The sequence below is a fragment of the Aeromonas sp. sif2433 genome (genome assembly GCF_019218705.1).
Taxonomy (GTDB): Bacteria; Pseudomonadota; Gammaproteobacteria; order Enterobacterales; family Aeromonadaceae; genus Aeromonas; species Aeromonas encheleia.
Window position 1 is genome coordinate 1 of sequence record NZ_JAHUXD010000017.1, and the last position, 55,437, is coordinate 55,437.

General features: G+C 62.5%; 50 protein-coding genes, 6 tRNA genes, 1 pseudogene and 1 riboswitch. Of the genes and pseudogenes, 15 read left to right on the forward strand and 42 right to left on the reverse strand.

The window, feature by feature from the left end:
- Positions 1 to 47 precede the first annotated feature (47 nt).
- The 18 genes from KW825_RS19025 to ruvA form a co-directional block, all read right to left on the reverse strand.
- Positions 48 to 123 (reverse strand) — tRNA-Lys (locus KW825_RS19025).
- Between the two features lie 21 nt (positions 124 to 144).
- Positions 145 to 220, reverse strand: a tRNA-Val gene (locus KW825_RS19030).
- 21 nt (positions 221 to 241) lie between these two features.
- A tRNA-Lys gene (locus KW825_RS19035) sits at positions 242 to 317 on the reverse strand.
- 60 nt (positions 318 to 377) lie between these two features.
- Positions 378 to 453: transfer RNA gene (locus tag KW825_RS19040), tRNA-Val, on the reverse strand.
- A gap of 32 nt (positions 454 to 485) precedes the next feature.
- A tRNA-Lys gene (locus tag KW825_RS19045) sits at positions 486 to 561 on the reverse strand.
- Between the two features lie 174 nt (positions 562 to 735).
- On the reverse strand, positions 736 to 1,536 hold the full coding sequence (gene ybgF / locus KW825_RS19050; protein ID WP_042653375.1) for a tol-pal system protein YbgF: 801 nt from the start codon (positions 1,534 to 1,536) through the stop codon (positions 736 to 738).
- 12 nt (positions 1,537 to 1,548) lie between these two features.
- Positions 1,549 to 2,073 (reverse strand): peptidoglycan-associated lipoprotein Pal, encoded by a 525-nt coding sequence (pal, locus tag KW825_RS19055; RefSeq protein WP_042013644.1) that lies wholly within the window; start codon positions 2,071 to 2,073, stop codon positions 1,549 to 1,551.
- Between the two features lie 51 nt (positions 2,074 to 2,124).
- Positions 2,125 to 3,450: a Tol-Pal system beta propeller repeat protein TolB gene (gene tolB, locus KW825_RS19060; RefSeq protein WP_218330095.1), complete on the reverse strand. Its 1,326-nt coding sequence runs from the start codon at positions 3,448 to 3,450 to the stop codon at positions 2,125 to 2,127.
- Positions 3,451 to 3,543: 93 nt separating this feature from the next.
- Entirely contained in the window at positions 3,544 to 4,686 is a 1,143-nt protein-coding gene (gene tolA, locus KW825_RS19065) for a cell envelope integrity protein TolA (RefSeq protein ID WP_042653373.1), read from the reverse strand.
- A gap of 5 nt (positions 4,687 to 4,691) precedes the next feature.
- Positions 4,692 to 5,138, reverse strand: coding sequence for a protein TolR (tolR, locus tag KW825_RS19070; RefSeq protein ID WP_218292420.1), 447 nt, complete (start codon positions 5,136 to 5,138; stop codon positions 4,692 to 4,694).
- The gene (gene tolQ, locus KW825_RS19075; RefSeq protein WP_218292470.1) at positions 5,139 to 5,816 is read right to left on the reverse strand and encodes a protein TolQ; all 678 of its coding nucleotides are present in this window, start codon (positions 5,814 to 5,816) and stop codon (positions 5,139 to 5,141) included.
- A 1-nt stretch (position 5,817) separates the two neighbouring features.
- A complete protein-coding gene (gene ybgC, locus KW825_RS19080) occupies positions 5,818 to 6,225 on the reverse strand; it encodes a tol-pal system-associated acyl-CoA thioesterase (RefSeq protein ID WP_218330096.1) in 408 nt (135 codons plus the stop codon).
- 272 nt (positions 6,226 to 6,497) lie between these two features.
- Positions 6,498 to 6,809: a cyd operon YbgE family protein gene (locus tag KW825_RS19085; protein ID WP_242377457.1), complete on the reverse strand. Its 312-nt coding sequence runs from the start codon at positions 6,807 to 6,809 to the stop codon at positions 6,498 to 6,500.
- The gene (cydX, locus tag KW825_RS19090; RefSeq protein WP_033130708.1) at positions 6,796 to 6,912 is read right to left on the reverse strand and encodes a cytochrome bd-I oxidase subunit CydX; all 117 of its coding nucleotides are present in this window, start codon (positions 6,910 to 6,912) and stop codon (positions 6,796 to 6,798) included. The genes KW825_RS19085 and cydX overlap by 14 nt, the downstream gene beginning before the upstream one ends.
- 14 nt (positions 6,913 to 6,926) lie before the next feature.
- A complete protein-coding gene (cydB, locus tag KW825_RS19095) occupies positions 6,927 to 8,063 on the reverse strand; it encodes a cytochrome d ubiquinol oxidase subunit II (RefSeq protein WP_218330097.1) in 1,137 nt (378 codons plus the stop codon).
- A gap of 12 nt (positions 8,064 to 8,075) precedes the next feature.
- Positions 8,076 to 9,632 (reverse strand): cytochrome ubiquinol oxidase subunit I, encoded by a 1,557-nt coding sequence (cydA, locus tag KW825_RS19100; RefSeq protein ID WP_042653367.1) that lies wholly within the window; start codon positions 9,630 to 9,632, stop codon positions 8,076 to 8,078.
- 935 nt (positions 9,633 to 10,567) lie between these two features.
- Positions 10,568 to 11,578: a Holliday junction branch migration DNA helicase RuvB gene (gene ruvB, locus KW825_RS19105; RefSeq protein ID WP_042653366.1), complete on the reverse strand. Its 1,011-nt coding sequence runs from the start codon at positions 11,576 to 11,578 to the stop codon at positions 10,568 to 10,570.
- A gap of 60 nt (positions 11,579 to 11,638) precedes the next feature.
- Positions 11,639 to 12,253, reverse strand: a complete 615-nt coding sequence (gene ruvA, locus KW825_RS19110) for a Holliday junction branch migration protein RuvA (protein ID WP_042653365.1) — start codon at positions 12,251 to 12,253, stop codon at positions 11,639 to 11,641.
- Positions 12,254 to 12,503: 250 nt separating this feature from the next.
- Between ruvA and KW825_RS19115 the strand changes: the two genes are divergently transcribed.
- The 3 genes and pseudogenes from KW825_RS19115 to KW825_RS20600 all read left to right on the forward strand — a co-directional run.
- On the forward strand, positions 12,504 to 14,228 hold the full coding sequence (locus KW825_RS19115) for a proline--tRNA ligase (RefSeq protein ID WP_218330098.1): 1,725 nt from the start codon (positions 12,504 to 12,506) through the stop codon (positions 14,226 to 14,228).
- Positions 14,229 to 14,423: 195 nt separating this feature from the next.
- The gene (locus KW825_RS19120) at positions 14,424 to 15,053 is read left to right on the forward strand and encodes a PolC-type DNA polymerase III (protein ID WP_042653363.1); all 630 of its coding nucleotides are present in this window, start codon (positions 14,424 to 14,426) and stop codon (positions 15,051 to 15,053) included.
- A gap of 287 nt (positions 15,054 to 15,340) precedes the next feature.
- Positions 15,341 to 15,460 (forward strand): annotated as a pseudogene (locus tag KW825_RS20600) (His/Gly/Thr/Pro-type tRNA ligase C-terminal domain-containing protein); the annotation flags it as partial.
- 80 nt (positions 15,461 to 15,540) lie between these two features.
- Here the strand turns inward: KW825_RS20600 and KW825_RS19125 are convergent.
- From KW825_RS19125 to KW825_RS19135, 3 genes are all read right to left on the reverse strand, one after another.
- On the reverse strand, positions 15,541 to 16,221 hold the full coding sequence (locus tag KW825_RS19125; protein WP_050718289.1) for an SDR family oxidoreductase: 681 nt from the start codon (positions 16,219 to 16,221) through the stop codon (positions 15,541 to 15,543).
- A 54-nt stretch (positions 16,222 to 16,275) separates the two neighbouring features.
- Positions 16,276 to 16,905 carry a TIGR04219 family outer membrane beta-barrel protein gene (locus tag KW825_RS19130; RefSeq protein WP_042653378.1) on the reverse strand — a complete coding sequence of 210 codons (630 nt, stop codon included), beginning with the start codon at positions 16,903 to 16,905 and terminating at the stop codon, positions 16,276 to 16,278.
- Positions 16,906 to 16,997: 92 nt separating this feature from the next.
- On the reverse strand, positions 16,998 to 17,438 hold the full coding sequence (locus tag KW825_RS19135; protein WP_218330099.1) for a copper chaperone PCu(A)C: 441 nt from the start codon (positions 17,436 to 17,438) through the stop codon (positions 16,998 to 17,000).
- Between the two features lie 89 nt (positions 17,439 to 17,527).
- Here KW825_RS19135 and KW825_RS19140 point away from each other — a divergent pair, with 89 nt between their 5' ends.
- Positions 17,528 to 18,283, forward strand: coding sequence for an enoyl-CoA hydratase-related protein (locus tag KW825_RS19140; RefSeq protein WP_218330100.1), 756 nt, complete (start codon positions 17,528 to 17,530; stop codon positions 18,281 to 18,283).
- Here KW825_RS19140 and KW825_RS19145 read toward each other — a convergent pair.
- Positions 18,276 to 18,704 carry a DUF2753 family protein gene (locus KW825_RS19145; RefSeq protein WP_218330101.1) on the reverse strand — a complete coding sequence of 143 codons (429 nt, stop codon included), beginning with the start codon at positions 18,702 to 18,704 and terminating at the stop codon, positions 18,276 to 18,278. The genes KW825_RS19140 and KW825_RS19145 overlap by 8 nt on opposite strands.
- Before the next feature lie 293 nt (positions 18,705 to 18,997).
- Here KW825_RS19145 and KW825_RS19150 point away from each other — a divergent pair, with 293 nt between their 5' ends.
- Positions 18,998 to 19,663: a CatB-related O-acetyltransferase gene (locus KW825_RS19150; RefSeq protein ID WP_218330102.1), complete on the forward strand. Its 666-nt coding sequence runs from the start codon at positions 18,998 to 19,000 to the stop codon at positions 19,661 to 19,663.
- A 47-nt stretch (positions 19,664 to 19,710) separates the two neighbouring features.
- Here the strand turns inward: KW825_RS19150 and KW825_RS19155 are convergent, their stop codons facing one another.
- Entirely contained in the window at positions 19,711 to 20,418 is a 708-nt protein-coding gene (locus KW825_RS19155) for a ParB-like protein (protein WP_042653357.1), read from the reverse strand.
- Between the two features lie 177 nt (positions 20,419 to 20,595).
- Between KW825_RS19155 and KW825_RS19160 the strand changes: the two genes are divergently transcribed.
- From KW825_RS19160 to KW825_RS19175, 4 genes are all read left to right on the forward strand, one after another.
- Positions 20,596 to 22,200, forward strand: coding sequence for an ABC transporter substrate-binding protein (locus KW825_RS19160; RefSeq protein WP_218330103.1), 1,605 nt, complete (start codon positions 20,596 to 20,598; stop codon positions 22,198 to 22,200).
- Between the two features lie 110 nt (positions 22,201 to 22,310).
- Positions 22,311 to 22,610, forward strand: coding sequence for a hypothetical protein (locus KW825_RS19165; RefSeq protein ID WP_042653355.1), 300 nt, complete (start codon positions 22,311 to 22,313; stop codon positions 22,608 to 22,610).
- 315 nt (positions 22,611 to 22,925) lie between these two features.
- Positions 22,926 to 24,242 carry a sphingomyelin phosphodiesterase gene (locus KW825_RS19170; RefSeq protein WP_218330104.1) on the forward strand — a complete coding sequence of 439 codons (1,317 nt, stop codon included), beginning with the start codon at positions 22,926 to 22,928 and terminating at the stop codon, positions 24,240 to 24,242.
- A complete protein-coding gene (locus tag KW825_RS19175) occupies positions 24,239 to 25,033 on the forward strand; it encodes a hypothetical protein (protein WP_218330105.1) in 795 nt (264 codons plus the stop codon). The genes KW825_RS19170 and KW825_RS19175 overlap by 4 nt, the downstream gene beginning before the upstream one ends.
- Before the next feature lie 79 nt (positions 25,034 to 25,112).
- On the opposite strand, the gene KW825_RS19180 is transcribed toward KW825_RS19175, so the two are convergent.
- The 3 genes from KW825_RS19180 to tpx form a co-directional block, all read right to left on the reverse strand.
- Positions 25,113 to 26,606, reverse strand: coding sequence for an alkaline phosphatase D family protein (locus KW825_RS19180; RefSeq protein ID WP_218330106.1), 1,494 nt, complete (start codon positions 26,604 to 26,606; stop codon positions 25,113 to 25,115).
- A gap of 102 nt (positions 26,607 to 26,708) precedes the next feature.
- Positions 26,709 to 27,929, reverse strand: coding sequence for a DEAD/DEAH box helicase (locus KW825_RS19185; protein ID WP_218330107.1), 1,221 nt, complete (start codon positions 27,927 to 27,929; stop codon positions 26,709 to 26,711).
- A gap of 209 nt (positions 27,930 to 28,138) precedes the next feature.
- Positions 28,139 to 28,639, reverse strand: a complete 501-nt coding sequence (gene tpx / locus KW825_RS19190; protein WP_218292403.1) for a thiol peroxidase — start codon at positions 28,637 to 28,639, stop codon at positions 28,139 to 28,141.
- 280 nt (positions 28,640 to 28,919) lie between these two features.
- On the opposite strand from tpx, the gene KW825_RS19195 reads away from it, so the two are divergent.
- Positions 28,920 to 31,370 (forward strand): zinc/cadmium/mercury/lead-transporting ATPase, encoded by a 2,451-nt coding sequence (locus KW825_RS19195; RefSeq protein ID WP_218330108.1) that lies wholly within the window; start codon positions 28,920 to 28,922, stop codon positions 31,368 to 31,370.
- Between the two features lie 219 nt (positions 31,371 to 31,589).
- Here the strand turns inward: KW825_RS19195 and pulA are convergent, their stop codons facing one another.
- A complete protein-coding gene (gene pulA, locus KW825_RS19200; RefSeq protein ID WP_218330109.1) occupies positions 31,590 to 35,624 on the reverse strand; it encodes a pullulanase-type alpha-1,6-glucosidase in 4,035 nt (1,344 codons plus the stop codon).
- 262 nt (positions 35,625 to 35,886) lie between these two features.
- On the opposite strand from pulA, the gene KW825_RS19205 reads away from it, so the two are divergent.
- Complete coding sequence (locus KW825_RS19205) at positions 35,887 to 36,297, forward strand: hypothetical protein (RefSeq protein ID WP_218330110.1); 411 nt, start codon at positions 35,887 to 35,889, stop codon at positions 36,295 to 36,297.
- A gap of 20 nt (positions 36,298 to 36,317) precedes the next feature.
- On the opposite strand, the gene dmeF is transcribed toward KW825_RS19205, so the two are convergent.
- The gene (gene dmeF, locus KW825_RS19210; RefSeq protein ID WP_218330111.1) at positions 36,318 to 37,238 is read right to left on the reverse strand and encodes a CDF family Co(II)/Ni(II) efflux transporter DmeF; all 921 of its coding nucleotides are present in this window, start codon (positions 37,236 to 37,238) and stop codon (positions 36,318 to 36,320) included.
- Positions 37,239 to 37,309: 71 nt separating this feature from the next.
- Here dmeF and KW825_RS19215 point away from each other — a divergent pair, with 71 nt between their 5' ends.
- The 3 genes from KW825_RS19215 (at position 37,310) to KW825_RS19225 (ending at position 40,005) form a co-directional block, all read left to right on the forward strand.
- The gene (locus KW825_RS19215; protein ID WP_042653346.1) at positions 37,310 to 37,585 is read left to right on the forward strand and encodes a metal/formaldehyde-sensitive transcriptional repressor; all 276 of its coding nucleotides are present in this window, start codon (positions 37,310 to 37,312) and stop codon (positions 37,583 to 37,585) included.
- Between the two features lie 147 nt (positions 37,586 to 37,732).
- Positions 37,733 to 38,929, forward strand: a complete 1,197-nt coding sequence (locus KW825_RS19220; RefSeq protein ID WP_218330112.1) for an amino acid aminotransferase — start codon at positions 37,733 to 37,735, stop codon at positions 38,927 to 38,929.
- Positions 38,930 to 39,081: 152 nt separating this feature from the next.
- The gene (locus tag KW825_RS19225; protein WP_218330113.1) at positions 39,082 to 40,005 is read left to right on the forward strand and encodes a LysR family transcriptional regulator; all 924 of its coding nucleotides are present in this window, start codon (positions 39,082 to 39,084) and stop codon (positions 40,003 to 40,005) included.
- Positions 40,006 to 40,033: 28 nt separating this feature from the next.
- Here the strand turns inward: KW825_RS19225 and KW825_RS19230 are convergent, their stop codons facing one another.
- From KW825_RS19230 to KW825_RS19260, 7 genes are all read right to left on the reverse strand, one after another.
- Positions 40,034 to 40,357: a DUF1820 family protein gene (locus KW825_RS19230; protein WP_042653376.1), complete on the reverse strand. Its 324-nt coding sequence runs from the start codon at positions 40,355 to 40,357 to the stop codon at positions 40,034 to 40,036.
- Positions 40,358 to 40,459: 102 nt separating this feature from the next.
- Positions 40,460 to 41,329: a YjjW family glycine radical enzyme activase gene (locus tag KW825_RS19235; RefSeq protein ID WP_218330114.1), complete on the reverse strand. Its 870-nt coding sequence runs from the start codon at positions 41,327 to 41,329 to the stop codon at positions 40,460 to 40,462.
- Positions 41,330 to 41,339: 10 nt separating this feature from the next.
- On the reverse strand, positions 41,340 to 42,866 hold the full coding sequence (locus KW825_RS19240; RefSeq protein ID WP_218330115.1) for a YjjI family glycine radical enzyme: 1,527 nt from the start codon (positions 42,864 to 42,866) through the stop codon (positions 41,340 to 41,342).
- Between the two features lie 116 nt (positions 42,867 to 42,982).
- Positions 42,983 to 43,324, reverse strand: coding sequence for an AzlD domain-containing protein (locus KW825_RS19245; protein WP_218330116.1), 342 nt, complete (start codon positions 43,322 to 43,324; stop codon positions 42,983 to 42,985).
- Positions 43,325 to 43,326: 2 nt separating this feature from the next.
- Positions 43,327 to 44,040 carry an AzlC family ABC transporter permease gene (locus KW825_RS19250; RefSeq protein ID WP_218330117.1) on the reverse strand — a complete coding sequence of 238 codons (714 nt, stop codon included), beginning with the start codon at positions 44,038 to 44,040 and terminating at the stop codon, positions 43,327 to 43,329.
- Positions 44,041 to 44,161: 121 nt separating this feature from the next.
- Entirely contained in the window at positions 44,162 to 44,638 is a 477-nt protein-coding gene (locus tag KW825_RS19255) for a murein L,D-transpeptidase family protein (RefSeq protein WP_042653339.1), read from the reverse strand.
- Positions 44,639 to 45,049: 411 nt separating this feature from the next.
- Positions 45,050 to 46,900: a M3 family metallopeptidase gene (locus KW825_RS19260; protein WP_218330118.1), complete on the reverse strand. Its 1,851-nt coding sequence runs from the start codon at positions 46,898 to 46,900 to the stop codon at positions 45,050 to 45,052.
- A gap of 464 nt (positions 46,901 to 47,364) precedes the next feature.
- Positions 47,365 to 47,450, forward strand: a riboswitch (cyclic di-GMP riboswitch).
- A 65-nt stretch (positions 47,451 to 47,515) separates the two neighbouring features.
- Between KW825_RS19260 and gbpA the strand changes: the two genes are divergently transcribed.
- Complete coding sequence (gene gbpA, locus KW825_RS19265; RefSeq protein WP_218330119.1) at positions 47,516 to 48,940, forward strand: N-acetylglucosamine-binding protein GbpA; 1,425 nt, start codon at positions 47,516 to 47,518, stop codon at positions 48,938 to 48,940.
- A 67-nt stretch (positions 48,941 to 49,007) separates the two neighbouring features.
- Here gbpA and cbl read toward each other — a convergent pair whose 3' ends face one another.
- The 7 genes from cbl to KW825_RS19300 all read right to left on the reverse strand — a co-directional run bounded on the left by cbl (position 49,008) and on the right by KW825_RS19300 (position 55,408).
- Complete coding sequence (gene cbl / locus KW825_RS19270) at positions 49,008 to 49,955, reverse strand: HTH-type transcriptional regulator Cbl (protein ID WP_042653336.1); 948 nt, start codon at positions 49,953 to 49,955, stop codon at positions 49,008 to 49,010.
- A gap of 237 nt (positions 49,956 to 50,192) precedes the next feature.
- Positions 50,193 to 51,260 carry a sulfate/molybdate ABC transporter ATP-binding protein gene (locus tag KW825_RS19275; RefSeq protein ID WP_218330120.1) on the reverse strand — a complete coding sequence of 356 codons (1,068 nt, stop codon included), beginning with the start codon at positions 51,258 to 51,260 and terminating at the stop codon, positions 50,193 to 50,195.
- Positions 51,261 to 51,357: 97 nt separating this feature from the next.
- A complete protein-coding gene (gene cysW / locus KW825_RS19280) occupies positions 51,358 to 52,245 on the reverse strand; it encodes a sulfate ABC transporter permease subunit CysW (protein ID WP_218330121.1) in 888 nt (295 codons plus the stop codon).
- Positions 52,242 to 53,081, reverse strand: a complete 840-nt coding sequence (cysT, locus tag KW825_RS19285) for a sulfate ABC transporter permease subunit CysT (protein WP_218330122.1) — start codon at positions 53,079 to 53,081, stop codon at positions 52,242 to 52,244. The genes cysW and cysT overlap by 4 nt, the downstream gene beginning before the upstream one ends.
- A 288-nt stretch (positions 53,082 to 53,369) precedes the next feature.
- On the reverse strand, positions 53,370 to 53,945 hold the full coding sequence (locus tag KW825_RS19290) for an alpha/beta hydrolase (protein ID WP_218330123.1): 576 nt from the start codon (positions 53,943 to 53,945) through the stop codon (positions 53,370 to 53,372).
- Between the two features lie 39 nt (positions 53,946 to 53,984).
- Positions 53,985 to 54,986, reverse strand: a complete 1,002-nt coding sequence (locus tag KW825_RS19295) for a sulfate ABC transporter substrate-binding protein (protein ID WP_042653331.1) — start codon at positions 54,984 to 54,986, stop codon at positions 53,985 to 53,987.
- A gap of 345 nt (positions 54,987 to 55,331) precedes the next feature.
- Positions 55,332 to 55,408 (reverse strand) — tRNA-Asp (locus KW825_RS19300).
- Positions 55,409 to 55,437 lie beyond the last annotated feature (29 nt).

The window sequence follows — 55,437 nt, forward strand, 5'->3', positions numbered from 1 at the left end:
AGGTGCTCTCCCAGCTGAGCTAAACGACCTGGGATATGGCTAAATGATGGTGGGTCGTGCTGGATTCGAACCAGCGACCAATTGATTAAAAGTCAACTGCTCTACCGACTGAGCTAACGACCCATCTATATCATTTTTACAAACTGGTGGTCGTTACTGGGCTCGAACCAGTGACCCCCTCCTTGTAAGGGAGGTGCTCTCCCAGCTGAGCTAAACGACCTGGGATTCTGTGTTGCCAGATTGGTGGGTCGTGCTGGGTTCGAACCAGCGACCAATTGATTAAGAGTCAACTGCTCTACCAACTGAGCTAACGACCCCCACCTTCACCTGACACTGCTCACCTTCGGCAAACAGCTCTAACGCTTTACTCACAAAACTGGTGGTCGTTACTGGGCTCGAACCAGTGACCCCCTCCTTGTAAGGGAGGTGCTCTCCCAGCTGAGCTAAACGACCTGGGAATTCTGTCTTCACCCTGAGTGAAGAAATGGTGGGTCGTGCTGGATTCGAACCAGCGACCAATTGATTAAAAGTCAACTGCTCTACCGACTGAGCTAACGACCCTCACCACGACCAGGTCCGACTGCATTACTGCACCGGCTCTGACGGCGGCCTATATTACGGATTTATCATCCTGGCGCAATAGAAAATTCTTAAATTAAATCTGTTTGTTCACTGCGCATACAAAGCGGCGTCGTATTTACAAGACTGTTACGAAAACAGTGACCTACAGCAATACTACAACTTGCTCAGGCTCTGCTTGGCCAGCTGGGCCGGCGAGGTGTTGGGGTAACCCTTGATCACCTGTTCATAGAAGGTCTTGGCTTCCGCTTTCTTGCCATCGAGCTGTGCCAGCATGCCGAGTTTCAGCAGAGCATCGGCCCGCTTTGGCGACTTGCTGTACTTGTTCGCCACCGTGGAGAACTGGGCAGCGGCGCCACTCCTGTCACCCTTGTTGAACATCAGCTGGCCGAGCCAGTAATGGGCATTGGGCACGTAGCTGGAGCTCGGGTACTGCTTGATGAACCCTTCGAAGGCGGGAATGGCCTTGTCGTAGTTCTTCTCCTTGAGCACCATGTTCACGGCAGCATCGTAGGCCTGGTTCTCGTCCTGATTGGTCGAGTAGTTGGCCGCAGCTGCGGGAGCCGGGGCGGCAGCAGCGGAGGCTGCAGACGCAGCGGCAGGCTGGCTGTTGGCCACCTTGTCGAGCTCCTGATACAGCTGGCGCTGACGCTCTTGCGACTGCTCCATCTGATAGGTTTGCTGCTCCAGCTGACCACGCAGTTCGGAGACTTCCCCTTGCAGCGAGTCGACTTGCTGTTGCAGCTCGGCCTGCAGACGCAGACGGGCATTGAGGGTGCGCTCCAGCAAGGCAACTCGGTCTTCCAGGCTGCCCGTGGGCACGATGGCGCCGTTGTTGCCGCTGAGGACCACACCGCCGCTATCGCCACTGAGGTCGCTCACCGGCGCAGCCGCCTGAGCGTTCAGTGCAAATAAAACGGCCATCGAAATGGCCGCTTGCTTAAACACGAATTTCATTCGGATCAAACCTTAGTAAACCAGAACCGCACGGCGGTTTTTGGCAAAGGCATCCTCGGTATGAGACATGTCCAGCGGCTTCTCTTCGCCATAGCTGACGATGGAGAGCTGCTCAGCCTGCACACCCAGGGTTTGCAGATACTTGGCAACGGCCTTGGCACGACGCTCGCCCAGAGCGATGTTGTATTCCGGAGTACCGCGCTCATCGGCGTGGCCTTCGATCAACACCTTGACGGACGGACGCTCACGCAGGTAGCTGGCGTGGGCATCCAGCAGGTCGGCGTACTGACCCTGAATGTCGTAACCATCGTACGGGAAGTAGATCACGTTGTCGCGCTGCAGAGCTTCGAACTTCTGACGCATCTGCTCTTCCGGGGACAACATGCCGTTGGCGCCACCGGTTTGTACACCGCCCATGCCGTCGGTCATGCCAGACTCGGCGCCAGCGGCGTCGGAGTCGGAAGAAGAACTACAGGCAGCCAGGGTGAACAGTGGCAGTGCGATGGCCAGACCCTTGAGCAGTTTATTGAGTTGCATGCTATTTCCTTAAACCTTTATAACAAAACAAAAAACAATCGATTTTTTTTATCAATTCAAGAAGGGCGACCAAGCTGGTGCACGAATTTCACCGCTACTGGTCGGGAGCACTGCCTTGAAACGACCATCGGTCGATACCAAAGCCAGGCTCTTGCGACCCTGATAGATGGTGGCATAGATAATCATGCTGCCATTGGGAGCCACACTAGGCGACTCATCCAGAGCACTCTGAGTCAGTACCAACATGGCTCCGCTTTCCATATCTTGACGAGCGATGCGATATTGTCCCTGAACCCGGGTCACCATCACCATGGACTTGCCGTCCGGCGTGATGGATGCCCCCTGGTTGGAATCCCCTTCCCAGGTCATCCGGCGAGTGACGCCAGTCGCCAAATTTACGCTATAAATCTGGGGTTTGCCACCACGTTCAGAGGTGAACATCAAAGTTTGGCCATCCGGCAACCAGGAGGGTTCGGTATCTATGGTGCGGTTATTTGTGACTCGAGTGAGTTGCTTGCTTGCCACATCAATGACATAGAGATCAGGCTGCCCATCTTTGGACAAAACAATAGCCAATCGACGACCATCTGGTGACCATTCCGGCGCGCCATTGATACCGCGGAAGCTGCTGATCAGGCTGCGCTGCTGGGTATAGATGTCCTGCACGTAGATCTCGGATTTCTGGTTCTCGAAGCTGACATAGGCCAGCTTACTGCCATCCGGCGACCAGGCCGGCGACATCAGCGGCTCGCGGGAGCGCAGCAGGGTCTTCTCGTTGTAGCCGTCGTAGTCGGAGATCCGCAGCTGATACGGGAACTGGGTCCCTTGCTGGACGGAGACATAGGCCAGACGCGTCAGGAAGGCACCACGCTCGCCGGTCAGACGCTCATAGACGATGTCGGAGATACGGTGGGCAAACTGGCGCATCTGGGCACCCGGGATAGTCGCCATGCGGCTATCGAGGATGTAGCCGTTGGCTTCCCCGCCCTGGGTCTTGGCCAGCTGGCCCTTCAGCACGTCAACCAGCTCGAAGTTGATCTTGTAGGTGCCATCGCCCACGGCCGAGACGGTACCGACCACCACGGCCTCGACACCCTGGGAGGCCCAGGGGGCGAAGTTGATCTCGCTACTACTGCTCGGGGTCTGCGGCATCTGACCACGGGCCAGCGGCTTGAACTTGCCACTGCGCATCAGATCGTTGGAGACCACCTCGGCGATGTCCTGCGGCAGCTGGCCATTGCCTTCCCATTTGAAGGGCGCAATCGCGATGGGGCGTGCGCTGTCAATCCCGCCGGTGATGACGATGTCCAAGGCCGCCTGAGCGCTCTGGCCCAGCAGAAGGCAGCCAACCAAAGCAAAAAATACTTTTCTTATCATGGCTTTAGTACTCTATTCCAATAAAAATGAGAGGTAAGTTCCTTTATCAGCAAGATGCTGCCAACCACGTTCAATGCCCCCGCGCTAGTCCGCTTAGATGCTCGGCTCCAGCTTGAGGTTAAACTCCTTCAACATCTCGAATGCCGCCGGATCCTTCGGCACCGGTAGCTGATTGGCTTTCAACACCGCCGCCTTGCCGGAGCGACAGACCGCCGGGTCACCCTGGCCGCTATCCACCGAAATGACGAAGCCGCTGCTGGCCAATTTGACACCGATAGTACAGGTTTTGCCCCGCATGGTGGGATCCAAAATCATGTAGCGCTCGACCGTGGCCTTGATGAGAGCGGCATATTTGTCGACCTCACCCTTGGCTGCCGCCGAGGCGGCCTGACTGCGGGAATTGGCCTCAGCCTCCAGCTGCTGCTGCATCATGGCTTCCATCTCTTTCTGCAGCTTGGCCTCTTCGGCGGCCTTGCGCTTGCGCTCCGCCTCTACCTTGGCCTTCTTGTCGGCCTCCGCCTTCGCCTTCTTCTCTGCGTCAGCTTTTGCCTTCTTGGCGGCTTCGTCCGCAGCCTTTTTATCGGCCTCGGCCTTGGCCTTTTTCTCGGCTTCCGCCTTGGTTTTCTTCTCCGCCTCGGCCTTGGCTTTCTTGTCAGCCTCCGCCTTCTTGGCCGCATCCGCCTTGGCTTTTTCCTTCACCTTCTCGTCGGCCTGCTGCTTCTCCAGCTCTTCTTTCTTTTTCTTCAGCGCCAGTGCCTTGGCCAATTCCTCTTGCTCGCGCTTGGCCTCGGCCTGCTTGGTCTTCTGGGCGTCCAGCTTACGGGTTTCCTCGGCTTTCTGTGCCTGCTCCTCCGCCTGCTTCTGCTCGGCTACCTTCTTCTGCTTCTCGGTCTCCGCCTTGCGGGTCGCCTCCTCGGCTTCCTTACGCTTGGTCTCGGCGATGCGCAGTCGCTCCTGCTCTTGCGCCAGCTCACGCTTGACCTGTTCGGCGTCTTCCTTGTCCTTCTCTTTCTGCTGCTGCGCAGCCTTGGGTTGCGCCTTCTTCTGCTGCTGGATCTGCTGCGCCTGTTGCTCCAGGAACTCGCTGTCCAGCATCACCGCATTGACGATCTGGCCCTTCGACTCGGGTCGCTTCGGCTTGCTGAAGTCGACACCAACCAACAGGATGATGCCGATGATCAGATGCAGCAGCACCGACGCGATGAGATAACCGGAAATACCACGCTTCACATCCATCTCCGTCAGTTCACCGGATCCGTCATCAGGCCAACCTGAGGCACACCGGCTTTCTTGAGCGCGACCATCAACAGGATCACCTCTTCGTAGCGTACGGACTTGTCACCCGCCACCACCACGGGGGCATTCTGGTTGATGGCCAGATAGCCCATGGCCTTCTCGGTGATGTATTGCTGCATCGCCTCCGGGGTGCCGCTCGGTACCGGCTCGTCATCCGCCTCGCCGGCCTTGATGACGTACTCCCCCTCGGTGTTCACGCTGACGATGAAGGGGGGCTTGGCATCTTCCGGCAATTGCTCGGATTCCGCCTGGGGCAGGTCAACCTTGACCCCCTGGGTGATCACCGGCGTCACCGCCATGAAGATGATGAGCAGCACCAGCATGACGTCGATATAGGGCACCACGTTGATCTCGCACACCTTCTTGCGCCGGATCCGCTGATAGGTTTGCATTTACTTCTCACCCTGCTGTTGAGCAATCTGGCGGTTCAAAATGGTAGTGAACTCGTCCATGAAGTTGGCGTAAGCGTTCTCCAGCTTCTCTACCTTGTTGGTGAACCTGTTGTAGAAGATGACCGCAGGGATGGCCGCGAACAGGCCCATGGCGGTGGCGATCAGCGCCTCCGCGATACCCGGAGCCACCATCTGCAGGGTGGCCTGCTGCACCTGACCCAGGGCGATAAAGGCGTTCATGATGCCCCATACGGTACCAAACAGACCTATGTAAGGGCTGATGGAGCCGACGGTCGCCAGCACCGGCAGGTTGGATTCCAGCTCGTCCACCGCGCGGGACAGAGAGACCCTCATGGCACGATAAGTACCGTCCATCACCGCATCCTGGCCACGGGCACCGGCCTTGAGCAGACGGGCATACTCCTTGAAGCCGGAATAGAAGATGTCTTCCATGCCTTCGATGTCATCGCGGCGGGAAGAGGACTCCTGGTAGAGACGGTTGAGGTCGACCCCGGACCAGAATCTGTCCTCAAACTGCTCCGATGCGAGATTGGCCGCCTTGATGACCTTGGAGCGTTGGAAGATCAGCGCCCAGGAGACGACCGACATACCCATCAGGGTCATCATGACCAGTTTTACCAACAGGCTGGCTTGCCAAAACAGGCCAATAAACGAAATTTCAGCGTGCACTTAACAGCACTCCCTTCACATTTTCAGGTATTGCAACAGGTTTCATATGCGGATGACTGACACAGGCTATCTGTACCATGGCCTGGGTGATCAGTCGTCCATCAGCCGCCAGGATCCGTTGTGAAAAGCGCATGGAGGCGCGTTTCACTTCAGTCACTTGCGTCAATACGGTCAGTAGTTCATTGAAGCGGGCCGCAGAGCGGAAATCGATCTCGGTGCGACTCACCACGAAGGCAAGCCCCTCTTGCAGCAGGACATCCTGTTCGATGCCGCCGGCGCGCAGGAACTCGGTACGAGCCCGTTCCATAAACTTGAGATAGTTGGCGTTGTAGACGATGCCTCCGGCGTCTGTGTCTTCGTAGTAGACACGTACCGGAAACTCAGAGACTTCCCCCATAAAAATCTGTGATCCATTCGACAGTCAGATGGGGGGCTATCATAGCGCAGGGCTGAATAGGAAAGAAGCAGGGGGAGACAGGGAAATCCCACCTCCTCCCGTTTTTTATGGCAGGGAATAGCTCATGGTCAACCGGAGCCCACGCAACGGGCTGGCAGGGCAAACCAGGGAGCAAAACAGCAGCCAACCGATGACGTCGGTAAGCAGGGGGAGACAGAGGGAGACAGAGGGAGACAGAGGGAGACAGAGCAATTCTCGCCTCCCCCCGTTTGTTATGGCAGGAAATAACCGCTGGTCAACCAGAGTCCGTACAACAGACTTGGCAGGGCGAGCCAGGGGCAAAACAACAGACGACCGACCAGGCTGCGGGGGTGGAACCCCAGCCCGTGCATCACCCCGCAACAGACCGCCCACATCAGCCAGGGCGCTAGCCAGAGGCCGTGCTCGCTGGTGTTGGCGGCGATCAGGTTGGGGGCCTGCAAGATGGCGACGGCCAACAGGGTCGCCGCCACCAGCATCACTCCTTGCCAGGGTTGGCGCTCCAGCGGAGCGGCCAACCGGGCTAGGCGATCACTTGTTTTCATCGATCTGACGATCCAGGTTCTCGGTGTGTTCCAGCCAGAGCGCATTGATGATCCCAAACGCGCAAGCCAGCAACAGACCCAGTATCCAGGTGAAATACCACATATCAGGGCACCTTCTTAGTAGAGCGATTGTTGGTTGTCTTCGATGTGCTTGTTACTCACCCGGCCAAACATCTTGATGTAGGTCCAGATGGTATAGGCCAGCACGGTCGGGACAAAGATGGCCGCGACGACCGTCATCACCTTGAGGGTGTTGAAGGAGGCGGTGGCATCCCACATGGTCAGGCTCTGGGATGGCTCCAGGCTGGAAGGCATGATGAACGGGAACATGGAGAAGCCCGCCGTCAAGATGATGCCCGCGATGGCCAGGGAAGAGCACAGGAATGCCAGCCAGCCTTTACCCAGCTTGGCCGCGGCGGCGGTCAGCAGGCTCATCACCAGGCCCAGCACGGGAGCGGCAATCATCCAGGGGTAGAGGTTGTAGTTCTGCATCCAGGCACCGGCCTGCACCACCACTTCCTTGTGCAGGGGGTTGGTGACGGCATCGGTCGCCATGTTGCTGACCACCACATAGCCATCCATGCCACTGACCCAGACACCGGCCAGCGCGAAGGTGACCAGGGTCAACAGCGAGAACACAGTGGCGGCGGTGCGGGAACGGGCCAGCACCTCACCCTCGGTTTTCATCATCAGCCAGACGGCGCCCTGGGTCACGATCATGAACAGGCTGACCAGGCCGGTCAGCAGACCGAACGGGTTGAGCAGGCCGAAGAAGTTGCCATGGTAAGTCAGCATCAGGAACTGGTTGAAGCTGAACGGCACACCCTGCAGCAGGTTGCCGAAGGCGACCCCGAAGATGATCGGCGGCACGGCGCTACCGATGAACAGTGCCCAGTCCCAGTTGTTGCGCCACTTGGCGCCTTCCTGCAGGGAGCGGTACTTGAAGCCGACCGGACGGAAGAACAGCGCCATCAGGGTCAGGATCATGGCGATGTAGAAGCCTGAGAAGGCCGCCGCATAGACCATGGGCCAGGCGGCGAACAGTGCCCCACCCGCCGTGACCAGCCAGACCTGGTTACCTTCCCAGTGCGGGCCCATGGTGTTGAGCATCACCCGACGCTCAACATCCTTCTTGCCGACGAAGGGGAGCAGAGCGCCCACCCCCATGTCAAAACCGTCGGTGACGGCGAACCCGATCAGCAGGACACCGACCAGCACCCACCAGATCAAGCGCAATAATTCGTAATCAAACATGAGATCCTCTCCTTATGCCTTGCTCTGTTCGAAGTGGTACTTGCCCGTTTTCAGACTGCTGGGGCCCAGACGCGCATACTTGAACATCAGGTACATCTCGATGATGAGCAGCACCGTGTAGAACAGGCAGATCCCGATCAGGGAGAACCAGATCTCGGACGCAGGAATGTTGGATGCGGAGACCGAGGTCGGCAGCACTTCGGCTATGGTCCAGGGCTGACGGCCATATTCCGCCACGAACCAGCCACACTCGATGGCGATCCAGGGCAGCGGAATACCCCACAGCAGCGCCTTGAGCAGCCACTTGCGCTCACCGATCTTGTGGCGGGTGCTGTCATAGAAGGCCAGGCCGATCAGCAGCAGCATCAACATGCCGCACGCCACCATGATGCGGAAGGCGAAGAACAGCGGGGCCACCTGCGGGATGGAGTCATCCACGGCGGACTTGATCTGCTCGTCGGTCGCGTCGGTCACGTTGCTGGTGTAACGCTTGAGCAGCAGACCGTAGCCCAGATCCTGCTTCACCTCGTCGAAACGGGCGCGGGTATCGTCGGACTTGTCACCGGATTGCAGCTTGGTCAGCAGGTCATAGGCCACCATGCCGTTGCGCACGCGCAGTTCATGCTCACTCTTCAGATCCTTCAGACCGGTCACCTGGCCGTCCAGGGAACGGGTCGCGATGATGCCGAGGGCATAGGGGATCTTGATGGCGTAATCGGTGCGCATCTCTTCCTGATTCGGGATGCCGAACAGGGTAAAGGAAGCCGGTGCCGGCTCGGTGTTCCACTCCGCCTCGATGGCGGCCAGTTTCACCTTCTGCACTTCACCCGTCTCGTAACCGGACTCGTCACCCAGGATCAGCACGGACAGGATAGAGGCCATGCCGAACGCGGCCGCGATGGCGAAGGAGCGACGGGCGAAGGCCACATCACGACTCTTCAGCAGGTAATAGGAGGAGATACCCAGCACGAACATGGCACCCGTGGTGTAGCCAGCCGCCACAGTGTGGACGAACTTAACCTGCGCAACCGGGTTGAACACCAGATCGGCGAAGCTCACCATCTCCATCCGCATGGACTCGAAGTTGAACTCGGCACCGACCGGGTTCTGCATCCAGCCGTTGGCGACCAGGATCCAGAGGGCGGAGAGGTTGGTCCCCAGCGCCATCAACCAGGTGGCCGCCAGATGCTGGCGCTTGGTGAGGCGATCCCAACCGAAGAAGAACATACCGACGAAGGTGGACTCCAGGAAGAAGGCCATCAGCCCTTCGATGGCCAGCGGGGCCCCGAAGATGTCGCCGACATAGTGGGAGTAGTAAGCCCAGTTGGTACCGAACTGAAACTCCATGGTAAGCCCAGTGGTGACCCCGAGGGCGAAGTTGATCCCGAACAACTTGCCCCAGAACTTGGTCATGTCCCGGTAAACAGAGTTGTTGGTCATCACATAGACAGACTCCATGATCGCCAGAATGAAGGCCATTCCCAGCGTCAGGGGTACAAACAGGAAGTGATAAAGGGCCGTCGCGGCAAATTGGAACCGCGATAGGTCTACCACATGCTCAGCAATCATGATGTTTCCTCACCGATTATTGGCACGGCTATTTTAAGTTTTAAGGACAAAGCTTCCATTGGAAGTCCCCGAATGGCCGGTCACATCCCGGTTGACACCGGTGACCGGATTCGACTGCCACCACATTAACAACAAGGCAATATACAGGAACAAAAAAAGCTAATGTTTAACATTTAATAAACAAGAACTGTAATTCCATTCCCGCCTATAATGACCGCCGTTTTATATCACCTTTATTTGATTGAAATCAATGTAAAACCATCATCAATACATGCCTTTTCAAGGCAACTTACCAACGGGTGCAGGTTAATTTTGAGAGCTTGTTCACAAAAAACACCTATCTGTAAATGTTTGATTTAAATCAATTTTAGATGAATCGATATTAGTTTCAATTCTGTTAAAAGAATAGTGTGGCGGGGCGATTTCATTCTGTATTTCCCAATCTGAACCACCCGCGGCAATTCCAATTTAAAACCAACAAAAACACATGTTTATGCTTATTGGACCGGCTACCATATCAATTACTTTATCTAATCCGAAACAGGTAAATTTTCTTGTTTGCCCGGCCCGGAAAGAGCTCCTACAATGCGCCTCGCAGTGAGGGTACGCCCCTGAGTACAGGCCGGTCATTCTGGGTTCCCGGTATGTATTCGATGAACATCTCGAACCTGTTTGTTGGAATTTAAGATGAAAAAGTTTGTTGCCAAGACCATTCGTTACTACAAGCTTTCGTTCGTTCAGCTCTATCAAATGAACCGACTCTGAAGCCTCGCGACGGCTCCTTTGTGTTTTTCCGGTCTGTCTCTGGACACTCTCACTGTCTGTGAACATCCATCCTGAATTGTCTTTGCCCACCCTGCTCAGCGGTGGGCTTTTTTTTGTCAGAATAGTAAAAAACCGCCCCTGGAGGCGGTTTTTTGTTCAATCAGCTGTTTTTATCCCTCATCGGGCCGTTGCAGGCCGAAGTGAGCATAGGCTCTCGGGGTCGCCAGCCGCCCTCTGGGCGTGCGCTGCAGGTAGCCCTGCTGGATGAGATAAGGCTCAAGCACATCTTCTATGGTGTCTTTCTCTTCGCCGATCGCGGCCGCCAGGTTATCGAGGCCGACCGGGCCCCCCATAAACTTGTCGATGACAGCCAACAATAACTTGCGGTCCATGAAGTCGAAGCCCTGATTATCCACGTCCAGCATGTCCATGGCACGGGCCGCTATGGGTCCATCAATCCGGCCATCGGATTTCACCTGGGCGAAATCCCGTACCCGCCGCAACAAACGGTTAGCAATCCGCGGCGTACCCCGGGAGCGGCGCGCCACTTCCAACGCCCCATCCCCCGACATCTCGAGCCCGAGGCAACGGGCGCTGCGCGCGACTATGTCGGTGAGATCCTTGACGTTGTAGAACTCCAGCCGCTGGACGATACCGAATCTGTCCCGCAGCGGGCTGGTCAGCGAGCCGGCCCGGGTGGTGGCGCCGATCAGGGTGAAGGGAGGCAAGTCCAGCTTGATGGAGCGGGCGGCAGGCCCTTCCCCTATCATGATGTCGAGCTGGTAATCCTCCATGGCCGGATAGAGCACCTCCTCCACCACCGGGCTGAGACGGTGGATCTCGTCGATGAACAGCACGTCGTTGGGCTCGAGGTTGGTGAGCAGCGCCGCCAGATCCCCTGCCTTCTCCAGCACCGGACCCGAGGTGGTCTTGATGTTGACCCCCATCTCGTTGGCCACGATATTGGCGAGCGTGGTCTTGCCAAGGCCGGGCGGGCCGAAGATCAGCAGGTGATCGAGCGCCTCCCCGCGCTGACGCGCCGCCTCGATGAAGATCTCCATCTGGGCGCAGACGGGATCCTGACCGGTGTAATCGGCCAGCTTCTTGGGCCGGATGGCCCGATCGATGACCTCCTCCTCGCGGGCGGCACCGGCCGAGATAAGACGATCCGCTTCAATCATGCATTACCCCACGCACACCGAAGATCGAGACAGGGCGAGCCGCTTGATTCATGTTCATCCTCACACCAGGCTACGCAGGGATTCACGGATGATCGACTCAACCGACATCCCCTCCTTGGCCACCTTGCTGACAATCTGGCTCGCCTGCTGCGGCTTGTAGCCGAGTGCCACCAGGGCGCTGGCGGCCTCTTCGCTCGCATCGGGGGCGCGCAGCTGGCTCTCCTGGGCGGGCAGACTGATGGTGGCGGGCGAGAACAGATCGTGGCTGACCCAGCCCTTGAGGCGGTCCTTCATCTCCACCACCAGCCGTTCGGCGGTCTTCTTGCCCACGCCGGGCAATTTAACCAGGGAGCTTATCTCCTCGCGCTCGACGCTCAGCACAAACTGGGTGGCGGTCATGCCGGACAGGATCGCCAGCGCCAGCTTGGGGCCGACCCCATTGGTCTTGATCAGCTCGCGAAACAGCGCCCGCTCCTGCTTGTGGTTGAAGCCATAGAGCAGCTGGGCATCTTCCCGCACCACGAAATGGGTGTGAATGGTCGCTTCCTTCCCGAGCTCGGGCAGATCATAGAAGCAGCTCATGGGCATCTGTACCTCATAGCCCACGCCACCCACCTCGAGCAACACCTCGGGGGGATTCTTCTCAATCACAATGCCTCTCACGCGACCAATCACGACATCTCTCCTCAACCAACACAGCCAGCCATAAAGTAGCGCCTAGCTTAAATAATTACTGGATAAGTATCCAGCATACTGATGACAGTGTCTGCCTCTGGCCGCCATATAAGGCCAGGATGACGACGACCCGGCCGCATTTAGTCACTTATTGAAGATAGAAAATCGCGTTAGGATATGGACCCATGTTAAAATCCGGCCCTTGAAATTTTCCAGGGTCCAGCGCCCGAACTAGCTAAGGTCTACCGCGATGCGTACCAGCCAATATCTGCTTTCCACTCTCAAGGAAACCCCCTCCGACGCGGAAGTCGTCAGCCATCAGCTGATGCTGCGCGCCGGCATGATCCGCAAACTGGCCTCCGGCATGTATGCCTGGCTGCCGTCCGGCCTGCGGGTACTGAAGAAGATCGAGAACATTGTTCGCGAAGAGATGAACAATGCTGGTGCCATCGAAGTCTCCATGCCGGTGGTGCAACCGGCCGAGCTGTGGCAGGAGTCCGGCCGCTGGGACGATTACGGCCCCGAGCTGTGCCGTCTGACCGACCGCCACAACCGTCCCTTCGTGCTGGGCCCGACCCACGAAGAGGTGATCACCTCGCTGATCCGCTACGAGGTGAACAGCTACAAGCAGCTGCCGCTGAACCTCTACCAGATCCAGACCAAGTTCCGCGACGAGGTGCGTCCCCGCTTCGGCGTGATGCGCGGTCGCGAGTTCCTGATGAAGGATGCCTACTCCTTCCACATCGACAAGGCCTCGCTGATCGAGACCTACGAGCGGATGCATGCCGCCTACTGCGCCGCCTTCACCCGCATGGGCCTGAACTTCCGTCCGGTGCAGGCCGATACCGGCTCCATCGGGGGCACCGGCTCCCACGAGTTCCAGGTGCTGGCCGAGAGCGGTGAAGACTTGATTGCCTTCTCCGACAGCTCCGATTACGCCGCCAACATCGAGATGGCCGAGGCGCTGGCACCTGCCGGCGTGCGCGCCGCCGCGACCCAGGCCCTGACCAAGGTCGCCACCCCGGCCGTCCACACCATAGATGAAGTGGCCGCGTTCCTGAGTGTGGCGCCGACCGCCATCGCCAAGACCCTGTTGGTGCTGGCCGAGGCGGACGAGCACGGCCAGCAGGCGGTCATCGCCCTGGTGCTGCGTGGCGACCACGAGCTGAACGAGATCAAGGCCGAGAAGCTGCTAGGTGTCGCCAACCCGCTGACCTTCGCGAGCGAGGAGCAGATCAAGGCCGCCGCCGGCTGTGATGCGGGCTCCATCGGCCCGGTCGGCTTCAATGGTCGCATCATCGCCGATCGCAGCGCCGCCCATCTTGCCGATTTTGTCTGCGGCGCCAACGAGACCGGCTTCCACCTGACCGGTGCCAACTGGGATCGCGACATCGCCACTTATGAAGTGGCCGATCTGCGCAACGTGGTGGAAGGCGACCCCAGCCCCTGCGGCCAGGGCAAGCTGCTGCTCAAGCGCGGCATCGAAGTGGGCCACATCTTCCAGCTGGGTACCAAGTACTCCGAGGCCATGAAGGCCAGCGTGCTGAACGAGGGCGGCAAGTCCGTCACCATGGAGATGGGTTGCTACGGCATCGGGGTCTCCCGCCTGGTGGCCGCCGCCATCGAGCAGAACAACGACCAGTACGGCATCATCTGGCCGGAGGCCATAGCCCCGTTCGAAGTGGCCATAGTGCCGATGAACATGCACAAGTCCGAGCGCGTCGCCGAGCAGGCGCAGCAGTTCTACGCCGAGCTGAAGGCCGCCGGCGTGGACGTGCTGTTCGATGACCGCAAGGAGCGTCCGGGCGTGATGTTCGCCGACATGGAGCTGATCGGTATCCCGCACGCCATCGTCATCGGCGATCGCGGCCTGGACAACGGCGTGGTGGAGTACAAGTGCCGCCGCTCCGGCGAGAAGCAGGAAGTGGCGATCGCCGACATCGTCGCCCTGCTCAAGGGCAAGCTGGGTCGCTAATAGCGCCTGCTAACTCTGCTTTTCGTTTTCGATAAAAAAGCCCCGAGTGTGAATTGCACTCGGGGCTTTTTATATGTTGCCTGTCTCTGCTGCTCATCACAAACACAAGGCTCCAGTTGTATCGCGATATTGCGCTGTACATGAAGTAGCAGATTTCCTAGACTGACGTTCTTTATCCAGATTGCCCGAGAGATTATGTCCAGCGCCTTAGCCAATACCGTCGTCGTGCTCGATTTCGAGACTACCGGGCTCTCACCAGGACAAGGTGATAGAGCGATCGAAATTGGCGCCGTCCGGATTGAAAACGGCCATATCAGTGAACGTTTTTCGGCGTTGATGAATCCTGGCTTTAACGTCAGCAGCTTTATTGAGCAATATACCGGGATCAGCAATGCCATGCTGAAACAGGCGCCACCTTGCGGGGAGGTGATGGCGGACTTCGTCGAGTTTATCGGTGATGATAATCTGGTCGCCCATAATGCCTCCTTCGACAAGCGCTTTCTGGATGCTGAAATAGAGCGACTTTCGACGCACTATCCTGGGCAGTTCGCCTGCTCCTTGCTGCTGTCGAGACGGTTATTCCCCGAGGCGCCGAACCATAAGTTGGCTACCTTGGTACAGTACCAGAGCTTACCCAATGACGGGGTATTTCACCGCGCACTGGCGGATGCCGAGGTGACGGCGCACCTGTGGCTCGCCCTGTTAAAGGAATTAGAGTGCCGGCATGGCATTATCAACCCTGATTTTGAATTGCTGCTAACCCTTGGCAAAAAATCAAAGCATGCAGTTCAGTCCTTCCTGCAGGGATATGCGGCTAAAAAATGATAACTTCAGGTACGATTAGCTAATCTCCACCAGAAGTTAAATATGATTCTGCATGGGACTGGATATACGTTTATTATATTCTAAACATTAAATACTGGAGTAGTAAGTAGCGATAACGCATTATAAAAATCGGTGCTTTTGTCATTTCACTCTAAACATTTATTTTTACATGTTGATAATGCCAACCTTAATTAACACATTGGATTGTCGGCCTTAAAATATATCCATCATTCCCACATCCAATTGCACAGCATATTACCCATGCCCCGCTGGCGATGCCCCAGAACATCGGCGATCGCGGCCTGGACAACGGCGTGGTGGAGTACAAGTGCCGCCGCTCCGGCGAGAAGCAGGAAGTGGCGGTCGACGACATCGTCGCCCTGCTCAAGGGCAAGCCGGGTCGTTAATACCGCCGCCATGCGGCAATAAAAAAGCGCGCCAATGGCGCGCTTTTTGTTGTCTGCCTGCCGGGAAGGCGAGGCGGGGCTTACTCGTTGCGACCGATGAAGAGATCGGTCACATGGCAGCTGCTTCTGGCTTCCAACGCATCCAACATATAGGCGGCGGCGTCTTCCGGCGTCATGAAGTTGCTCGAGTCCACATGGGAGGATCCATCCCAGAATTCGCTGCGGATCCCGCTCGGATAGAGGTTCACCAGTCGCAGCGGAGAGCCCTTGAGTTCGGCCCGCAAGGACTCCAGGAAGCCTCGCATGCCCCATTTGGAGGCGCAATAGAGGCTCTCGTTGGCCTTGCCGGTCTGCGCCGCGGAGGAGAGCACGTTGGCGAGCACGCCGCCCTTGCTGCCGATGAGGCGCACCGTCTGCTGGGCCACCAGTATGGTGGAGATGAGATTGCTCTCCACCACCCGGCGCACCTGCTCGGCGGTGTAGACGCCGACCGGGCCGAATTCGCCCACGCCGGCACAATGAATCACCAGATCCGGCAAACCACCCCAGGCCACAGCAGCGGAAAACGCCATTTCCACCTCTTCGTGGTGGGCCAGATCGGCGGCGATGCCGACCACCGCGCGGCCAAGCAGCCGCTCCTGCTCCTGCAGCTTCTGATAACGGCGCCCCATCATGGAGACCCGATGACCGCGCTCAACCAGTCCGATTGTCAGCGCGCGTCCGAGGCCGGAGCCTGCGCCAGTCACTATGATGTGGCCCATTATATTGTCCTCGTCACATGCCGATGATGAAGTCCATCATCATGTTCCGTCCGATCAGAAGGTGAATTCACCACCGATGAACCAGCCGTCGATGTTCTGATCGACCTTGTCGAAGTCCATCTCGGCTTCACGCCAGCCCGCACGGATCTTGAGCGGCAGGGAGGTAAACTTGTAGGAACCACCCAGACGGTAGTCGTAGTTGTCGCCATCCTGCATGCGCAGATCGCCGAAGGCGGCAAAGCCGGTCCCCGGGATGCGCACTTCACCACCGGTGTAGGCCATCAGCACGTCTTTGTCATAGGAGTAGTGCTGGGTGTTGAAGTCACCATCGTAACGACGACCGGTCAGACCCAGATCGAGCTGGAACATGTCGTTGTTCATCAGGCGGTAGTAGAGGCTCAGATCATAGGCCAGCAGATCGTTGTTGAATGCGCCGCCGCTGGTGCTGAAGTCGGTCATCTCGAGCTTGGCATTGGGCAGCAAGATGATGCCGTGCTCCAGTTGCAGGTAGCCGCTCCAGTTGTAGTTGTCGTCATAGCTGCCATCGGCATCGACACCGCTGACCTGGCCGCTCCCCTGGGAGTTCCACATGTCGGCGCCAACCGCGAAACGCCAGTCATCGGCGGCCATGGCTGCATGGCTGAACAGGGCCAGCATGCTGCCGGCAATCAAAGTCTTTTTCATCATATCGCTCCCTAATGGACTGGAAAGGCCATCATTTTACCCAGTGTTTCGGGAATACCTAGAGTAAAAAGCTGAACACGCGTCCATTAATGTCAGTGCTGCATGCCTTTCGTCGGCTCAACCGGCTTCACCGGCAGGCTCAGAGTGAGGCTCTGGCCATCGTCCAGAGTCAGGGTCAGGGGGACAGGGACGGCCTGCGAGAGGTCGCGCACCTCGAACAGCATGATGTGGAAACTGCCGGGTTTGAGGGCGACCTCGCCCTTGGCCGGGATCTGGATGCCATCGACCTGGCGCATCTTCATCACCCCGTTTTCGTGCAGATGGGTGTGCAGCTCGGCCCGTGCGGCCTCGGGGGAGGAGACGGCGGTCAGGGTCACCGGCTGGTCACCATCATTCTTGAGCACCATGAAGGCGGCGGTGTTCGGGGAGCCGGGGGGCAGCAGGCGGACATAGCCATCGACGGCCTCGACCTTGGCCAGGGCGGGGGCCGCCAGACACAGGGTCAGGATGGAGTAGAACGCACGTTTAAACATGGTTGAAATCCTTTTATGATGTTGTCAAACGAAGCGAAGCTTACCCTCAAGAGAGGGCTTTGACAGCCCCCGACAACAAGGATTCAGACATGGCCCTCACAATTCTGGCCGAGCAGCAGGATGGCTTGCTCATCCTGACCCTCAACCGGCCGGACAAGCGCAATGCCCTCAACACCGAGATGTATCTGGCCCTCACCCAGGCGCTGCAGCAGGCGGCGCTGGACGAGCGGGTCCATGTGCTGTTGTTGCAGGGGCAGCAGGATTGCTTCACCGCCGGCAACGATCTCGCCGACTTCGTCGGCAAGTCGGCTCTGGCAGCGGACGATCCCATACTGCAATTCCTGCACACCCTGGCGGATTTCCCCAAGCCTGTCATCGCCGCCGTCGCCGGCCCGGCGGTCGGCATAGGCACCACCCTGCTGCTGCACTGCGATCTGGTCTATCTGGCACAGAATGCCCGCTTGCAGTTGCCGTTCGTCGAGCTGGGGCTGGTGCCGGAGTTTGCCTCCAGCCTGCTGCTGCCCCGGGCCATCGGCCACCTGAAGGCGGCCGAGCTGTTGCTGCTGGCGGAGGCTATCGATGCCGCGGAGGCGCTGCACCTCGGCCTCGCCAACCGGGTGCTGGCGGTGGATGAACTGCTCCCCTTTGCCAGAGCACAAGGGCTGAAGCTGGCGGCCAAGCCGCCGAAGGCGCTACAGAAGAGCAAGGCCCTGCTCAGGCAGGAGCTCAAACAGGCGGTGCATTTCGTCATCGATCTGGAGGCCCGCGCCTTCTCCCTCTCCCTGCAGGGGGAAGAGGCTCAGGAACGCATCGCCCACAAGCTCAGGCGCACAGCCGCTAGTTGAGGCGGAAGCGGCCGATCAGCTCGCAGCCCTGCACCTTGTCCTGCAGCTGGATCAGCCTCGCGATCTCGGGATTGGGGTGGCGCTTGAGGAAGGAGAGCAGGGCGGCGCGACAGCAGCCCAGCTCGCTGATCAGGCTCTCGCACTCGCGGTTGGGACATTGCGGCACCAGGGCGGTGACCAGCTCGGAGGCGAGCTTGAGGTAGCGCAGCTCGTAGGCGGGCTCTTCCATGGCGCGCCAGAAATCGGCCAGCCGGTGACAGGTGGCGACCCGCATGCTGGCCAGTTCGTCCAGATCGCCGGACGCCAGCTCATACACCTCGCCAAGGGCCTGCTGATAGAGGCAGATGGCCGCCCCCAGTGCCCCCTTGCCGAGGGCATTCTCCGCCTCCAGCATGTAACGCTGCCAGTTGTGATTCGTCATCTTCCTCTCCTCTACCGACATGAGTGGAGCCTGTATCATGGCCAATTGAGAATAAATATCAACCAGACCCTTTGTGCAGGTTTTGACCACTTCTGCCCCATCGACTTGGCATCGCCCTCCCCATCCCTTACCATCTGGCCTCTTCTGTCGGGAGCCCCTTCCTCATGCAAAAACCCCGTTCATCCCAGGCGCTGGGCTGCTCCACCCTGTGCGTGCCCCGCCTGCAGGTCTGGATCTATTAGCTGCGCCGACTCGCGCATCCAATCCCGATCCATTCAACGAGGAACACAGCAATGACCATCTGCCAACACTGGTCGCAGGTCGAATACCTGCATCTGACGGTGACCAATCCCAACATCTGCCTCAAGGGGCGACACAGCTACTACTCGGGAGCCTGGGACGGTCCCTTCGAAGAGGAAGTCGTGCGCTACCTGCACGGTGACCGCTGGAGCCGCTCGGCCGACACCGGCTGGGAGCCGATCTGGCACATAGACCGGCTCCATCTCGGCGACTATGTGCAGATAGCGGCCGGGGTGAAGATCATCATGGGTGGCAACCACACCCACAACCCGGCCTTCATCAGCACCTATCCCTTCGCCACCCCGGAGGCCCTGCAACGCAGCTATAGGCGTGCCGGCGATACCCGCATCGGCAATGACGTCTGGATCGGCATGGAAGCCATGATCATGCCGGGCGTCACCATAGGGGATGGCGCCATCATCGCCGCCCGCAGCCTGGTCACCCGGGATGTGCCGCCCTATTGCGTGGTGGCCGGCTCCCCCGCCAGAGTGATCCGCCAACGCTTCCCGCAGGACGAGATAACCCGGTTGCTGGCGCTGGCCTGGTGGGATTGGCCGGATGAGCAGGTGCAGGCCCTGCTGCCGCTGATCCAGCAAGGAGAGGTGGCGCTGCTGGAACAAGCTGCCGCCCGCTGGCAAGGTGTCAGCCAGGGAGAATAAATGCGGGGCGCCAGGCGCCCCGCATCAGTCCCATTCTTGCCCCTGCTTTAGCTGCCACTGCGCGGCGGGTTGAGACGGCACTGCTTGCCGGGATAGCCCGGCAAGCCCTTGGCCTTGTCATTGCACGCCAGCCGCTTGGCCTGGGCGAGGCGATCCGCCAGGTTGGCGGCATTGACCGGCAGCCAGTCCATCTGCTGGCCTAGCCAGCTGGCCCAGGCAAACTCGACGAAGTAGACCTGATCCTTCTTGCTGAAATAGCCCGCATCCTGCAGCAGGCCCGCCAGGGTACGGTAGGGGTAATCCGGCAGCTCGCCGATGTGCCTCGGCAACTGCTGCGGGGTCAGCGGCTGGCCCTGCTCATCCTTCAGCCAGGCCCAGTGGTGATTCTGCATCTGGCTCCAGAAGCTGGCCTTGTCCTGCAGCCGGGCGATCACCTTGACCCGCGCCCGCTTCACCCCTTGCTGCCACAGCGCCTTGCTCAGGTGGTGCCTGTCCACCAGCCAGTAGCCGCCATCGGGGGCGATGACGACGGGGATCTCCTTCTTCTTCATCAACTTGTCGAGCTGCTCTGCACTCTTGTCGGCCAGCTCGGCCTGGGTGCTGTCAACCTGGATCTGGCCCACACCGCCCTGGGTCGGGTGCAGCTGATCCAGACTGACCTCGCACCAGCTGCCCACCTGGCTGGTGCGCTCGCAGGGCGCCAGCGCCCAGGCACCCTGGCTCAGTAGGCAAGCCAGCAACATCCATGCTCTCATCGTTCACTCCTCTTCCCGCGCGCGGCGCGGGGACAAATAAGGCGCCATGAGGCCCCGGATATCAGGGGACTCAGGCTGGCGGTCTGACCAGCAAAGGGGATATCATAATTTCCCATCTGGCGGCGATCATTTCTCGCCGAGTTTTCTCCCCGCTTCACACAATTTGAAGGATCAACCATGAAAGGATGGAGTCCCCTGCTGGCCCTGCTTGGCGCCGCCTGTGTCCAGGCCGCCGATGTTCCCCCCGGTACCCAACTCGCCGCTGAGCAGGTGGTCGTGCGTCATCTCAAGGACGAGCCGACCAGCCTGAGCCCGCTCAAACTGGTCGGGCTGCCCGAGCTGCAGGTGCTGCGGGATCTCTACGAGGGGCTGCTGACTCAGAGGGCGGATGGCAAGGTGCTGCCCGGGGTCGCCGAGCGCTGGGAGAGCGAGGATAATCAGCTGTTTACGTTCCATCTGCGGCCGGATGCGCGCTGGTCCAACGGGGATCCGGTGCGGGCCGCCGACTTCGTCTACGGCTGGCGCAAGCTGGTGGATCCCAAAGAGGCCGCCACCTTCGCCTGGTTCGCCCAGCTGGCCCACTTCACCAACGTGGACGAGATAGTGGCGGGCAAGTTGGCTCCCGAGGAGCTCGGGGTGGAGGCGCTCGACGACCACACCCTGAGGGTCAGGCTCTCCCAGCCGGTGCCCTACTTCCTGAGCCTGCTGACCCACCCCAGCCTGTCGCCGCTGCATCGGGCCAGCATGGAGCAATATGGCACCCAGTGGACCCAGCCGGGCAAGCTGGTCGGCAACGGTGCCTTCGTGCTGAGTCACCGGGTGGTGAACGAGAAGCTGGAGCTGACCCCGAACCCCTACTACTGGGATCGCGCCCACACAGTGCTGACCAGGGTTACCTTCGTGCCCATCAACCAGGAGAGCGCCGCCACCAAGCGCTACCTGGCGGGCGATCTGCAGATCACCGAATCCTTCCCCAAGGAGCTGTACCAGAAGCTGATGAAGCAGATCCCGGGGGAGGTCTATACCCCGGAGCAGCTCGGCACCTACTACTACGCCTTCAACACCCAGCAGGCACCGCTGAACGATGTGCGGGTGCGCAAGGCGCTCTCCTACAGCATCGATCGGGGGCTGATCGCCAACAAGGTGCTGGGCACCGGCGAGAAGCCGGCCTATCACTTCACCCCGGACGTGACCGCGGGCTTTGAGCCCGCCGCCAACCTGCTCTCCAGCAGCAGCCAGCGCGAGCTGGACGAGAAGGCCAGGGCCTTGCTGAAAGAGGCGGGCTACGGCCCGACCAAGCCACTCAAGCTGACCCTGCTCTACAACACGGCGGAGATCCACAAGAAGATGGCACTGGCCATCGCCAGCCTGTGGAAGCAGAAGCTGGGGGCCCAGGTCGAGCTCACCAATCAGGAGTGGAAGACCTATCTCGACAGCCGCCAGAGCGGCCAGTTCGAGGTGATCCGCTCCTCCTGGGTGGCCGATTACAACGATCCCTCCGCCTTCCTCGGCCTGTGGGGCTCCCACCACAGCGGCAACATGGCCCGCTTCGCCAACCCCCGCTACGACGAGCTGCTGGCCCTGGCGGCCAGGAGTCAGGATGAGCGCGAGCGGGCCCGGCTGTTCGATGAGGCCGAGGCCATATTGCTGGATGAGGCGCCGATCGCCCCCATCTACCAGTACACCAATGCCCGGCTGATCAAGCCCTGGCTCAAGGGCTACCCCATCAACAACCCGGAAGACGTGGCCTACAGCCGCCAGCTCTACCTCATCAAGCACTGATACGGAACGGGGCCAGCCCGACTGGCCCCATTTCGGCATTGTCCCGATCCCCGCTCTCGGCATAAAATGCCGCCCTTCTGACTCCAGCCGGCCACCCGTCCCCATCCGCTATGCGTGTTCTCCTCCTGCTTGCCCTGTGCGGCGCCCTGCCCGTCCAGGCGGCCAATGAAGCCGAATGTCGACAGGCCTTCACCGAATGGATGCTGGACCAACAACAGCAGTTCAGCGATCGCAAGGCCAGCAAGATGGAGCGGCGCAAGGCCGAGCGTGCCATCGATCAGGTGCGCGAGGAGTTCGCCAAGCGGGAGAGCTTCTGCCAGGCCATGGCCTGGGTCGCCCGCGATCAGGACAGGGATCCCCGCTTCAACCCGAGGGCCGGCGAGATCCACGACTTCAGCCAGGTGCGCTGAGTTCCCGGCCCGCGACCAGTTCCCTCCATCGCGACAGCGGCGGCTAACCCTCTCCCACCGGCGCCCCCTTTTAACCATCGAGCCAATGCCTGAGTCGGCACCCAACGGTGCGTCCATGCTCCTCCTGTACCGTTCACTGCCCTAACAGCCGGACTCGACCACACCGCCCCTCTCCGCACCGTTCACTCCCCCCACAGATCCCACTCTACCCATATGGGGCCTTTCATTTACTTGTAACAAAAATGTAAATGAAATGACCTCTATGCCCGCCATAACAGTCAGTTTCCACCGTGCCTCAACCAAAAGGACTTCATGATGCATAAGACCCTGAGTTACTCCGCCCTGCTGCTGGCCTGCCAGCTGCCGTTGCAGGCGCTGGCCGATACCGACGTCTACCTCACCAACAACGGCCCCGAGCCCTTGCAGCTGGAGATCCGCCAGAGCGGCAGCGGCCAGTTGCAACCGGGCAGCCAGTGGACTCAGCACAGGACAGAGCTGGGCCCCTGGGAGAGCGCCATGGTGCTCAGCTTCAATCGCTACGAGGGGGTGAAGGCGGGCAAAAACTATCTGTTCGAGACCCGTGTCACCACCGCCGGCGGCGACACCTATCGCCTCAACCAGCTGATGGAGGGTACCTGGTGGAACACCACCTTGCAGCACGGCGGTGAGACGCCGACCGCCAGCTCCGGCTGGCAGAGCGATCGCATCCTGCATCGCACCCAAGGCCCGCAGGAGCTGGCCTTCGCCGCCAAGTACACCGGCCGTTACGACGATCTGCACTATATGCTGACGCCCGCCCGGCAAGAGGAACAGCCGGAGCCGGCGGAAGACAAGCTCAAGGTGGCCAGCTACAACGTTTGGGCCCTGCCGGTGATCGCCGCCAGCATAGGCGAGCGGCTGACCCTGCTGCCCGGCTATCTCAAGGGCTATGACGCCCTGCTGCTGCAAGAGGTGTTCGATGGCCGGCGCGAGGGCTTCCTGCAGGCGCTGGCGAAGGAGTATCCCTACCAGACCAAGGTGCTCGACAAGCCGGGGATCAACATCCACGACGGCGGCGTGGTGATCGTCAGCCGCTACCCCATAGTGCGCGAGGCCCAGCTGGTCTATCCCCAGTGCACCGGCACCGACTGCTTCGCCGACAAGGGGGTGATGTACGCCGAGGTGATCAAGGGCGGCAAGGCCTGGCACCTGTTCGCCACCCACACCGCCAGCTTCGACACCGACGAGGCGAGGCGGCTGCGCCAGATCCAGTTCGGCCAGATCCGCAGCCTGGCCGCCAGCCTCCAGATCCCGGCCACGGACACCGTCATCTACGGCGGTGACTTCAACGTCAACAAGCGCAAGTTTGCCGACGACTACGCCAACATGCTGGCCAATCTGAACGCCCATGCCCCCGCCTATGGCGGTTACACCGAGGCCACCTTCGATCCCAGGCTCAACCCCTACGCCGGCGGGCCCCTCTCCGGCGGTGCCAACGTCGAGTACCTGGACTATCTGCTGGTGAGCCGGGAATACGGCGCCGCCAGCCACAACCTCAACAGCGTCTGGATCCCGCGCAGCAGCGATGGCAGCCTCTGGCCCGCCAGCAACCTCTCCGATCACTTCCCGGTCAAGGGAGAGATAGCCCGATGAAACGCCGCCACGGGATCCTCGCCCTGGCGGTCCTCTCGCTGTTGCTGCTCACGCTCGGCCGGCAGGATGAGTCCGGCTCGGCGGCGGCAGCCTCCCAAGCAGGGACGCCGCCGGCGAGTGCCAGCCCGCCGCAGCCCGTTCAGCCGGGGGTCGCCGCACATGACGCCACCGCCACCGCGGCCACTGGCGCCACCAAGGCCCCCCAGAGCTGGCGCGCCATGCCGGAGGGGATGAGCCAGCAGCTCGCTGGCGACATCGCCGACAGCGACCAGCCACTGGCCGAGCGGTTGGCCAATCTGGCCGGCGTGGAGTCGCAGTGGCTGAGCGAGGGGGAGAGCCTGACCCTGTTGCAGGGGCGCTACGCCGAGGTGCTGGCGCAGCTGGCCAGCGATGGCGAACAGCTGAGCCTGGCCGAGCGACTGGCCGCCCTGACCCGGCTGCAGGACGAGTGGGCGGCGCAATACCCGGATCTGGCGGCGGATCTGTTCAACCCGGATGCCCGCCTGCAGCAGGCGCGTCAGCTGTGGGGGGACGAGGAGCTGGAAACCCTGGCGCGCCACTTCCTGCCCGCCGGGCGGGCCGAGGCCAGCCTGGCCTTCGCCGGGGCGCGCCAGCAGCAGCTGGATCAACGCAGCCGCTATCAGCTGCAGCTGGCCGAGCTGGAACAGCAGCTCGCGGCCAGTCAGGGGGCCATGGACGACGAGCGCTGGCAGCAGCACAGGGAGCAGGTGCTTGGCCAGTTCAGGCGCGACTTCTTCGTCCAGGAGCAGGGCCGCCCCCGAACGGATTGACGCCAGGCTGACATCACGGTCCGGCACGCAGCAGACACGAAAAAGGGCCCGCTATGGGCCCTTTTCTTGCTCAATCGCCTCAGGCCAGCGGGTAGCTGGCCGCCAGCCCGTTCTCGCAATGCCAGTTGGCCCACAGCTTGTCATCGCTGCCCATCTGCAGGGTGGCGAAGTTGCGGGTACGCAGGTAGAGGGTGGCGCCAAACGGCTTGATCAGCTCGGTGCGGATCAGCCGGCTCTCGTCGAGGTACTCGGGCTCGTCGTTGGTCATGGCGAGGATCCCCATCCACTGGAACTGGGTCGGGCAGGGATGCACTATGCCGGAGGAGACCAGCTGGTGCACATTCATCACTCCCTTGCCCACCCGCCTGTCCTGGATCACCCCGAGACAACCCACGTGCACATCCCCCGACAGGATCAGGGTTCTGGACGCCCCCTTGTCGGCCTTGCGCCGCTGCTGGGCGTTGTCCAGCAGTCGCATGATGAGGCGGGCCCGCTCCCCCTCGTGCGCCTTGGCGCGCCAGTGATCCTTGAGATCGTCGGTCAGCTCCTCCTCCCAGGGGGTGGCATCCAGCGCCGCCTCGGTGAAGGAGAAGTCCCGATAGACCACCGGCACCCCCGCCATCACCAGCAGGTGCCCCTCGCTGCAAGCGGCCAGCGCCCCGTTGACCTGATCCCACTGCCCCCGGCTCATCACCTGGCTCTGGCTGCGGGTCGCCCTGTTGTCCAGCGCCAGGATCTGATAGCCCCTAAAGGTCAGCCGCCAGGAGTGGTGACTCAGGTTCGCCGGATCCAGCAAGGATCCATTGGCGCCGGAGCGCAGCTGGAACAGCCGGAAATACTTGGCGGCGGCGGCATAGATGGCCTGATAGACCTCGCAGCCCTGCAAGTCGGCGGGGTAGCTGCCCCAGCCATCGAAGATGTCGTGATCGTCCCACATCATGGCATTGGGCACCCGGGCCAGCATGCGCGCCACCTCGGGGCGGCCCCACTGCTTGCAGTAGAGCTCGCAATAGAAGCGGTCGAGCTGCTCCTCCATGGTGCGGGTCGCCTTGCGTTTGACCTTCTCGGTTCTGTCCAGCTCGTTCCAGGCCTTCAGGGTCGGCACCGTGGTCCAGAGGGAATCGGCATAGACCTGATCCCCGCCCATCAGCAGCAGGGAGAAGGGATGCGCCTGGTGTTCGGCGGCAAGCTTGTCCCACATGGCGTAGGGCTGGGGGGTGGAGGTGAGCAGCTTGAAGTCGGAGAAACCGTTGCAGGAGGCATAGCCAATCAGCACCTGATCTTTCAGGCCCGGCAGATGAAACTGCCACTGCTCAGCCCCGGCCAGATCCTGGGCGGGCACCCCATCCAGCAGGATCTCGTAGCCGATGGTGCTGGTCTTGGCCTTGGCGGGCGCCGACCAGAGCGCTCGCCAGAAGCCGCCTTTGGGGGTATCCGCCTGCTTGCTGGCGGCCAGCAGCTTGCCATTGACTCTGACGTCAGCCGCCTTGCAGTCCGCTCCCGCCAGAAAACAGATGCTGTATTGTGTGTCCGATTCGAGCCCCAGCAGGGGGCCCATTACCAAAGTCGTCATCGCTTATCCCTCCATGATTTCACCCATGCAGCATAGCGAAACAGGCGTCCTTTGATACTGACCAGCTGGGAGGCGCGCTATCTCAGGCGGTAGCGAGCGGCATCACGCCTTGCCCTTGAACTGCTTGACGCTGCGCTTGTTGGCGGTGCGGCGATTCGCCTGCTTGTCTCTGGGGGCGCGCTTGCCCTCCCCGCTCGCGGGCTGGTCGGTCACCGGGAAGCCGGTCAGTTCGGCCAGCGCCAGCTCACGGCCGGTCAGGGTGCGGATGGCGGCGAGGGTCTCGGTCTCGCCGTGGCAGACCAGGGACATGGCGAGCCCCTTGCGCCCGGCGCGGGCGGTGCGGCCGATGCGATGCACATAGACGGGGGCGCTGGCGGGCAGGTCCAGGTTGATCACCACGGGCAGCGCCTCCACATGGATGCCGCGCGCCATCAGATCCGTGGCCACCAGCACCCGCACCTTGCCCGCCTTGAAGTCGGCAAGCGCCTGCTCCCGCACAGCCTGATCCTTGTCGCCATGCAGGGCCGCCACCGCTATACCCGCCTTGGCGAGCTTCCTGGCCACGCCGTCGGCATCGTCCCGCGCGCTGATAAACACCAGTACCTGAGGCCAATCCTGCTCCTTGAGCAAGCCGATCAGCGCCGGCACCTTGCCGCTCTTGTTGACCAGATAGAGCCGCTCCTCGATCTCGCTCACCAGGCCGTTGAGCGGATCCGCCTCGATGCGCACCGGGTTCGTCAGCAGACCGGTGGCCAGGCTCTCCAGCTCGGTTGGCAGGGTGGCGGAGAACAGCAGGTTTTGCCGCTGCGCAGGCATGGCGTTCATCAGCCACTGGATATCGGGCCAGAAGCCCATCTCCAGCAGGCGATCCGCCTCATCCAGCACCAGCGCGCGCAGGTTGCTCAACCCCAGCAAGCGCTGGGCCAGCAAGTCGCGCAGCCGCCCCGGGGTCGCCACCAGCAGTTGCGGCCCCAGCGCCAGCTCGGCCTGTTGCTGCTCCTGCGCCACCCCGCCACACAGGGTCAGGACACGCAGCCCCAGCGCCTCGGCACCGCCCTGCAGCGCGGCGCTCACCTGGGTGGCCAGCTCGCGGGTCGGCACCAGCACCAGTCCCTGCACCCGATCGGAGGCCGGATCCAGCCGTTGCAGCAACGGCAGGCCGAACGCCAGGGTCTTGCCGCTGCCGGTCTGGGCCAGCGCCAGCAGATCCTGCCCCGCCAATGCAACTGGTATTGCAAGCTGCTGGATGCGGGTCGGGGTATGCAAGTCGGCCGGCAGGGCGGCCAGCAGGGCGGGAGCTAGGGCGAGTTCGTTAAAGGTCATGGGCTAGGCAGGCATCGGCTGAATAAGAAGTGGGAGGCGAAGTCTAGCCAGACTGCCCTGATAAGTAAAAGGATGGTGCCGACTCCGGCGCCGCCAGGGGTCGTGGGGGCTGGATAAAGAAATGGGGGCGAACTCCCCGCGCCAGAAATAAAAACGGCCTGCGCCTGTGATGAAACAGGGCAGGCCGTCGGGCAATCAGGCTAACGAGATTACAGCACGGCCAGGGCGGCGGCGTAGTTCGGCTCGTCGGCGACTTCGGCTACCAGCTCGCTGTGCAGCACCTTGTTGTGCTCGTCCAGCACGACGATGGCACGGGCGGCCAGGCCAACCAGCGGACCGGAGGAGAAGGCCACGCCGTAATCCTGCAGGAAGGAGACGCCACGCATGGTGGACAGGCTCACGACCTTGTCCAGGCCTTCGGCGCCGCAGAAGCGGGACTGGGCGAACGGCAGATCGGCGGAGATGCACAGCACAACGGCGTTGTTCAGGGCACTGGCCTGCTCGTTGAACTTGCGCACCGAGGTGGCGCAGGTCGGCGTATCGACGCTCGGGAAGATGTTCAGGATCTTGCGCTGACCGGCGTAGTTCGCCAGGGTCACATCGGACAAGTCTTTGGCAACCAGGGAGAAGGCCTTGGCCTGCTCACCGGCGACGGGGAGGTGACCGGAAACGGAGACGGGGTTGCCTTGCAGGGTGACGGTATTGCTCATGTTGTGTCCTCTAATTATCTAAGGGGGATCCAGGCTCCCAGTATAGGCCCAGCCGGACGGGACAAACACCCGCCAATAAGAGGGATATGTCCCGTTCGGCTCAAGTCGACTTACCCTCACCACAATAAGAGCGGGATATATCCTCATCCCCTGACTGGCAAACCGCCTCCCGAACAAGAGGGGAGATTGGGGCTTGACCTTGGACTAAGCACCAAGGTTTACACTCCCCTCAGTTTTCAGCGCTCCCGCACCGACGGGATCCACTCAAGAGGGATTCACCATGAGCAAATCCTGCTGCAATCATCAGCACGCCGCAGCCCCCATCAAGGCCGTCAACAAGGCCGTAAATAGGGCAGACACCGGCCAGGCCCAGCATCGGCACGACAGCCACTGCTGCGACCAGGTCGCGCCGGTCAGCGCCTGCGCCAGCCCGGCCCCCCATGATCATCAGGATAAGGGGGCGAACGAATCGCCCGGGGATGACGAGCCCCCCCGAGGAGGCTGTCACGGCCAGGGCTGCTGCAGCCCGTCTCCCTCCCACGACCATGAGCATGAGCATCATGCCCATGCCGAAGCGGCCGAGGCGGCCGAGGCGAGCGAGCCCTTGAGCGCGCCGGAACAGCACAGTCGCCGCCACAGCTGGCAGGTGCTGGGGATGGATTGCCCCAGCTGCGCCCGCAAGATAGAGACCGCCGTCAGCCGGGTCCCTGGCGTGCAGCAGGCGCGGGTGCTGTTTGCCACCGAGAAGCTGGTGGTGGATCTCGCCCCCGAGCTCTCCCCCGATCCCGTCACCGCCGCCGTGCTGGCCGCAGGCTTCCGGCTCAAGGGCGAGACCCGGGGCAAGGCGGCCGAAACCCACCGCAGCCCGGTGATGAGCCTGCTCGGCAAATATTGGCAGCCGCTGTCCCTGGCGGCCCTGATGCTGGTGGCCGCCCTGCTGCCGGCCCAGATCGGTCAGCCGTTGTTTATCCTGGCGACCCTGTGGGGACTCTGGCCCGTCGCCCGCAAGGCCTGGGCCCTGACCAGGAGCGGCTCCCCCTTCGCCATCGAGACCCTGATGACGGTGGCGGCGCTCGGCGCCCTCTTCCTCGGCGAGACCGCCGAGGCGGCCATGGTGCTGCTGCTGTTCATGCTGGGGGAGCACCTGGAGGCCTATGCCGCCGGCCGTGCCCGCGCCGGCGTCACCGCCCTGATGGCGCTGGTGCCCGACAAGGCGCTGCGCATTCGCACTGTTCTACAAGGTCAGGCACAGAGTGAAGTACGGGAGGAGGTCGCGGCCGACGAGCTGCGCCCCGGCGACATCATAGAGATAGCCCCCGGCGCCCGCCTGCCGGCGGATGCCCGCCTGCTGGACGCCCTCGGGGCCTTTGATGAGAGCGCCCTGACCGGTGAATCCATCCCGGTGGAGCGCCGTCAGGGCGACAAGGTGCCCGCCGGCAGCCTGGCGGCGGATCGGGTGCTGCGCCTGGAGGTGGTCTCCGAGCCCGGCAACAACGCCATCGACCGCATACTGCACCTGATCGAGGAGGCCGAGACCCAGCGCGCGCCCATAGAGCGCTTCATCGACCGCTTCAGCCGCTGGTACACCCCGGCCATGATGCTGGTCGCCCTGCTGGTGGTGATAGTGCCGCCGCTCGCCTTCGGCCAGAGCTGGGACGAGTGGATCTACCGCGGGCTGGCGCTGCTGCTCATCGGCTGCCCCTGCGCCCTGGTGATCTCCACTCCGGCGGCGGTGACCTCCGCCCTGGCGGCGGCGACCCGGCAAGGGGCCCTGATCAAGGGGGGCGCGGCGCTGGAGCGGCTGGCCCATGTGGACACGGTCGCCTTCGACAAGACCGGCACCCTGACCCTGGGCAAGCCGCAGCTGACCGAGCTGATAAGCCTGGATGGCCGACCAGAGGCCGAGCTGCTGGCACTGGCCGCCGCCATCGAGCAGGGCTCCCACCATCCGCTGGCCAAGGCCGTGGTGGCCGCCGCCAGCGAGCAGGGGCTGACCCTGGCCGCGGCAAGCGAACTGCGTGCCCTGCCGGGCATGGGGGTGGAGGGACTCATCGACGGCGCCCTCTGGCAGCTGCTGGCCCCGAGCCGGATCCCTAGCCTCGACGAGGCCATCAACCAGCAAGTCAGCCGCCTGGAGGCACAGGGCAAGACGGTGGTGGTGCTCTGTCAGGCGGGCTCGGCGCCGGTCGCCCTGCTGGCGCTGCGCGACCAGATCCGGCCAGACGCCGCCGCGGCGCTGCAGGAGCTGAGGGCGCTGGGGCTGCAGAGCATCATGCTGACCGGGGACAACCCCCGCGCCGCCGAGGCCATCGCCACCGAGCTCGGCATGGGCTGGCGCGCCAGCCTGCTGCCGGAGGGCAAGGTGGAGGAGATCGCCAAGCTGGCCGAGCACCGCAAGGTGGCCATGATAGGGGATGGCATCAACGACGCCCCCGCCATGAAGCGGGCCAGCATCGGCATCGCCATGGGCGGCGGCACCGACGTGGCGCTGGAGACCGCCGATGCGGCCCTGACCCACAACCAGCTCGGCGGCCTCGCCGCCATGATCCGGCTGTCGCGCTCGGCGCTCGCCAACATCCACCAGAACATAGCGCTGGCGCTGGGGCTCAAGGCCATCTTCCTGGTCACCAGCCTGCTCGGCATCACCGGGCTCTGGATAGCGGTGCTGGCCGATACCGGGGCCACCGCCCTGGTCACCGCCAACGCCCTGCGGCTGCTGCGCAAGCGCTGATCCTCGGCTCCAGCCAAACACCAAAAGCCGTCACCCCGGGGTGACGGCTTTTCTCTTTTCCCCTCTCCCCTGGCACCGGCGAAGCAGAACCTGCAAAGAAAAAGCGCGGCTGCCCTCTGGCAGTCGCGCTTTGTGATTACTCTCTCGGCTTATCCCACCCTTGGCGAGGTGGAATTCAACCCTGGGCTGCCGAGCCAGCCCAGGGCTCGATGGGTCTCCTTACTTGGCGCTGCACTCCTGAATGACCACGGTACCGGCGCTGACCCCTGCCGGGTCAACCTTCACCAGCACGCTCCACAGGCCTTGCGGCAGGGTGATGCTGTTGTTGGAACTCCCCGGCTCGGAGAAGGCGAAGGGGTAACCCGTTTCGGGCTGGACGGCACCGCCACCATTGAGCAGGTACTCCTTGCTCCAGTCTTCGTTGGCAACCTTGAACTCTGTGGTGCCCGCATAGCTGAACGCGGTCTGATAGATGGCGAGTGCGCCGTCCATCCCCTTGTAGCTCAACTGGTACTGAGGCTGGGCGTTCCAGCCGGACAACTCACCCTTGACGAACAGGTTGTAGCCGAGCGGATTGCCCGCTACGGTATCCAGCACCTTGCAGCTCTGCACCGGCTCGGTGAAGCTGACGCTCAGGCTGGGCTTGTCCTTGTTCATGGCGGTAAACACGAACTTGTAGGTGCCGGCCTTGTCTGCATTGAACGGCAGATCCCCACCGTTGGCACAGAGCCCGCTGATCTGGCCCGTCGCCAACTGATCGGTATCGCTGCATTTGCCGTAGTTGATCGGTCCGCCCCAGTCGCTACCGGCGATCTTCACCTGAGTCATCCCCAGCTGATCCGCCGTCACTTCGGTGGTGAACTCGTAGCTGAAGTTGCCACCGAAGTTCATCTTGTTGACCGGATCCCACTGGTTCAGGAAACCGCGCACGAAGACCTCGGTATCACCGAAGGGTGGCACCGTGCTCAGATCCGTCTTCTTGCCCACCGGCAGGCCCGCGCCCTGGGCACCGGCCTGCGGCTTGACGAACACGGCGGCCGACCAGGCCCCCAGCGTCAGCTGGCCGTTGTCGAACGCGGCGCCACTGGCGATGCTGCTACCAGCGTGATGAGCGCTGCTCAACACCATGCCGGCGAGGTCGATGGGCTGATCCTTACCGTCACGGAAGTCGCCGATACTCTGGCTGGCGTTGGTGGCGTTGATCATCACCACCAGGCCGTCGATGGCCGGGTCCAGATCCGCCCCTGCGCTCGCGCCGTCATCCACCGACATCACTATGAGGCCCGGGATCTGATCCGGCCCGGTATTGCGGAAGTCGACCCGCTTGATCACCTCGGCACCGCTGCCAAGACGCAGCAGACGGGAGGATTGACGCAGCTCGGCCAGCTCCTGGTAGAAGCCCAGCATGCGCTCCATGTCAGCCCCGCTCGGCTTAACGTGCTGGCCGAGCACCTGCTCGATCAGCGGATAGTTGTCACCATCCTTGTCCTTGCGCGGCAAGCCCTTGTCGAAGTTGTTGTCGACCTGGGTGTAATCGACCCGGTTGTACCAGTCACCGGAGTCGTAGCTGTCCCGCTCCATGGACTTGGAGCGCAGCAGTTCGCTGCCGGCATGGGTGAAGGGAATGCCCTGCCCCAGCATGGCGGTCGCGAGCGACACCCCCTGCATCCGCACCAGATCGGCCCCTGCCGGCGCCTTGTAGACCAGGTTGTCGAACAGGGTCTGGTTGTCGTGCTTGGAGACATAGTTCTGGATCTCGGTCGGATCCTGGGCATAACCGGCGGGCTGGCCGTTGTAGTCGATGTCAGCCCCCTTCTTCGGCATGCCGTCCTTGTCGGTCAGCACGAACTCCTTGAGGTTGCCGGCCATGCCGAGGCGAACCAGATCGGACTGGTGCAGCGCGGTCGCCAGATCGACGCCGTCCACCTCGTTCGGATCCACGAAGGCGCCGTTGCCGAAGCCCTGGGTCTTGCGAATGAGATCGCCGCCATCGAAGGGGCTGCCGCCACGGACCGCATCCCGCAGCCGGTCGGAGAAGGAGCCGATGCCGGTGCCGCCCAGGTGTTTCTGGGTGGCCTGCACGAAGCGCTTGTCATCCTGCACCTCGCCGAAGTTCCAGCCCTCGCCGTAGAAATACATCTCGGGGTTGACCTTCTTCACCTCGGCCAGCGCCTGCACTATCTGATCCTTGGGATGGTGACCCATCAGATCGAAGCGGAAGGCATCGATCTTGTAGTCCCGCGCCCAGGTCACCAGGGAGTCGTCGACGAGCTTGGCGAACATGGCGTGTTCCGGCGCCGTGTTGGAGCAGCAGGTGGAGTTCTCGACCGAACCGGTCTCCGGGTTCAGCCGCTGGTAGTACCAGGGCACTATCTTGTCGAGCACCGACTTGGCGCCGAGCCCGGCCTCGTTGGTGTGGTTGTAGACCACGTCCATCACCACGTTCATGCCGATGTTCTGCTTGATGGCCTGCACCATCTCGCGGAACTCCTTGATCCGGGTCGTTCCCTCCGCATTGGTGGCGTAGGAGCCTTCCGGGGCGGTGTAGTGATAGGGGTCATAACCCCAGTTGAAGGAGTCCACCCCGCGCAGATAGCCATACAGCTCCTGCACCACGGGGTTATCCTTGCTGTCCACGCTCTGCAGCTCGGTCAGCACCGATTCTATGGTCTGGCCGCCGCCACAGTGGCTGGCGAACTTGGAGTTCTTGACCTCGGCATTCACCTCGCACAGCTTGCTGAAGTCGTCGCCGATGTTGGCGACCTTGGCCGGATCTTCGTTGATGGTGGCGATGTCGAACACCGGCAGCAGGTGCAGGTGGCTGACGCCGCTCTTGGCCAGGGCCTTCAGGTGGGTGACCGGCTTGCTGTCGCCGTCGGTCAGCCCCAGGAACTTGCCTCTATGTTCCGGCAGGGTGCTCTCATCGTTGCCGGTCAGATCCCGGACATGGGCCTCGTAGATGGTGATGTCGGCCGGGTTCTGCTGGCTGTGGGGCGCCTTCAGGCTGTCCCAGCCCGCCGGCTTGAGGGCCGGATCGTCCAGGTCCACCACCTGGCTGAACTCGGAGTTCATGGCGAGGCTCAGGGAATAGGGGTCGGTCACCTGATAGGATTCCAGCTTGCGGCTGAGGGGGTGATAGACCTCGATGGCGTAGCGGTAGTACTTGCCCACCAGATCCGCGCCGCCCTGCAGGCTCCAGCTGCCGCTGGCCTCGTCTTGTGTCATGGCGCGCTCGCCGAGGGACTGATGCTGCTCATCGAACAGCGCCAGCTTGACCGACTTGGCGGTCGGCGCCCACAGCCGGAAGGTGACGTTGCCACCCTCGACCATGGCGCCATAGCTCAGCTTGGTGGCGGCCTCGGCATAGACTGCATCCAGGGCGCCGGCGCTCTGCACCAGGGTGGCCCCCTGCAGTATGCCCTCGGCATCGGTACCGATCGCTACCAGCTCACCCTTGAGCAGGGGCTTGAGATCCTTACCGGCAGGCAGGGCGAAGGCGGCGGCATCCTTGAGGTGCGGATACTTGGCCTGCTGCTCGGCACTGAGACTGGTCGGGGTCAGGCTGAGGTAGGGGAAGTCGAACACCCCTTCCGCATTGGCCTTGATGGTGCCGGACTCTGTGTAGTAGAGCCGCACATGGGGTTTGTCCTTGCCCCCTTGCCAGATCAGGGTGTTGCCGTCGATCAGGTGGGCGCTGGCCCCGGCCACGCCGAAGGCGGCGCTGAAGGCCTCGGCACGGCTGCCAAAGATCTCGCTCTTGCCCGCGACTATGGCCACGGTGCGATCCGGATGCTCGCTGAAGATCACCTTCATGTCGGCACCGGTCAGGTTCGCCATATCGCCGTTGCGGGCGATGAAGTTGATGCAGCCTTCCATCTTGGCGAGCGGCACCACCCAGCTGGGACCGAAGCCGTCCACCGCCGCCGGTGTCTTGCTGGCGTCATCCCAGCTCGCGTTCAGGCCGCTGTCGGCGGTGGCATTGCAGGCATCGTTGTTCCACAGGTGCAGGCTGTGGCCGGCGAAGGGCCCTTCGATGCCGCGCGCCGCGCCGGTCTGGGTGTCGACCAGGGCGATCACCGCCTGATCGGGCCCGGCCACCAGCTGCTCGGCCGGAGGCTGTACATTGGGGAGGCGGGCGACGGGCCCATCCTGGGAGGGTGGAGTGGAGGGCGAGGAGCCGTTGTCATTACAGCCAGACAAAAGCGCGAGCAGTGAGGCTGTTACCAGCGCCACCTTGGTCTTTTTCATATCCATTTTTTTATAATTCCCGCTGTAGTTAGTCTCGATATTCGAGTACCCGGTCGCAGCCGAGCGGTGTCATATTAGTCAGCGGGGATTGTTGTAAATGTGAGCAGGCAGGCAAAAAAAACCAACCAGTTTCAACAAGATAACGTTTTCATAACGAAAATTGGAGCGAGCTCACAGACTTGGGGCGATATTCACCCCATCACTTGGGAGAACCCCATGACGCAGGAAAAACCAATTTCCGATCAACTGGATACCGAGGGTGATGCAGATGACGCGAATCGATGAGCAAGCGAGGCGACTGGATGAGGAGTATCAGGCCATCAGTCAGCTGTTCGATCAGTTTTGCCAGCAGGCCGGGGCGCTCGCCGAGCAGTACCGCTTCTTAAAGTGGCCCGACTACGAGGAGACACCGCCGCGGATCCGGGCCTTCACCCTGCTGGGGGAGCCGCGCGAGCTGCGGCTCCATTGCCAGCCGGGGGAACACGGCATCCTGCACGGCATCATCCAGATCGTCGATGAGGAGGAGCAGCTCCACGCCAGCCTGGGATTCAGGGCCGACGGCCATCTGCTGCTGGAGTCGGGCCGCCTGCTGGACAACCCGCCCGGGCTGCTGCTCAAGCTGCTGATCGGCTCCATCTGGAAGGATAAGCCCTCGGCAGCCACCAGCCAGCCTCACTGAGCCGGCGCAGCCGCCGCGCCTCAGCCCTGGGCTATCTCTATGGTCACATGGACCAGCTCCTCGTGGATGGCGAGCCGCTCGCGGATCTGCTGCGGCGGCACCGGCTGTGCCATCCGCAGCGACAGCACGCAGGCATACTGCTGCTGCCCCACCCGCCAGACGTGCAGATCGCGGATCTCCGCCGCCGGCCCCTCGGCGATCACCTCGCGGATCTCCGCCACCAGGGGGGTATCCATCTCGGCATCCAGCAGCACGCGACCGGTGTCGCGCAGCAGGCCCTTGGCCCACAGGGCCACCAGCACCGCGCCCACTATCCCCATCAGGGGATCCAGCCAGTCGGCGCCCCACAGCATGCCGCCCACCAGGGCGAAGATGGCCAGTACCGACGTGGCCGCATCGGCCAGCACATGGAGATAGGCGGCCCGCAGATTCAGATCATGATGAGCATGGCCGTGGTCGTGATCATGGTGACCGTGATGATCGTGGTGATGATCATCCTTGAGCAGCCAGGCACAGGCCAGGTTCACCAGCAGACCGAGCAGGGCGATGCCGATCGCCTGCTGATAGTGGATCGGGCTGGGATCCAGCAGGCGGGTGACCGACTCGAACAGCATCAGGCCGGCCACCCCCACCAGCAGCAGGGCGCTGGTGAAGCCGCCAAGCACCTCTATCTTCCAGGTGCCGAAGCTGAATCTGTGATCCCGGGCGAAGTGGCGGGCGGCGCGATAGGCCAGCACCGAGAGACCGAGCGCCAGCGCGTGGGAGCTCATGTGCCAGCCATCCGCCAGCAGCGCCATGGAGTTGAACACCCAGCCCCCCGCGATCTCCGCCACCATCATGATGAGGGTGAGCAGCACGGCCCAGCGGGTCTTCTGTTCGGCCAGCGGATTCCCTTCGTGCACGACGGGTTGATGGCAGTGGAAGCTAGCGACGGATGACATGAATTTCTCCTGAGGGCGACAATACAATATACTATACCCCAGTATAGTTTTATCGCGCGAGAGGATCCTGCATGTCACACACGGTACACAACAAGAAGAAGCTGCTGGCGCGGGTACGCCGCATCAAGGGTCAGACCGGCGCGCTGGAGAGTGCGCTGGAGCAGGAGACCGACTGCGCCGCCATCTTGCAGCAGATCGCCGCCATCCGCGGCGCCGTCAACGGCCTGATGCTGGAGGTGCTGGAGGGTCACATGCGCGAACATCTCGGCGCCGAGGAGGCCACCCAGGCCGAGCGGCTTGAGGATCTGGATCAGGTGGTGCGGGTGCTGCGCTCCTACCTGAAGTAAGGGCTCCCCTGCCTGCTTGCCATAGAATACTGTCGTCAAGCAGGCTGGGCGAAGCCGTTTCAGACTTGAGCCCTCGCCCGCTTTACGCCATGATGACCGCCGATCGTTGATCGCCTTACCCTGGATTCCATTTCGCAAGGACCCCCCATGTTTGAACACGTCGATGCCTATGCTGGCGACCCCATACTGACGCTAGTCGAGACCTTCCACAAAGACACCCGTGAGCAGAAGGTGAACCTGGGGATCGGCCTCTATTACGACGAGCAGGGCCGCATTCCGCTGCTGGCCTCGGTGCAGCAGGCCGAAGCCCAGCGTGCCGCCGCCCCGGCGCCGCGCCCCTACCAGCCGATGGAAGGGGCCGCCAACTACCGCAGCGCCGTGCAGCACCTGCTGTTTGGCGCCGACCACGAGGCGGTCAAGGCCGGTCGCATCGCCACCATCCAGACCATAGGCGGCTCGGGTGCGCTGAAGATCGGCGCCGATCTGCTCAAGCGCTACTTCCCGAGCTCAGAGGTGTGGGTCAGCAATCCGACCTGGGACAACCACAAGGCCATGTTCGAGGGGGCCGGCATCAAGGTGCACGACTACCCCTACTACGACGAGGCCAGCGGCGGCGTGCAGTTCGAGGCCATGCTCGACTGCCTGGCTAGCCTGCCCGCCAAGAGCATAGTGTTGCTGCACCCCTGCTGTCACAACCCGACCGGGGTGGATCTCTCCCGCGCCCAATGGGACCAGGTGATCGCGCTGGTGGTCGAGAAGAACCTGATCCCCTTCATGGACATCGCCTATCAGGGCTTCGGTGACGGGCTGGAAGAGGATGCCTACGCCATCCGCGCCATGGTGGCCGCCGGCGTCAGCTTCTTCGTCAGCAACTCCTTCTCCAAGAACCTCTCCTTCTACGGCGAGCGCTGCGGCGGCCTGTCGGTGATCTGCCAGGATGCAGAGGAAGCGGGCCGGGTGCTGGGCCAGATGAAGGCGACAGTGCGTCGCAACTACTCCAGCCCCCCCACCCACGGTGGCCAGGTAGCCGCGGCCGTGATGAACGACGCCAAGCTGCACGCCCTCTGGGTGGACGAGGTGAGCGAGATGCGCACCCGCATCAAGGCCATGCGCCAGAAGCTGTTCGAGGTGCTGAGCGCCAAGGTGCCGGGCCGCGATTTTGGCTACTTCATCAGCCAGCGCGGCATGTTCAGCTACACCGGCTTCAGCCCGGAGCAGGTGGACAGGCTGCGCGAGGAGTTCGCCGTCTATCTGGTGCGCTCGGGTCGCATGTGCGTGGCCGGCCTCAACAGCCGCAACGTCGATTACGTGGCCGACGCCATGGCCGCCGTGCTCAAGGGCTAAGCCTTCAGCCCCGCTTCGGCGGGGCTTTTTGTTTCCCCTCTCAGCCTTTTCTCAGGAGTTCCCATGGATCTGATCGCCCTCTCCCATCCGAGAGCACGCCATCTGGTCGCCCCGCATCCCTTGCCCGCACTGGTCTCGCCTCAGGAGGTTCCTTGGATCTGATCGCACTGTCCCGTCTGGGGGGACGCCATCTGGTCACCCTGCATCTGCTGCTGGACAGCCGGAGCGTCACCCGCACGGCGGAACGGCTCTGCACCACCCCCTCCTCCGTCAGCAAGACCCTCAACCAGCTGCGGGATCTGCTGGGGGATCAGCTGCTCTACCGCCAGGGCAACCAGCTGCTGCTCACCCCTTTCGCCGAGCGGCTCGGCCCCAGTCTGCACCGGCTATTGAGCGAGCTGAACGGCCTCACCAGCCAGGGCGGCTTCGATCCCGCCAGCTGGCAGGGGGAGCTTAAATTTGCCCTGCGCGAGAGCGGCATGGTCTGGCCCATGGGCCCCATTCTGGGTCAGTTGATGCGGGAGGTGCCAGGGCTGGTGCCCGTCGTCTGGAACAAGGATGAGCGGGGGCTTGAGGCGCTGGCGGCGGGCAGGCTCGACTTCCTGATCCTGCCCCATGATCAGAGCCAACCCCTGCCCCGCCAACCCGGTCTGGTATGGGAGACGCTGCGGGAAGACCAGCTGGTCTGCCTGGTGCGAGAGGGCCATCCGGCCCTCACTATGCCCTGGGATCTGGATGCCTACCTGAGCTGGCGCCACATCGCCATCCGCGATACCGAGCTGGCCAATCCCTTCTTCGAGCAGAGCCTGGCCCAGCTGCAGGTCAGGCGCCGGATCGGCGCCACCCTGCCGGATTTCGGCGGCGCGGCGGCCCTGCTGGCGCAGAGCGATCTGATCCTCACCGCAGTCAAAGGTTGGGCCGAGCAGGCCAGGCTCCCTGGACTGGTCGACCTGCCCGTCCCCTTCGACTATGGCGCCGTGACCCACAGCCTGGTGTGGTACGGCCCGGCCGGGGAGGAGCCGGCCCGCCGCTGGTTCCGGCAACGGATCCTGCAACTCGCCCAGGGGTTGGCCTGATACCGACAGCGCGCCGGCATAAGCGGCCTCAGGGTTTCTTGGTATAGATGGGGCTGGGGAAGGGAGAGACGTTGTTGCCCAGCTCTGTGATGCGGGCCGCCCCCTGCTTGCGCACCTGATCGATGCGCAGCACCTGGTGCATGGGGATCAGGGTGCGATTGACGTCGACAAACTCGCTCTTCAGCTTCTCGTGGCTGGGATCGACGATGAGCGCCGTGTGGTTGTCCCACACGAAGTTCGCGATCTCGATGAAACCGAACAGCTGACCCTGGTTCACCTCCCTGACATAGACCTCGTAACGCTCGTTGTGGCAAATAAACTGCACTCGGTATAAGGCGCTGGCTTCACTCATGGGCATCTGTTGATGGTGGACGGTTTTCCCATTCTAGCGGCCACTTCCCACGCGCCCTATAGACGAAGTTCACAGTTGCGTCATATCGAGTCTCAACACGACTCAGCAGATCGCCGGCAGAGCGACGGGGCCCAATCCCTTGGCGATCAGTGCCTTGGCGAGCGACTCCAGCTCGGGGCGCGCCGCCTCCGGCCAGTCGAGCGCCCCACCGCGTACCCCGTGCCGACGAAAGCCATTGAGCCGGATGGGCACAGCCCCCAGGCCGTGCAGAAAGCGGGCGAGCCCCTCGTCCAGCTCGCCGCTCCCGTCGAGAAAATCGCTGCGCCCCGGCACATGCAGCAACCGCAGCTCGGCCAGCTTGCCCCGGCTTGCCAGCAGCTGCAGTGAGGCCAGTACCCGCTCGCGGCCCTGGCCGGTCAGGGCATGGTGCACAGAGTCGCGCCACCCCTTGAGATCGATCATGGCGCCGTCCAGCACCGGCAGCAACCGCTGCCAGCCGGTCTCGGCCAGGGAGCCGTTGCTGTCGAGCAGACAGCTCAGATGAGCGAGATCCGGCGCCTGCTTGATGGCAGTGAACAGCGCCACGACGAAGGGCAGCTGGGTGGTCGCCTCGCCGCCGGAGACCGTGATGCCACTCAGCAGCGGGCCGTAGCGACGCAGTTGGGCCAGCACCTCAGCCACCGACATGGACTCGGTCTTGGGGCTGGCCTGGCGCGGGCAGCCGTCGAGGCAGCGATCGCAGTGGGTGCAAAGATCTTGCTGCCAGCTCACCCGCCCCTGGTGCAGCCTCAGGGCGCTGCTCGGGCAGGCGGGCACACAGTCGCCGCAGTGATCGCACAGCCCTATGGTGTGGGGGTTGTGGCAGCCAGGGCAGCGAAAGTTGCAGCCTTGCAGGAACAGCACCAGCCGGTTGCCCGGCCCATCCACGCAGGAGAAGGGCAGCAACCGGCTGACGATGGCGGTACGAGTCATCGAGCCTGACTCAATAGTCACAGAGGCTGGCTTCGAGCCCCACCACCCGCGGGGCGCGCTGGCGAATGCCGGTCAGCTCGCTCGCCTCGGCGCCGAGGCAGGTGGTCTGCAGCCGGGAGCCGTCGGTCGCGAAGCGGGCCAGATCACTCTTGCGGATCATGTAACCCGTGACCCGCACCAGATCGCTGTCCGCCACGTTGGCGCTGAACTCGCGCATGCCGAGGGCGAAGGCCCCCTTGCACAGTTGCAGCAGGGCTTGAGGGTTCTGACGGATGGTGGGCTCCAGGGTCAGGATCTCGCTGATGCCGGAGCCGTAGAAGCTGTGGTGGGGCGCCAGCGCCAGCACGTGGCTGGCGGGATCCGGCTCCTCGCCATAGGGGATGCGCACACCGGGGGTCACCCCGCGATCCAGGCTGAGGCCGCCCTGGGCATGGAGCAGGGCACGTCCCCGCCAGGCGTGAGGTTGCGGCGCTCCGGTCACATGGTCGGAGAGCGCCGCCGAGATGCGATGGCCGAGCCGGTTCGCCCCCTCGTCATGGCCGTAACGCCCCACCAGCCCCTCCTTGCCCAGCAGGATGTTGACCGCCTCCGCCATGCCGTAGATGCCGAACATGGGCACGAAGCGCCCCTCTTCGAGCAGCCCCTCCTGCACCAGGAAGCTGTCGAAGAAGCCGGACTCCTCGTGCAGGAAGGCGGCCCGCGCCGCGATGAGCCGGGAGGCCAGCTCGCAATGGTGCGGCAGCCACAACTCCAGGAAGTCGTCGATGCCGGTGCTCAGCTCGGCCACCCGCTTGAGGGAGAGGCGCACCAGGGTGTTGGCCCCGCCCGCCTGGGGCAGGGCGTTGTAACAGCTGACGATGCCGAAGCCACGCTCGTCGAAGGTGTCGCGGTGCAGCGGGTAGTTGACGATGTGCGGCTTGCTGCACTCGGCGATGTTCCGCACCGCCTGCAGCAGCAGGCTGTCCGGGGTCCAGGCGGGATCGTGGAACAGGCTGAGGTTCGGCGCCACCTGCTGGAGCTCGCCGTCGATGCGCAGGATCAGGCGGCAGAGCCGGTTGTCATCCGGGCCTATGTTGACGTGCATGAAGGCATCCGGCAGCACCCGGTCCAGATAGATCCAGAACCCCTTCAGCTTGCGATAGAGCGCCTCGTCATCCAGCGTGCCGACGAAGGGCAGCAGCAGGTGATCCAGCCGTCCCAGCCAGACCGGCATGCCGGTCACCGAGGGCACGTGGTGGTAGAGGATGCGCAGGGCATCGAGCGCCTCGTCGAAATCCCGAGGCGGCGCCAGCTCCAGCCAGGCCGAGCCCTGACTCAGGAACTTCTGGTAATCCGGCAGCACATAACGCGGCTTGTAGGGAGCGTGCCCCTCGAACATGTCGCAGAGCACGCCCTGTGCCATCGCCTCGGCCACCGCCGCGGGCAGCTCGGGATAAGGCAGCGCATTCTCGGCGGCCAGGGCCAGGGCGTGGCTCTTCTGAGCCGGAGAGAGCAGGGGATCGCGCACTATGCGCTGGCAGGTTGCGGTGAAAGACATGGGGGAGCTCCTTGGCGGATAGTCCCTAAATCCTTACACTTGAGAGGCCTTTTTTGAAGTGACATTCACAACATAACGGATGTCATAAACAGACATCCGTTATGCGGGATCACGCCCTAGCCCAACCAGGGCAGCATGCTGGCGAGCCCACCCTGCCAGCGCAGCAGGAAGAAGCCCCCCATGCCGATCACGACCACCAGCAGGGTCGGCAGGCGCAACAGGGTCAGGGCCGTCACCAGCAGGATCGCGGCCAGATAGTCAGGATCCCAGTCCAGCCCCTTGCCCGGCTCATAGCTGAACACGATGGGCAGCCAGATGGCGGTCAGCACCGACTGGGCCGAGAAGCTGAGGAAGGCTCCCATCTCGGCGCCCGGCTGATAGCGGGTCAGCCGCGAGAAGAAGGCGAAGCGGTTGAAGAAGGTGATCAGGGCCAGCAGGCCTATCATCAGCCAGCTCATGGTCATCTCCTCATCCGGTGCAGCACATAACCCACCAGCATGCCGGCCAGCGCCGAGATGATGATGTAGACCTCCGCCAGCAGCGGCTTGGTGAGCAGCGCCGTGCCGCCGCTCACCACAGTCGCCGCCACCATGGGCAGGTTCTTGAGGGCGGGTATGGTCATGGCGATGAAGGTGGCGGCGATGGCAAAGTCCAGCCCCATCCGATCCAGCCCGTCTATGTACTGACCGGCGGCGATGCCGAGCAGGGTCGCCAGGTTCCAGAACAGGTAGAAGACGAAGCCCGCGATCAGCGCATAGGCGGGATTGAAGCGGCCCTGACGCTCCCTCTCCTTGAGCGCCACCGCGAACATCTCGTCGGTCAGGAAGAAGGCGAGGCTGGCGCGCCAGCGCAGGGAGAGCGGCAGCACGTCCCGGCGAAAGGTGAAGCCGTACAGCAGGTGCTGGGAGGTGATGACGAAGGTGGAGCCCACTATGGGCAGCAAGGGGGTGCCGGCCCCGAACAGGGTGGTGGCCGAGAGCTGGGCGGCGCCGGCATAGACCAGCAGCGACATCAGCTGGGCCTGCAACGGGCTCAGCCCCACCTGCAGCGCCAGGGCACCGCACAGTATCCCCCAGGGGATGACGGAGATGGAGAGGGGCAAAATATCGAGGGAGGCACGCCACCAGAGCGCGCGGGTACTCTCGGGCGCGGGGGCGCTCGTTCCTGACATCATGGGATCATCCTTGTTACATCCACGGCGAGCCGGAAAAACTAGCACGGTGCAGGCGGGGATGTCACGCCATCGTCAGGGGGAAATGACACGCCCGCGCGATGGCGGGCGTGAGGAACCGGGATCAGGGCTGGATGATGATGGGGGTGCCGGGTTCGATGGCGCTCCACACCTCGTCCAGATCATGGTTGAGCATGGCGATGCAGCCGTTGGTCCAGTTGGACGGCTGCAGACGACGGTTGCCGATGTCGTTGCGCTGACCGTGGATCATGATCATGCCACCGGGATTGACGCCCTTCTCGTTGGCCATCTTGATGTCATCCAGATTCGGGTAGTTGATGTGGATGGCCTTGTAATAGCCGGAGTTGGTCTTCTTGTAGTCGAGGATGTAACGCCCTTCCGGTGTGCGCTGATCCCCTTCCCGCAACTTGTGTCCCTTCGGGGCCGGGCCCAGGGCGATCCAGTAGCGTTTGACTTCCTTGCCATCCTTCATCAGGGTCAGGCTATAGCTCGACTTCTTGACCACTATCATGTCGGCAGACAGGGTGGCAAAACTTAAGGCGGGCCACAGCCCCAGCAAACACAGTAATACGGCTCTCATTCCATCCCTCGACAAGCCTTCAGGGCTTTTTTGTTAGCAAATCATCTGAATATCGCCACTCTCTGGTGGCGAGCGAGCGCCATGATATGGGATCGCCATCAATACTCAATATATCCAGAGAAACATATCTGTGACCAGCGTGACGAGCGCCCCATCCATCCACCGCCCCATCACATTAATTAATAGCTAAAACAGCTAGATGGCGCCAAGCGGTCGCTTGAAGTGCCCCATCTGGGCCTTTATTCAGCCCCCACCCCGGGATCCGGCCTGCCCCCGCAGGCGCCGTCGCGCCTTCCCGCCGCCAGCCGTCCCCGATAACCCGTATCCAGCCGCGCGACCGGGGGCGTGACCAGCGCGCAGAAATGACAGAGCCCTGCCAAGGGGCAGGGCTCTGTGGTGGGTGGGGATCCCTTAGCCGATAGAAGCTGGCTCGGCCTGGTAGTGGCGCCGGATCCAGGCCTCGAAGTCGGCCAGCATGCGCACCTCCGACTCGCTGTTGTCGGCGATGAGCGCCTCCCCGTGCACCACCCGGATGCGGGCATTGAGCGGGCTCCCCTCGCCGGCGGGTGGCCGCTGCCGCGCTGCCGTCATGCTGGCCGATGCCAGCTCCCAGGCCTCGGCCACGCTCTGGTTGCAGACCCGGGCCAGGGGAGCGGCGCTGAAGCCTTCCCCGGTGAGGCTCTGCAGGGTCTGATCGTGGGTCATGCCGTTGCCCGGCCCCCAGTAATGGGCGGCCAGATCCGGTCCGATGCGCGGGTTGTCGGTGAGATAACCGTCGCGCCGCAGGAAGTAGGCACGGGTCTGCTCCACCGCCATCAGCGCCAGCAGGTAGCCGTGGTAGGCGCAGGCCGACTCCTGGTTGAGCAGGTGCGGGATCGCCAGCAGCGGCCGCGGGCTCTCCACCCCCAGGATCTTGCGCTCCCAGCGGCGCGCCAGCGCCAGCACCGCGGCCGGGGTGCGATCGCCATCGGCCATGGCGTAGAGATCCCGCTCGAAGTAGGAGACCAGCGCGATCTGGCGCTCGTTGAAGGCGCGAAATGGCTGGCGCGCCTCTATCATCGCCCCGATGAGCGCATCCGGGATGGGCTCCCCGCTCTCGCTCCTGGCATAGCGCTTGAGCCAGTCCGCATCGTCCAGCAGGCTGTCGCAGAACATGGACTGGGTCTCGGCATAGGCCATGGAGGTGGGCGGGAACTCCTGGGAGAAGCAGGGGGCGTTGCCGGTCACGTTCGCGAAGTGGGCGGCGTGGCCCCCCTCGTGGAACAGGGTGTTGAGGCCGCTCCAGCCGCTGCCCACCTGGGACGGATTGGCCAGGCTGGTGAAGTTGACCACGGCCGGCACCCATTGCCCCTCCTGCCAGAAGCTTGGCACCGGGCCGTGGCAGAAGCCGTTCTCGTATTTCCCCTCCCGGGTCAGCAAGTCCAGGGTGAGGGTCGCCTCCCGATACTGGATGCCGAGCCGGCGGAAGCTCTCGACCCAATCCTGCAGCGCCCGCGAGAAGGGCACGTAAGGGTCGAGCTGGCGGGTCACGTCGCCGCTGACGAAGTAGCGCAGGTTGTGGGGCAGCAGCGCCGCCGCCCCCTTCGCCGCCTTCAGCTCGGCCAGGCTCAGGTGCACCCGCTCTTCGGTGCGTTCGATGAAGTCATCCAGCACCGCAAACAGCTGCTCCGGGCTCATCTGCTCGTTCTTGCGCACCTTGTAATCGAAGTAGTCGCGATAGCCCATGGCGCGGGCGAAGCGGTTGCGCAGCGCCACTACGTCCAGGTAGCCATGGTCGACCACCCACTGCTCCAGGCTGTGGAACATGTCGAGCGCACTCTGGCGTACCGCCTCGCTCGGGCTGGCGGCCAGGCTGGTGCTGGCCGCCGGCAGGCTGCCGGCCACCTGGCGGCCCTGCTCGTCCAGCAGGCTCAGCTTCAAGCCCTTGCGACGGGCGAACAGGTCCGCCTCGGCGACCACCAGCTCGTCCATCAGGGCCGCCGCCGCCGGGTCCTCGATGACGTTGCACTCGAAGAAGGCGATCCAGCCCCCCAGGCCGCGTCTGAGATCAGCCCCGTCGGCCTGGGCAAGCATCTCCCTCAGCTCCGGCAGCCGCGCCGGATTGGCACAGAACGCCTTGTAGGCCTGTTCGGCGGCGGTGAAGCCGGCCTGATCGTCGCTGGTGCCCATATAGGTGGACCAGAACAGATCCTCCTTGCGCCTGTGCACCCGCAGGTAGTCGGCATTGAGCTGGTTCAGGTAATTCCTGGCAATGGAACTCATAAATTCCCTCTTGTTATCGGTGGCGTCTGGCCATCCGTTCCTTTTTGGTGGTGTCCCTCCCCGGTCGGGGCCGGGACAAACGTGCGCCGGGATGCGCGTTATCACGCTATCAAAAGTGGGCCTGTCTGTCTGCTGCTCATGGGGTCATGAGCGGACATCCCGCGATCCTCGGCAGCCGGCTGAGCCATAAAGGATCCACCTCGATCCAGGATCCCTCCCCTGCCATGGAGTCCAGGGTCGGCAAGGGGATGCCGCCTCGGCATAAGATGCGTGAAATCTGAATATTAATCAGAACAACAACCCGGGGCAGTGAAGATGAGCAGGGGAATACCTATGCAAAAACAGAAAGTTAAGTAATGGCACTACTCCGATGAGTCGAACCGTAAAGATTTACACTTAATAATTTAATCAAAATAAGTCATGATGATGTCGTCGTCTTCAAACGCGACACCATGACCATTTATGTAGTCATTTGGCAAACTGGTTGAAAGGCCAGGACGCAAAGCCTCCGGTCTAAAGACATGTCGTCCAGGATAGCGGGGTTGCCACACCCAGGTGTGTATCGGGGATTTCCCCTGCCAACTTGACTGCCCACATCACCGAACAGAGGAATGTATGGCAGCAAAAATTCAACTCAATCATGTGGCCGCAGCGCTGGCGTTGCTGGCCAGTGGCGGCGCACTCGCCCACGGTTATATCAACCAGCCGGAGGGGCGCAACTATCTGTGCAAGACCGGCGGCAACAGCCAGTGTGGCGCCATCCAGTGGGAGCCCCAGAGCCTGGAGGCACCGTCCGGCTTCCCCAACGGCGGCCCCGCCGACGGCCAGATCGCCTCGGCCGGCCACCCGCAATTTGGTGAGCTCAATGCCCAGACCAGCGATCGCTGGACCAAGCGCGAGGTGCAGGCCGGGCCCTTCGCCATCAGCTGGAGCTTCACCGCCAACCACGTGACCCGCAACTGGCGCTACTACCTCACCAAGCAGGACTGGAACCCGAACCAGCCGCTGACCCGCGACTCCTTCGATCTCAATCCATTCTGCGTGATCGAAGGCAACATGGTGCAGCCACCCAAGCAGGTCACCCACCAGTGCACCCTGCCGGCACGCACCGGCTACCAGGTCATTCTCGGGGTGTGGGAAGTGGGCGATACCGCCAACAGCTTCTACAACCTGATCGACGCCCGCTTCGAAGGCGGCACCCAGCCCCCGTTGAGCTGGAGCCAGGGCGGGACCATCTACCCCTCCACCGATCTCGCGGCCGGCGACAAGGCCAGGACCCGGGTGTTCGACGCCAGCGGCGAGCGCACCGATCTGCAGACAGTGCTGACCATCGCCAACGCCGAGCAGGGCCAGAAGAACAACTGGGCTCACGATCTGGCGGGCAAGATCAACGCCGAGCAGAGCCAGATCCGTGCCGGTCAGCAGGGCGGCGACGGCCAGTTCAACCCGGTCTACGGCCAGAACCCCATCTACCTGAAGGCGGGCAGCAACCTGCAACGGGTCGAGATCCAGCTCGAACAGCAACAACCGCCGGTGGGCAACGGCATCACCGTGAGCGGCCTGGAGAGCGAGTACCTGCTCGACAACGGCAGCGTCACCCTGGCCTTCACCGTCACGGCGCAAGGGGACCTCGCCGTCACCAATACCCTGTATGACCATGGCGGTGTCGCCAAGGGCCAGACCGGCGCCGACATCAAGGACAGCAGCCAGAGCTTCACCATGCCGGTGAGCGGCCTGAGCGCGGGTCACCACCAGCTGGTGATCGAGGGCAAACCCAAGGCGGGTGGCGAGCCGCTGCAGCAGACCCTGGATCTGATGTTCAAGGATCCGGCCAGCGGCGGTGACTACCAGTTCAGCTTCCCGGAGGGCCTGAAGTCCTACACCGCGGGCACCAAGGTGCTGCAGCCCAAGAACGGCAAGGTGTATCAGTGCAAGCCCTACCCCTACAGCGGCTGGTGCACTATCTGGTCCAGCTCGGCCACCCAGTATGAGCCCGGCGTGGGCAGCAACTGGCAGGATGCCTGGACCGAACTGAAATAACGCGCGTCGACAGATAAACAAACAGGGAGCCGATGGCTCCCTGTTTGTTTATGGCATGTCAGCCCATTCAGATCTGGTAATCGAGGGCCGGCTCGTGGCTCATGGCGCGGGCCTGGATCTCGGCAAGCGCCAGCTCCGGGTTGCAGAGCTGGATGAACTGCCAGGCGAAGTTGTGCTGGAATTGCCCCTGCTTGAGCCCGATCCAGGCGGTGTGCGGTGCGAACAGCCGGCTGCCATCGAGCTGCACCAGTCCCTTGTCACGCTGGGCGTCGAACGCCATGTCCGCCAGTATGCCGACCCCCATCTCCAGCTCGACATAGGTCTTGATGACGTCGGAGTCCTGGGCGGTCAGCAGGATCTGCGGCGCTATCCCCGCCTCGGCGAAGGCCTCATCCACCCGCGCCCGGCCGGTCAACCCGGCCTGATAGGTGATGATGGGCCAGTTCGCCAACGCCTCCAGGGTCAGCTCCCGCTCGGCGGTCAGGGGATGCTGCTCGGGCACCACTATGTTGTGATGCCAGCGGTAGTAGGGGAAGGCCACCACCCCTTCGCTCTTGTCGAGCTGCTCGCTGCTGATGCCGATATCCACCTCGCCGGTCTGCACCAGCCGCACTATCTCCTCCGGCCCGCCTTGGCGCAGCTCCAGCTGCACCAGCGGGAACTGCTCGCGAAAGGCCTTTACCACCCGCGGCAGGGCGTAGCGCGCCTGGGTGTGCGTGGTCGCCACCAACAGCCGGCCCGAATCCCGGTTGGCGAAGGTGCTGGCCAATTTGCGGATGTTGTTGGCGTCGTTGAGGATCCGCTCGGCAATCACCAGCAGCTCCTTGCCCGGCTCCGTCATGCCGAGCAGTCGCTTGCCATAGCGGATGAACAGCTCCAGCCCGAGCTCCTCCTCCAGCTCGCGGATATGGCGGCTGACCCCAGACTGGGAGGTGAACAGGGCGTTGGCAACCTCGGTCAGGTTGTAGTCCCGCCGCGCCGCCTCCCGGATAATGCGTAGTTGCTGAAAATTCACGTCATCGCCTCCTGCGCTGACCGGCCGTCGGGTCTGCCCCGCCGCCGCCTTCTTGTTTTATTGCCAGCCCAGGCTCATGCCGGGCCGCAAACCTGAAACTGTGTAACCGGCACGGGCAAGCCGCCACCGCTCTTCCGGGGATAAGATCCAAGCCTCCCCACCACAAATTCGGCTCCCTCAGATCTGATGATTTGGGATAGAGCCGAGCCTTAACAGCCACGAACGGAGTCCGCTCCATCAGATCTGATAGTCCGGATAGAGCTGCGCCTGCTTGGCCACCAGGCGCACCCCCTGACCCGGCGCGAAGGCCCGGGCGGCCTCCTTGCTCAGCTCGGCCTCGAAATGCGCCCCCTGGGTATCCCCGGTGCCGCGCAGCTCGACCCGGATCCGCGGCCCCATGGGCAGCAGGCGGGTGATGGTGGCACTGATACCACCGGGCGCATCGGCGGGCAGGATCTCCAACTCGTGGGGTCGCACATAGGCGATGGCGGCACTGCCCTGGGCCAGATGGGAGATGGCGGATCCCCCCAGCCGCTGTTCGCCGATGCCGAGCCCCTGCTCCGCCACCCGGCCGCGGAACAGGTTCACGCTGCCGAGGAAGCTGTGCACGAAGGAGCTGGCGGGCTGGTCATAAACCTCGGCCGGGGTGCCGATCTGCTCGACCCAGCCGGCATTCATCAGCACCACCCGATCCGCCACCTCCAGCGCCTCCTCCTGATCGTGGGTCACGAACAGGCTGGTGACGTGCAGCTCGTCGTGCAGTTCGCGCAGCCAGCGGCGCAACTCCTTGCGCACCTGGGCGTCGAGGGCGCCGAACGGCTCATCCAGCAGCAGCACCTTGGGCTGCACCGCCAGGGCGCGGGCCAGGGCGACCCGCTGGCGCTGGCCACCGGAGAGCTGGGTCGGATAACGGTCGGCCACGTGGCTGAGCTGGACCAGATCCAGCAGCTCCTTGACCCGGCTGCGGATGGCAGCCTCGCTCGGGCGCTCGCTCCTCGGCTTGACCCGCAGGCCGAACGCCACGTTCTCGAACACCGTCATGTGGCGGAACAGCGCATAGTGCTGAAACACGAAGCCGACGTTGCGCTCGCGCACATGGAGGGCGGAGGCATCCTCCCCCCGGATGATGACGTTGCCGCTGTCGGCCTGCTCCAGCCCGGCGATGATGCGCAGCAGCGTGGTCTTGCCGCAGCCGGACGGCCCCAGCAGCGCCACCAGTTCACCGTCGTGAAAGTCGAGGTTGATGTCGGCAAGGGCCGCATATTGGTTAAAGTGCTTGTTGAGTCCTTGGACCTGAATGCTCATGGCTGCCTCTCGTAAACCGTAAAATCGAAATCAGTGGTGGATTGGGTTGGGCTGAGCACTCCGCCGAGCCACTCGCGCAATAATCCCCGAATCCATATCAATGGGATTTGGTGGGCTGACCACGCAACCTGGCCAACAGTGTCTCCCCCAGCAGGGTGAAGATCCCGAACAGGGCCAACAGGCTGGCCACCGCGAAGGCGGCGCCGGTCTGGTACTCGTTGTAGAGGATCTCGATGTGCAGCGGCAGGGTGTTGGTCTGGCCGCGAATGTGGCCCGACACCACAGAGACGGCACCAAATTCCCCCACCGCCCTGGCGGTACAGAGCAGCACCCCATACATCAGGCTCCAGCGAATGCCGGGCAGGGTCACCCGCCAGAACATCTGCAGGCCGCTCGCCCCCAGCATGATGGCGGCCTCCTCCTCTTCCGGCCCGCGGGCCTCCATCTGCGGCAGCAGCTCGCGCACCACGAAGGGCACAGTGATGAAGGTGGTCGCCAGGATGATCCCCGGGGTGGCGAAGATGATCTTGATGTCGTGCTCGCTGAGCCAGTCGCCAAACCAGCCGCGACTGCCGAACATCAGCACGAACATCAGCCCCGCTATCACCGGCGAGACCGAGAACGGCAGATCGATGATGGTGATGAGCAACTGTCGGCCCGGGAAACGGAAACGGGCGATGGCCCAGGCGGCGGCGAGCCCGAACAGCAGATTGAGCGGCACCGAGCAGAGGGTCACCAGGGCGGTGAGCCCGAGCGCGCTCAGGGCATCCGGCTCGCTGATGGCGTGCCAGAAGAAGACCAATCCCGGTGACAATGCCTGGATGAAGACGGTCGCCAGCGGCAGCAGCAAGAGCGCGGCGAACCAGCCAAGTCCGAGTACGATCAGCAGCCACTTGACCCAGACCGGCTCGCGGGTGACGGCCTGATGTCGCTCCGCCGCACTCGTCTGGACAACGGTGTCCAGGGTAATGGTAGAGGTGTTCATATCCGGCTCCCTCCGATGCGGGCCCAGCTCCAGGCTTGCAACTTGTTGATCAGCAATAACAGGATGAAGGAGATGAGCAGCATGACGGCGGCGATGGCGGAGGCGCCGGCGTAGTCGTACTCCTCCAGGTGGCTCATGATCATCAGCGGTGCTATCTCGGACACCATGGGCAGGTTGCCGGCGATGAAGATGACGGAGCCGTACTCCCCCACGCCGCGGGCAAACGCCAGCGCGAAGCCGGTGAGCAGCGCCGGGATCAGGGTGGGCCAGAGCACCCGGGCGAAGGTCTGCCAGCGGTTGGCACCCAGGCTGGCGGCGGCCTCCTCCTGCTCGCTCTCAGCCTCCCGCAGCACGGGTTGCAGGGTGCGCACCACGAAGGGCAGACCGATGAAGGTGAGTGCGATCACCACCCCGATTGGGTTGTAGGCGAGCTCGATGCCAAAGGGGGCGACCCACTGGCCGATCCAGCCGTTGGGGGCGAAGATGGCGCACAGGGCGATACCGGACACCGCGGTGGGCATGGCGAATGGCAGGTCGATCAGCGCATCCACCAGGCGACGCCCGGGGAAGCTGTAACGCACCAGCACCCAGGCCAGGATCAGGCCGAACAGGCTATTGAGCAGGGCCGCGATGAAGGCCGCCCCGAAGCTGAGCCTAAAGGAGGCGAGTACCCGGGGAGAGCCGATAACCTGCCAGAACTCGGCGGCGCTCAGGTGGTTCACCGCAAACAGCACCAGCGCCGAGAGTGGCAGCAGCACCAGTATGCTCAGGTAGAGCAGGCTGAAGCCCAGCGTCGGGCCCAGGCCTGGCAGGACGGAATAAGAACTTAATCGCATAACACATCCATTTGTTATAAACATCTTTCGATATAGCGATTCTGCTCACTCCTGCCAGGGGCAACAAACACCAATAACGCCTTTGCTAATCACTTTTTTGTCTAACGACGGCGGAACAAGGCCTTTAGCCCAGTAAAAATAAAAAAGGTCTTTTATATAAATAAAAGACCTAACCAAACGGAGCCGTGGAACCTTGAAACCTGAGGTCAGCGCGACGAGCGCACGCTGACGGAGATGACGAATGATCTGATGGCGGTGAGCCTCCTTGCCGTGTCTGATGGTGAAGGGTTAACGAAAACTGAGGGCCGCCCGCTTGCCCCATTCCGCAGGCACCGGCTCGACCACCATCTCGGCCCGGCGATAGAGGGTACCCAGCAGATTGAGCCCCTGGCCCCACTCCCCATGACCGGACTGGGCATTGATATGGCCCACCTCGCCGGCATCGAACAACGGCACCTGCCACTGGCGGCTCCAGTACTCGGCCCGCTCGAACGTCATCCAGGGATCGTTGCGGCTGGCGATGAGCTGGGCAGAGACCTTGACGGAGCCTGCCAGTGCCTCGTCCGGGATGCCGAAGCGAGCCGGATCCGCAGGCGCCACTATCAGGATCGAGGCGACCTTCTCCGGTTGCAGCCTGGCGGCGGCGATGGCCGTCAGTGCCCCGAAGGAGTGCGCCACCAGGTGAACCTGGCTGCGCCGGCTCCTGAGTTTACTCGCCAGTTTGGCGCTCCAGACGGTGAGGTCCGGCTTGTCCCATGGCAGACCGACCATCCGCTGCCAGTGGGGGAAGTGCTGATGCCAGCGGCTCTGCCAGTGATCCGGCCCACTGTTGTGCAGACCGGGAACCAGAAGGATCTTGTTCATCATGGTGCTCCTATCTGCTGGCACAGGGGCCAGCGCGGCTTAGCTGCCCGGTTGGTAGATCTGGTCAAACAGTCCGCCCTGGGCGAAGTGCTTCTTCTGCGCCTTGTCCCAATCCCCTTCCAGATCCTTGACGGTGAACAGAGTCAGCGTGGGGAACTGAGCCGAGGTCTCCTTCAGGATCGCCGGGTTGCTGGGACGATAGTGATACTTGGCGATGATCCGCTGACCCTCGTCGGAGTAGAGGTAGTCGAGATAGGCCTTGGCGACGACTTCGGTGCCGTGTTTCTTGGCGACCTTGTCCACCACGGCGACCGGCGGTTCTGCCAGGATGGAGACAGACGGCACCACGAGTTCAAACTTGTCACTGGTACCTGGCTGCCCCAGCACCAGCAGTGCCTCGTTTTCCCAAGCCAGCAAGACGTCGCCGAGGCCACGCTCGATGAAGCTGGTGGTCGCGCCACGAGCGCCGGAATCCAGCACCTTCACGTTCTTGAACAGATCGCCGACGAACTGCTTGGCCCCCTCCTCAGTGCCGCTCTTCTTCAGGGCATAGCCCCAGGCCGCCAGATAGTTCCAGCGCGCCCCGCCGGAGGTCTTGGGGTTGGGGGTCACGATAGACACATCCTTGCGCACCAGATCATCCCAGTCCTTGATCTGCTTGGGATTGCCCTTGCGCACCAGGAAGACGATGGTGGAGGTATAGGGAGACGCATTGTTGGCTTGGCGGCTCTCCCAGTCCGCGGCGGTGAGACCCGCCTTGGCCACGGCATCGACGTCATAGGCCAGCGCCAGCGACACCACATCGGCCTCCAGTCCGTCCACCACGGCGCGAGCCTGCTTGCCGGAGCCACCGTGCGACTGGCTAACCACCACATCATCGCCAGTCTTGGCTTTCCACTCCTTGGCGAAGGCACCGTTATATGCCTGGAACAACTCCCGGGTCGGATCGTAGGAGACGTTGAGCAGACGGATCTCGGCGGCATTGGCCTGGCCGAGTGCCAGCAGGGATAACAGGGTCAGGGCGGTCATTCGCAGTTTCATGGTGATACTCCATATCGTTGGGTTGAGTACAGAATGCCTCCTCCTTCATATGCCAGGAAGAAAGAAATAGCGCTTTGCTTATCTCTTTTACGCATATCAGGCAAACCTTGAACGGCGAGGCATCCTGCCAGCCACCTCTCCACCGCCCTGCGACATGCTAATGGCGTATCAAGTAGGGGCTGAATTCAGCCAGGTTGGCAGAGGAATGGGATAGGGATGGATGGGATGGTGCAATGTTTACGGATAATGTCTCAGCGACTTGGCATTGCGCCAAAGCCGTGCGCCTTGATGGCAAATTGCAGACATGAAAAAAAGCCCAGTCTTTCGACTGGGCTTCTTAATCATTGGCGGAGCGGACGGGACTCGAACCCGCGACCCCCGGCGTGACAGGCCGGTATTCTAACCAACTGAACTACCGCTCCGCAATTTGGCTAGCTTCTGCTAAATCGTC

Excerpts from the sequence above, each read along its gene's own strand:
- KW825_RS19120 (WP_042653363.1), top strand. The coding sequence starts at position 14,424 with ATGTCCAGCGCCTTAGCCAATACCGTCGTCGTGCTCGATTTCGAGACT.
- tpx (WP_218292403.1), bottom strand. The coding sequence starts at position 28,639 with ATGAGCAATACCGTCACCCTGCAAGGCAACCCCGTCTCCGTTTCCGGT.
- KW825_RS19235 (WP_218330114.1), bottom strand. The coding sequence starts at position 41,329 with ATGACTCGTACCGCCATCGTCAGCCGGTTGCTGCCCTTCTCCTGCGTG.
- KW825_RS19150 (WP_218330102.1), top strand. The coding sequence starts at position 18,998 with ATGACCATCTGCCAACACTGGTCGCAGGTCGAATACCTGCATCTGACG.
- KW825_RS19220 (WP_218330112.1), top strand. The coding sequence starts at position 37,733 with ATGTTTGAACACGTCGATGCCTATGCTGGCGACCCCATACTGACGCTA.
- pulA (WP_218330109.1), bottom strand. The coding sequence starts at position 35,624 with ATGGATATGAAAAAGACCAAGGTGGCGCTGGTAACAGCCTCACTGCTC.
- ybgC (WP_218330096.1), bottom strand. The coding sequence starts at position 6,225 with ATGGGGGAAGTCTCTGAGTTTCCGGTACGTGTCTACTACGAAGACACA.
- KW825_RS19145 (WP_218330101.1), bottom strand. The coding sequence starts at position 18,704 with ATGACGAATCACAACTGGCAGCGTTACATGCTGGAGGCGGAGAATGCC.
- tolR (WP_218292420.1), bottom strand. The coding sequence starts at position 5,138 with ATGCAAACCTATCAGCGGATCCGGCGCAAGAAGGTGTGCGAGATCAAC.
- KW825_RS19195 (WP_218330108.1), top strand. The coding sequence starts at position 28,920 with ATGAGCAAATCCTGCTGCAATCATCAGCACGCCGCAGCCCCCATCAAG.
- KW825_RS19180 (WP_218330106.1), bottom strand. The coding sequence starts at position 26,606 with ATGACGACTTTGGTAATGGGCCCCCTGCTGGGGCTCGAATCGGACACA.
- KW825_RS19130 (WP_042653378.1), bottom strand. The coding sequence starts at position 16,905 with ATGAAAAAGACTTTGATTGCCGGCAGCATGCTGGCCCTGTTCAGCCAT.
- KW825_RS19115 (WP_218330098.1), top strand. The coding sequence starts at position 12,504 with ATGCGTACCAGCCAATATCTGCTTTCCACTCTCAAGGAAACCCCCTCC.
- KW825_RS19135 (WP_218330099.1), bottom strand. The coding sequence starts at position 17,438 with ATGTTTAAACGTGCGTTCTACTCCATCCTGACCCTGTGTCTGGCGGCC.
- ruvB (WP_042653366.1), bottom strand. The coding sequence starts at position 11,578 with ATGATTGAAGCGGATCGTCTTATCTCGGCCGGTGCCGCCCGCGAGGAG.
- dmeF (WP_218330111.1), bottom strand. The coding sequence starts at position 37,238 with ATGTCATCCGTCGCTAGCTTCCACTGCCATCAACCCGTCGTGCACGAA.
- cydB (WP_218330097.1), bottom strand. The coding sequence starts at position 8,063 with ATGTTTGATTACGAATTATTGCGCTTGATCTGGTGGGTGCTGGTCGGT.
- cysT (WP_218330122.1), bottom strand. The coding sequence starts at position 53,081 with ATGCGATTAAGTTCTTATTCCGTCCTGCCAGGCCTGGGCCCGACGCTG.
- cysW (WP_218330121.1), bottom strand. The coding sequence starts at position 52,245 with ATGAACACCTCTACCATTACCCTGGACACCGTTGTCCAGACGAGTGCG.
- KW825_RS19085 (WP_242377457.1), bottom strand. The coding sequence starts at position 6,809 with ATGAAAACAAGTGATCGCCTAGCCCGGTTGGCCGCTCCGCTGGAGCGC.
- KW825_RS19230 (WP_042653376.1), bottom strand. The coding sequence starts at position 40,357 with ATGAGTGAAGCCAGCGCCTTATACCGAGTGCAGTTTATTTGCCACAAC.
- KW825_RS19295 (WP_042653331.1), bottom strand. The coding sequence starts at position 54,986 with ATGAAACTGCGAATGACCGCCCTGACCCTGTTATCCCTGCTGGCACTC.
- KW825_RS19155 (WP_042653357.1), bottom strand. The coding sequence starts at position 20,418 with ATGAGAGCATGGATGTTGCTGGCTTGCCTACTGAGCCAGGGTGCCTGG.
- KW825_RS19250 (WP_218330117.1), bottom strand. The coding sequence starts at position 44,040 with ATGATGTCAGGAACGAGCGCCCCCGCGCCCGAGAGTACCCGCGCGCTC.
- KW825_RS19260 (WP_218330118.1), bottom strand. The coding sequence starts at position 46,900 with ATGAGTTCCATTGCCAGGAATTACCTGAACCAGCTCAATGCCGACTAC.
- tolB (WP_218330095.1), bottom strand. The coding sequence starts at position 3,450 with ATGATAAGAAAAGTATTTTTTGCTTTGGTTGGCTGCCTTCTGCTGGGC.
- KW825_RS19185 (WP_218330107.1), bottom strand. The coding sequence starts at position 27,929 with ATGACCTTTAACGAACTCGCCCTAGCTCCCGCCCTGCTGGCCGCCCTG.
- KW825_RS19125 (WP_050718289.1), bottom strand. The coding sequence starts at position 16,221 with ATGGGCCACATCATAGTGACTGGCGCAGGCTCCGGCCTCGGACGCGCG.
- cydX (WP_033130708.1), bottom strand. The coding sequence starts at position 6,912 with ATGTGGTATTTCACCTGGATACTGGGTCTGTTGCTGGCTTGCGCGTTT.
- ybgF (WP_042653375.1), bottom strand. The coding sequence starts at position 1,536 with ATGAAATTCGTGTTTAAGCAAGCGGCCATTTCGATGGCCGTTTTATTT.
- KW825_RS19205 (WP_218330110.1), top strand. The coding sequence starts at position 35,887 with ATGACGCGAATCGATGAGCAAGCGAGGCGACTGGATGAGGAGTATCAG.
- KW825_RS19160 (WP_218330103.1), top strand. The coding sequence starts at position 20,596 with ATGAAAGGATGGAGTCCCCTGCTGGCCCTGCTTGGCGCCGCCTGTGTC.
- pal (WP_042013644.1), bottom strand. The coding sequence starts at position 2,073 with ATGCAACTCAATAAACTGCTCAAGGGTCTGGCCATCGCACTGCCACTG.
- KW825_RS19170 (WP_218330104.1), top strand. The coding sequence starts at position 22,926 with ATGCATAAGACCCTGAGTTACTCCGCCCTGCTGCTGGCCTGCCAGCTG.
- KW825_RS19255 (WP_042653339.1), bottom strand. The coding sequence starts at position 44,638 with ATGAGAGCCGTATTACTGTGTTTGCTGGGGCTGTGGCCCGCCTTAAGT.
- gbpA (WP_218330119.1), top strand. The coding sequence starts at position 47,516 with ATGGCAGCAAAAATTCAACTCAATCATGTGGCCGCAGCGCTGGCGTTG.
- KW825_RS19240 (WP_218330115.1), bottom strand. The coding sequence starts at position 42,866 with ATGTCTTTCACCGCAACCTGCCAGCGCATAGTGCGCGATCCCCTGCTC.
- tolA (WP_042653373.1), bottom strand. The coding sequence starts at position 4,686 with ATGGATGTGAAGCGTGGTATTTCCGGTTATCTCATCGCGTCGGTGCTG.
- KW825_RS19290 (WP_218330123.1), bottom strand. The coding sequence starts at position 53,945 with ATGAACAAGATCCTTCTGGTTCCCGGTCTGCACAACAGTGGGCCGGAT.
- KW825_RS19165 (WP_042653355.1), top strand. The coding sequence starts at position 22,311 with ATGCGTGTTCTCCTCCTGCTTGCCCTGTGCGGCGCCCTGCCCGTCCAG.
- KW825_RS19175 (WP_218330105.1), top strand. The coding sequence starts at position 24,239 with ATGAAACGCCGCCACGGGATCCTCGCCCTGGCGGTCCTCTCGCTGTTG.
- KW825_RS19245 (WP_218330116.1), bottom strand. The coding sequence starts at position 43,324 with ATGAGCTGGCTGATGATAGGCCTGCTGGCCCTGATCACCTTCTTCAAC.
- KW825_RS19140 (WP_218330100.1), top strand. The coding sequence starts at position 17,528 with ATGGCCCTCACAATTCTGGCCGAGCAGCAGGATGGCTTGCTCATCCTG.
- KW825_RS19275 (WP_218330120.1), bottom strand. The coding sequence starts at position 51,260 with ATGAGCATTCAGGTCCAAGGACTCAACAAGCACTTTAACCAATATGCG.
- cydA (WP_042653367.1), bottom strand. The coding sequence starts at position 9,632 with ATGATTGCTGAGCATGTGGTAGACCTATCGCGGTTCCAATTTGCCGCG.
- KW825_RS19215 (WP_042653346.1), top strand. The coding sequence starts at position 37,310 with ATGTCACACACGGTACACAACAAGAAGAAGCTGCTGGCGCGGGTACGC.